Source organism: Photobacterium sp. DNB23_23_1 (genome assembly GCF_052873815.1).
The window spans coordinates 1-57,671 of sequence record NZ_JBNNXT010000012.1 but is presented as its reverse complement, the minus strand read 5'-3'; the positions used below and the strand labels follow the sequence as shown (position 1 = coordinate 57,671).

The window sequence follows — 57,671 nt, the reverse complement described above, 5'->3', positions numbered from 1 at the left end:
AAGCCCGTGAATACCGTGATGTCCAGTTTGACTCTCGTTTTTACCACCCACAAAAATGCTTGGTGGAGACATTCAGATGAGAAAATTATATCGGTTTGTGATAGCTGTGAGTTTGTTTGTCCTATTGCCAATACAGGTTAACGCTGCTGCGGTCGATGTAGAGTTAAATTACTATTCCAAAGCGAGTCACTTGGTCAATTCTGGACGTTATCAGCAAGCTTCAAAGCAGTGGCACCGGTTAACGATTTTGTTTTTGAGTTCAGAAGCCAAACTTGGGCGAAAGAAAATGTGGCAATATGCAGGCCTTTCTGAGGCGCTGGCTGCCATTTCTGCCGATATGGCCAACGATGCTATGGCTTATCAATATTGGGCTGATAGTACCCGATACTTGATGACAGGAGGCACTAACTGGAAACAGATGAAGAAGAAACTTCATCGGCGCTACGAGCATGCCAACACCTTGCTTTCCACCCAGCTTCAAGTTGCTGATTTGGCCGCAAGTATTGATAGCGAGTGGGAAAATGAGCTAGCAGTGTTACAAACTTGGGATGAGAAGCTGTCAATATTCCGCTTTGAAAGCCCGAAGCTGGGGTTAGCCGATAGGCAAGAGAAGGTTGCAAGTAACCAGCCATTGAACACCCGACCTACAGTGATCCCGGCTTATCAACCCCCGCAGGGAGGAAAGAAGTTAAGTGGGTTGAACACCTCTTACAGTAAAGAGCAGCATGTTCTGCCAACAGGAGAGCAAAACGTGGTGCCCACTAAGAATGCGTCTTCCTTAGAGGGTGACTCTGAAGAAACCGTTTCCCAAGCGATAGGGGCTGACTCAAGCAGTAGGACGATTCAACCGTCTGCGGAGTCATCGGTAAGCCGTCATTTAGTTGTCTCGGGTGCTGAAGTTAAGCTGGATACTGCGCCGGTGATGAGTAAAGGGATAGATATATCAGGGGCAAGCTCAGTAAAAGTGACGCAATCCTCTGATCCCCAAAAAACTCAAATGTTATCTGAGACAGTCCCTGTTACTGTGCCGCTCACTGAGCCTGTTATAGAAATAAAAGAACCTGAAGTCCCCCCACCTGTTGATGCCTCAGGTAGGGTGATCGTTACTCCTCTTGAAGCAATTGAGTACGAGGAGCAAGATTTAAAGCAAATGGCAACGCCGAACAAGCAGAGTCATAATCATCAGTTAGACATTAAGTCGGAACAAATGACTTTTCCCTCTGGACACTTTGAACAACCTGAAAAACACACGGTTGCCCCTTTGCAGCGTAGAAGTTTTGCTCCTATTTCTCAGTAAATATTTCCAGCATGACGCACACTAAAACAGGTTTGCGTGGTTATACCAACCTGTCGTTTGAAGCTATAGGAGCATAGGTACGAGTAAATGTTCACTTTGTGATATATAGCACCTCAAACCCATGCCTTTAATGCAATTGATTGCGTAAAAAATTTGTCATTGTTATTTCCGTTACTAAGCTTTATTTAAGCCCTGTTGTCGTTGTGGGTGAGTACTTAAGGAGTAACTAAGAGGGTTTAGCAATGACAGCATCAGATAAAATTGTTCAACAAGCTTTTAATGGCGCCAGTGATTTTTTTGATTTAACGGAAAAGCAGCATCAAAAGCGATTATTACAACTGGCCAACACCTTATATTGTTTAACGGATATTTCCACGACGTATTATCAGCAGCTGGCATCTTCAGACAATTGCCCTCTTGAGTTTCGCCTAGCCGTTAAATTAGTTGAGTCCAAACGTTATGTTCTCAAATTAAAACGGCCATTAATGGTTGCTGTCGTTTTTGCCATGTGGGGAGAGCATAACCGGTTAAATGAAAAAACATCGCTGAATCCGAATGGTGAAGATTCGCTACGGATGAAAATTGACCAGTTAAATTGGATCGTTCAAGGATCTGTTGTGGACTGGCATTTGTATCCGGTTGACGATGGTTGCCCACATAATAGTGCGAGTATTGCAGAGCATATTCTAGAAAATCATCCGGATAAAGAGAAAGTTTCAGTGTTGCGCCTTGCTGATGCATTACCTGTGTCTTCTGGACCATTGAAGAACTTGGCATCGGCGGATGACTCTCGTAAAGGTGGGGCAATTATTTTGGGTTGTCAGCAAGCGATGGCCGACAGAGCAGACTGTGTTATGTATACCGATGCGGATAATTCGGTGCATTTAGGCCAGTTGGGCTTATTGCTTAAACCTTACGTCTCAGAAAACGCTAAAGTCGTCTTGGGTAACCGCAAGCATCCAGATTCAATTTTAGTGAAGCAAGAAGAGCGATGGGGGGTTGGCATTAAAACATTACGTCACATGCAGAGAATGATTGGCCGGGCAATTTTCAGTAATAACATTAAAGATACCCAGGCGGCATTTAAGTTATATGATCGTGATGTCATTAGATATATTCTCGCTAAGCCGTCGGTCTATGATTTTTCATTTGATACTGATTGGATCTTTGCTGCAATGAAGGGTGAATATCCGTTGCTAACAGTACCATTTGCCTTTATTGATTCTGATGCGGAATCAGCATCAATAACACAGGGGCCAATGACGACTTGGTATACTTTATTGAGTGGTTTGGCGATCGCTGCAAAGGCGAGAGATATCGATCATAACCATGAGATGGTTAGGATTTTTGAGGACCATATCCATAGCCATGAAGATCTTGAGCTAATTATTGATATCTTACCAGAGCAACTTAAGGATATTGAAGAGGTGGATATCGGTGATCCACTGATTTTTGCCCCGCGTGAAATCGAACATTGGTTGGTCGAACAGAAGCAGGCCGCTCTGGAAAGTATTTCTTAACTCAATATCACAGGGTAATTATCAATCCGGTGTACTAGAAAAGCCCAAACTGTGCGTTAGCTGGTTTGGGCTTTATCATTGGTCAATGATACCAACCTACATAAATATTTGATCAACTACTTATCCAGATTGGTATTAGACTGCTGCCTCATCGACAAGATAGAGAATTGATTGGTACGGAATACCGCTATGGTGTGACAAGCCGATCTCACATGTCCGGCTGTTGCTGAACCCCCGGGTGCAGCCTGGCGGTACTTGCTGTTTGAGCGGCGCAACGGCGGCTTGATTAAGTTCAGGGGTCGTAAATCCTTTGTCACCCGTCCAGCCACAGCACTGGATATGTTCTGGCAGGATGACATCTTCAGCGCAAGCTTTTGCCAGAGAGAGCATATCGGATTCTAGCCCCATTCGGCGTGAACTACAGGTTACGTGCAGCATGACGGTTTCTTGAACAGGCGATAGAGTGAGGTGTGGCAGCAAGTGGTGTGACACAAAGCCAACCGGTTCGAGTATGTTCAATGGTTTGCTGACATTTTCAATGCTGCGTTTGGCACAAGGGCTAGTATCCATTAACACCGGATATGTGCCTTGCTCGCTGGCCTGCCACAGCAAGCCTTCTAACTCTTGTGCTTTTTGTGTGGCAATATCATTCATGCCTTTGCTGTTATAGGGCATACCGCAACATTGGCTATTGAGTTTTTCTGGGATGATCACCTCGAAGCCTGCTTTTTTCAGTAAGGACAGCGTCACTTCTGTTAACGGACGTTGATCTTTGGCTGAATCCTGCTGTCCCATGGTGCGACTGGCACAAGAGGGGACGTAGACAACCTTTTTCGTCGAAGCTATCGGTGGCTGGTTGTTATCTGAATTTCCAGTAGCCAGTACTGTAGTACCTATTTTATGTGGGTTTGATGTGGGGATCTCTGGCATCCAAATTGGTGTTGCGCCACCGGTGATTTTACGTAGGCTATCGGTAATCGTTGCTACTACTTTGTCTCCGACGATCTTGCGGGCAATTTGATTGCTCTTAAGGCCAGCCTTGACCATGTTAGTCGTGGCGCCAAAGTGATCGGCAGTCCAGCGGGCGATAGGGGTAAAGCGTTGGTATTTTTCGATACGGAGTTTCTTAATAAGCTCGCCAGTATTGATCCCTACAGGACAACGGTCGGCACAAAGCCCAGTTGCCGCACAGGTATCTATGCCTTGATACTCAAACACAGTCTTCAATTCGTCAACCGGTGGTCGTTGGCTGTTACCAGCCAGATATTGACGTTCGCGATATTGCAACTCGCGGTATAATACGATTCGCTGACGCGGAGAGAGGGTGAGTGTCCGAGACGGGCAGACCGGTTCACAAAACCCACATTCTATACAGCGATCAACGATTTCATCAGCCGCTGGCATTGGTTTGAGGTTAGAAACATGCGCCCGCTCATCATCATTGATGATCACCCCTGGGTTCAATAGCCTTTCAGGGTCGAACAGGGTTTTGATTTGCTTCATCAAGGTATAGCCGTCGTTGCCCCATTCCAGTTCAACATATGGAGCCATGTTACGGCCCGTGCCGTGCTCCGCTTTGAGCGATCCTTGATATTTGACCGCCACTAGCTCGGCGACGTCATCCATAAAGCTGCCGTAACGATTGATTTCTGATTGCTCATCAAACCCTTGGGTGAAAACGAAATGCAGATTTCCTTCCAGAGCATGGCCGAAAATAATTGCTTCGTTGTAATGGTACTTATCGAACAGTTGTTGCAGCTCTCTAACGCCCATTGCAAGGTGCTCAACAGGAAACGCGACATCTTCAATGATCACCGTGGTACCGGTTTCCCGGACAGCACCGACAGCAGGAAACATACCTTTGCGGATAGCCCATAGACTCGCAACGGTATTGGCGTCAGTGGTAAATGGCGTGGAGTGGGTAACGGTAAAGTCAGCCAACGATGCCATAACCTCAAGGCACTGTTGTTCAAGTTGGTGGCTGCAACTGGAGCGGGTTTCAACGAGCAGTGCAGCCGATTCAAGATCAAGAGCTTGAATATAATCAGGCATTCCCGGCTTATCGGCGACAGAACGCAACGCTCGGCCATCCATCATTTCGACAGCTGACACATTTGTTTTGGCAATTATCGAGACCACCTGACTGGCCGTTTCGATATCTTGGAAAACCAAAAGGGCAGAGGCTTTATGCGGATGTTCGATAACAGTGTTATAAGTAATATCGGCAATAAAGCCCAAGGTACCTTCAGACCCAATCATCAGACGTTCAATGACATCTACTGGGTCGTGATAGTCAACCAGAGCGTTGAGAGCGTAACCTGTGGTATTTTTTAGCCGATACTTGTGACGGATTTTTTCGGACAATTTGGTGTTGCGCTGGGTTGCCTGTATAAGCTCAGTTAAGCCACTAATCAGATCTGGCCGGTTGACTTTGAATGCGCTAATACTCTCTTCGCTGCCCGTATCGAGCACAGTACCGTCAGTAAAGACAATGGTCATGCTATCGACGGTTTGATAGGAATTTTGCGCGGTACCGCAGCACATGCCGCTGGCATTATTGGCTGCGATACCGCCGATCTTACAGGTGTTGATTGACGCTGGATCTGGGCCTATTTTCCGTTGGTACGGGCCAAGGTAGCGATTGGCATCAGCACCAATAACGCCGGGCTGCAAGCGGATTTTTTTTCCTTGATCAAGAACAGTGTGTCCGCGCCAGTCATCTGTCAGGGTGATGAGCACAGAATCAGATATGGCTTGGCCTGATAAGCTGGTTCCTGCTGCGCGAAGCGTGAAAGGCACATCCAATTGACGGCAAGTTTGAATGGTGAAAATGACTTCATCTAAATGATTCAGGCGCAGAATGAGCTCAGGGATCAGGCGGTAGAAACTCGCATCGGTGCCATAAGCAAGGCGCTTGGCTTCTTCTGTGATGATCCGCTCTTTATCGATCTTGGTCGCGAGTAGGGCTTCTAGCTGTTGATATCTGTTTTCCATTGCCAATCCTACATCAGTCAGTGGTACTGAATGGTTTAATGCTTTGTTTATATTACTGTTACCAATCACTATTGTTGGAATGTTAGGTTGGGATTGAGAGTTAGCGCTATAAATTATTTTATTCGTTGTACTTGCTGTGTGTGCATTTGATAACCGTTTTGTTAACCTCATTGAAGACGTTTAAGGTTTGGTGAGCCGTACTGGGTATCTATGTTGTCTATCCCTATACTCGCTAACTTTCGCAAAAAATTAAGCTGCTGATTGAGCACGTCAGAGCCCGCTACCTTGCTATTAAGCATGTCTTCTAGCAGGCTACTTGCTTTGTAAGGAGGTGAGTTTAGTCAAATAAGATGCTGGTATAATCTGCCAATTGCTCTTCAGAGAATCGGTCGACAAAACAAGCTTTTTGTTCAGAGTCGCAATACACCTTATTGCTGAACGAATAGCGGGTGGTGTCGAAGTTATTGCTACCCACTCTGTTGATCAATTCCATCATGTTGTCTTGAGCTTGCTGGCCCAAGAATTCTTTGGTAAAGCCCATCGAAATCCCGTAACTATCGACACAGAACCCTGCTTGTCGATCGCAAAGCACGCCTTTATCTGGGGAGAAGAGCGGCTCGTGCATGGTGTGTTGTGCCCCAAACGATGACGGGCTAGCGAACAATAAACTGAGTGAAAGCAGAAGTGGTTTCATGACGGGCACCTTGCCGTAATGGGTTTCAACTAGTATTGCTCAGAAGCGACCAATACCCAAGTTGCAGTTTGTATTCCCAAATAGTTTATTTTTATTACAAAGCCATACAGATTTCTTGGTCATATTTTTGCGATGGTTGGCAGAAAGTTGCTTTTTAACACAATATTATATTCTAAAACTGTTTCTACTAAGGTCAGCTATGAATTGGTATATCCACGTATTGAAAAAATATGCCGTATTTAAAGGTCGGGCGAGACGCCAAGAGTATTGGTATTTCTTCTTGTTTAACATCATTATCAGTATCGCTTTGTCGATGATTGATTCGGCCTTGGGTAACCCCGGTGCAGGAGAAGGTGCTGGAATTATCGGTACGATTTACTCCCTTGCTATACTTATCCCGAGTATCGCGGTTGGTGTGCGACGTCTGCATGATACTGGCCGTACCGGCTGGTGGATGTTGATTGGTTTGATCCCGTTAATCGGTGTCTTAGTACTGCTGTATTTCTTTGTGCTGGATAGCCAACCAGCGGTTAACGAATATGGCCCTAACCCGAAAGATCCTTCCTCGATAAACCTTTCGATGTAAATTTGAAGTGGCAGCCAGGTAAGTGTTTCAGGCTGCCACAATCTTATGGGACTGTATTATTTTTAAGAACTGATACAGGTTTCTTGCATCTGAAATACAGGGTATTTAAGACTAAAGCCAATTCATTTAATAGTTTAGGCCGTTATGGCTTTTAAACGACATTCCGAAGTAATCCTCTAACTATTCTACAATTAAACCCGACATTTAGTGATTTTGTCTGGATTACATGTGTTTTCCAGGTGGTAGTAAATCTCTTACAACATATTGGTTGGCTATAAATTTAAGTGATACCACAGCGTTACGTGGAGTAGCATGATGAGAATGAATAAGATAGCACTCTCGGTGTTGGCGGTTTGTGTTGGGTTCTCTGCGGGGAGCTTAGCGTCAGGAAAATATGATGATGACGATGATGATAAGTACTACTCGTCGTATTCAGATTCAAAATATGATGACCATGATGATTCCTCGTCCTATTCAAGTAAAGGGGATGATGATTCATACTCGAAAAGTGATAGCCATAGTTATACATCAAGCTATCAGTCAAACAGTGGAGGAGGTCACTCTGGTGGTGGCTATTCCAATGGTGGTGGCTATTCCAATGATGGTGGCTATTCCAATGATGGTGGCCATTCCAGTGGTGGTGGTTATTCCAGTGGTGGTGGTTATTCCAGTGGTGGTGGTTATTCCAGTGGCGATGGCTATTCTAATAATGATGACTCGGGTGACTACAAAGACGATGATGCTAAAAAGCGACTGGCTTTAAATCTAGTAGGTACAGGAGAGAAGTACACAACAACGGTTCCGCCTCTAGAAAAATATGGGCCACCATTGGATGCGGAATGTTTTGATGTTGAGTTGAAGAATATCCACGATGGAGAACACATTGGTTGGGCGACAGATTGTTTATCGCCAATTGATGGATCTCCTGAAACAGGGCTTCAATTAATCGGAACCACGTTTTTTTATCTACCTGATGGACTGCTAGTGATCAGGGGGGATACCACGGTCCAGCCAGTGCTGACACCGATAGTGACATCCAAAGGTCAATCTATTTCCCATATTACCGGTGCTTCTAGCGATGAAAATGCGGTAATCAAGGGTTCCGGTGAATATCAGTGGCACAAAGGTACTGCCCGCCTTTCAGGTATGGTTGACCTATCAAACTTTGACGGCTCGGAAGGCTCGCCAATCTTTTTTGACTGCTTGTTTATCATTGAACTAGAAGAGTATCAGCCGAAGTTTAACTCTTGGTATGATAGATATCGCTATCGCTATGAACATAATAGTTATTATGAAGAACATCAGAGTGATAACTATTATGGTAAAGATGATGATAGCGGTCATGATGACTCTTATAACAGCTATGGCTCAGGTGATGGCTATGATTCTGATGATAGCGATGAGAAGAGCGATAAAGGTAACAATGGTAATCAATATGGCAAAGATCGTTATGACAACAACAGCGGTCGAGGAAATAAATCCTATTAAGTCATAGCATTGATTATCGAAAGCAGTGAAGCCTGAAATTACCTTCAGGCTTCACTGTTATAATACCTCTATTTCGTAGAAGTATTCGTCACTATTTTTGAGCAAACGTGTAGGTGCGGTATCCACCCATTACGTTGCGAGCTTTGAATCCATTATTGACCAACTGGCGGTATGCGACATTGCCCCGTAGGCCAACAGCACAATAGATAATGATTTCTTTGTCTTTCGGTAGTTCCGTCATACGCTGACGAAGTTGATCGACAGGGATATTCACTGCCCCTTTCAAATAACCTGCATTCTTGAGCTCACCTGGATTGCGAACATCGAGCAACAGTTGGTTCTCAGTAAGGGCATCAATTTCATCGTAGTGGATCGGTGTTGCATCACCTTTAATGATGTTGTTAGCGACAAATGCTGCTTGGTTAATCACATCTTTGGCACTGCCATAAGGTGGCGCATAGGTAAGTTCAATGTGCTGTAACTGTTCTACGGTCATGCCTGCACGCTGGGCAACCGCCAGCACATCGATACGTTTATCTACGCCGTCTTTACCTACAGCCTGTGCGCCAAAAATCTTGCCAGTACTTGGCGCAAACAATAATTTCAGTGAAACAGTTTCAGCGCCCGGGTAGTAGCTGGCGTGGCTTGCCGTATGTACATAGACCTTCTCGTACTCGATAGCCTCGTGCTTTAGCTGTTTCTCGTTCTTACCTGTCGACGCAACGGCAAGATCGAAGACTTTGCAAATCGCAGTCCCCTGAGTACCTTGATAGGTTTCGTTGCGGCCAAGCATATTGTCTGCCGCCATGCGCCCCTGACGGTTGGCTGGGCCAGCTAGTGGCACCAAGGCTTGATTACCGGTGACAAAATCAGTTTCTTCTACGGCATCTCCGACCGCGTAAATTGACGGGTCACTGGTCTGCATGCTTGCGTTGGTGTAGATGCCGCCAAGTTCACCAATCTGTAGGCCGGCCTCTGCAGCCAGGGTTGTTTCAGGGCGGACGCCGATGGCCATAATCAGGATATCAGTGTTCAACGTATCGCCATTATTAAGGCTGAGGCTAAGTTCACCGCATAGGTGTTGGTGCTCAGTACTCTCGCCTGCATCTTCGTTTGCAATCGAGGTACTAGGGCGGTATTCAACAGATTCGAGTGCAACCCCCAATCGAAGATCAACGCCCTTGTCTCGGATTTCCTGGTGGACAAAACCGGCCATCTCACGATCAACAGGTGTCATGACTTGTTCCGCCATTTCAACCAGTGTGGTTTTGATCCCTAGCTGGTGGAAGGCTTCCATCATTTCAAGGCCAATAAAGCCACCGCCGACAACCGTCGCATGTTCAGGCTTGTTCATTTCGATCGTTTTAAGGATCTTATCCATGTCAGGAATGTTGCGCAAAGAGTGCGTCAGCGGATTATCTATGCCCTGAATGGGGGGAATGATAGGTGCAGCTCCTGGGCTTAATAGGAGGAAATCATACGTTTCGTTATATTCTGAGCCATCGAGCAGATTCTTTACCGTAACGCTTTTTGCTTTACGATCAATGGCGACCACTTCATTCATTACCCTGACATCGACATTGAAGCGGGCAAGGAAGCTTTCTGGTGTTTGTAGTAACAGCTTACTACGGTCTGTAATGTCACCACCAATATGATAGGGCAGGCCACAGTTGGCAAAAGAGACAAATTCGCCTCGTTCAAACATGATGATTTCAGCATCTTCACTTAATCGGCGAGCTCGCGCGGCAGCGGATGCTCCGCCAGCGACACCACCTACAATCAAAATTTTGGTCATTGCATTCTCCGTCTGCCCCAAGATTAGGGAGCTACAGTATCTCTATTCATGATGGCTTCCAATATAAACAATTAAATTAGTAATTGCTAATTTAATTTATCCTAAATTAGTGTTGACTGAATTCTATACTTTAGTATTCTCTAATTAAATTACGAAAGTGAATTGCTAGGAGAAGATATGGCACTTGAAATCCCATGGGATGCACTGGCGGGAGGAGTGTTGCTTGGGGTATCTGCCTCAGTGCTGCTACTACTGAATGGCCGGATCGCAGGCATCAGCGGTATTGTCTCGGGGCTATTGGCTCCTAAAAAAGGGGAGGTGTCGTGGCGGTTATTGTTCATTATTGGCATGCTGGTCAGCGGCTTGTTGGCACCAGCATTAGGGTTTTCTTTGCCTGAAACCTTACCAGTATCTTCATTCCTGTGGGTCGGGATAGCGGGGTTATTGGTTGGCGTCGGTACTAAAATCGGAAACGGTTGTACCAGTGGCCATGGTATCTGCGGGATGGGACGGTTATCCAAACGTTCAATTGTCGCTACCTGTATCTTCATGGGCGTGGCGGTAGCTACTGTCTTTGTTCGTTTACATGTACTGTAACAGGAGCCCAAAGATGAAAGGGTTATCGCAACTTGTAGCATTACTTACAGGGCTACTGTTTGGCTTGGGGATGATGATATCTGGTATGGTCGATCCCCATCGTGTGCTGGGCTTTTTAGACATTGCTGGCGCTTGGGATCCGAGTTTGATGTTTGTGATGGGGGGCGCACTCGCTGTATTTCTTCCGGTATATCTATTGGTGATAAAAAAACGTTCAGCTCCGGTATGTGCTGAGACGTTTGAGGTCTCAAACAACAAAGTGATTGATAAAAAGCTTGTCGGTGGCGCGGTACTGTTTGGCTTAGGCTGGGGGATTGCGGGTATTTGCCCTGGTCCAGCAGTGACTTCGACCTTTGGGCTTAACCCATCGATGTTAGTTTTTATTGTGATGATGCTGATTGGGATGGGGGCTGGTGCTGCTCTGGTCAAACGCCAATGAGGACAAGGTCGGACACGGAATAAAGGAAGGGCGCCTATAAGTGCCCTTTTTTGACTGGTTGAATTACTCTTGATTGAACCATTGCAAGGTTTCACTCAGTGACGCCACACTGCCAATAACAATTAATGCGGGACTAACAGCGCCTTCTGCCAGTTCAGGTAAGGTTGCAAGTGTACCGGTAAGCACGCGTTGGTCATGGCGTGTGCCGTTTTCAATAATGGCACAAGGTGTTTCAGCGGCAAGGCCATGGGTGATCAGCTTGTCGCAAATATGGCCACTCTGTTTCAAACCCATATAGAAGACGAGGGTGTTGTTGGACTGTGCCAGTGACCCCCACTCGATTTCGCGACCGTCTTTCTGGACATGGCCTGTGATGAACTGGACACTTTGAGCGTGGTCTCGATGGGTCAGCGGGATGCCCGCATAGGCGGTAGCGCCTGCTGCAGCAGTGATCCCCGGTACCACCTCATATTTGATACCAAATTTGGCTAACTCTTCGAGTTCTTCACCACCACGGCCAAAGATGAATGAGTCACCACCTTTCAGGCGAACAACACGCTTACCTTCTTGCGCTTTTTGAACCAAAATCTGGTTGATTTGATCTTGTGGGACGCAATGGAAATCGAGTTTTTTACCGACGTAAATCATCTCTGCTGATGCATCTGCCAGTGCAAGGATATCTTTTGAAACCAGACGGTCGTACACCACGACGTCTGCAGCTTGGATAACCTTTAGGCCCTTTACTGTCAGTAGATCTGGATCACCCGGTCCGGCACCGACAAGGGAGACAAAGCCGCTGTTTGGTAGTGCGTGGTTGGTGGTCATAAGCAACGCCTTTTAAAAATTTGGATATAAAAAGTAGCACTCGTCCGGCTAATTTCACCCTAAGGAGTTATTACTTTTTATAGCCAAAACAATAGAATAGATTTATTGATACATTAGCTTTGTGGTTAAGTGTTGGCCCCGAGTATTCACCCGGGACCAAATGAAATGCTTACTTCGCGCTTAATGCCGGCTTTGCATTAACCGCTGAATCATTTTCTATGTTAATCGCTGGTGCTGTTTTAGCGTGAGTCAGGTATAGCGGAACACACGTAAACAGCAGGCCACCGACTAGGTTGCCCAGGATGGTTGGGATAAGGTTGAAGTTCAACCAAGTCGCAATACCAAAATCAGCGCCTAGCATCATGCCCAGTGGGAACAGGAACATGTTTACCACTGCGTGCTCAAATACTAATGCGAAGAAAATAAAGATAGGTAGCCACATTGCTGCAATTTTACCTGCTACGGTACGGGCTGTCATGTTGCCAATTACACCCAAGCAAACCATTAGGTTACAAAGAATGCCGCGAACAAAACAGGTGATCCAGCCGTTTGCGCCGAGTTCTTCGAAGCCAACGGTACGTGCGGTTGCTGCTTTAATAAACGTTTGACCTACTGCACCAGGTTCAACACTGAAGTTCATGGTGAATGAGAGAGCGATAAGGAAAGCAACGATAAGTGAGCCTAGCAGGTTACCAAAGCCTACCAGCCCCCAACAACGCAGAACATGACGCCAAGTAATACCTTTACGGTTGTCGAATTTTGCCAGAGGGGCAAGACCGAACACGCCGGTAACTAGGTCATAGCCCATCAGGCTCAAAATACAGAAGCCAACAGGGAAGACTAGCGCGCCGACAATGCCAATGCCGGTTTGTGTAATCGCGGTGATCGCCACAACAACGGCTAGCGAGAGAATAATACCCGCCATTGTGCCACGTAATATCAAATCACGTGTAGAGGTGCGTATTTTTGCTTCGCCAGTAGCAACCATTGTCTGAACGAATTCCATCGGTTTTGAATAGGACATCATGTCACTCCAAAAAGTTAAAATAAAAATTGAATAGTCAAAGGCTCACATTCCCATTCTGGGCTGGGAGCCTTTTAGCTATTAAATCTTTGGTGGCTTAACTATTTCTTGGGTTACGCCGCGATTTCAACCTTGCCGTTGGATACGCGCGCATTGAAGGTTTTAACGTTGAAACGTTCATCTTCCATGCACACACCGGTAGACAGGTTGAAGCGTTGTTTTTTTAGCGGACTAGCAACCCAAAGCGCATCTTGGTGCTGACAAATCAGACCGCGAGAGAGTACGTTCGAACGAGCAAACGGGTCCATATTGCTGATTGCGAACACTTCTTCGGCAACGCTCGGGCGGAAAACAGCAACTTGCTGGCCGTTGAATAGCGCACAAACGCCTGTCCCCGGGGTAATATCTTGGATATCGCAGATTAGCTCAAAAGCCATGATTAGTTCTCCAATTCAACGTGCAGGATATCGCCAACGGCATCAGGGTGTTTTTCGGTGAACGTCGCAGGCCGGTGCTGGTCACGCTCGGCAACAAATACCACGTTGTCATCACGAAGATCAGCGTTGATGAAATGGGCAAATCGCGTTAGCTGCGATTCGTCATTGATAGTGGCTGTCCACTCACATTCATACTCATCAACTAACTTGGCAACGTCCATTTCGAGCTGGGTGTTGATGCCAAGTTTGTCATCAACAATCACTTCTCGTAAGTAGTCCACACCACCTTCCATGTTGTCCATCCATACAGAGGTGCGCTGTAGTGGCGCAGCTGTGCGGATGTAAAACATCATGAAGCGGTCGATGTACTTGATGAGCGTTTCTTGGTCTAAGTCGCTGGCCAGTAGATCGGCGTGGCGAGGCTTCATACCACCGTTACCGCATACGTACATGTTCCAGCCAGCGTCGGTTGCGATAATGCCAAGATCTTTACCCTGAGCTTCAGCACATTCACGGGTACAGCCAGAGACACCAAACTTCATCTTGTGAGGAGTTCGGATCCCTTTGTAGCGGTTCTCAATGTAAGAGCCCAGACCGACAGAGTCTTGAACACCGTATCGACACCATGTCGAACCCACACAGGTTTTCGCCATACGCAGCGCTTTTGCGTAGGCTTGGCCTGTTTCGAAACCAGCGTCAATTAGCTTGCGCCAGATCACTGGAAGATCATCTTTCTGAGCACCAAATAGGCCGATACGCTGAGCTCCGGTTACCTTGGTGTACAGGTTATATTCTTCGGCAACCGCAGCAAGTGCACCAAGGGCTTGTGGAGTAACTTCACCACCGGCCATACGCGGAATAACCGAATAGGTACCGTCTTTTTGGATGTTACCAAGGAAGTTATCATTGGTATCGTGCAGCTTAACCAATTGAGGTTTGAGGATATGTTCACCCCAGCACGAAGCCAGAAGAGAGCCTGCTAGTGGTTTACAAACTTCACAGCCGTAGCCTTTACCGTATTTCTCTAGTAGCTCATCAAAGGTTTTGATTTCTTCGATGCGGATCAGATGGAAAAGCTCCTGGCGTGAATAGGCGAAGTGCTCACACACATCGTTTTTCACTTCGATACCTGATTTAGCCAATTCAGCATTGAGCACTGACGTGACCAACGGAATACAACCACCACAGCCAGTACCGGCACCGGTGACGGCTTTGATATCAGCTAAAGTATGGTTGCCGTCAGTGACAGCTTGGGCAATTTTTGCCTTGGTCACATCGAAGCAAGAACAGATCACGGCAGTATCAGGTAGCGAATCTGCACCTAACGCGGGTTTTTCAGCACCGGCGTGGGCAGGCAGGATCAATGTGTCCGGGTGTTCTGGCAGGTCGATTTCGTTGAGCATTAACTGAAGCAGGTCGCCATAGTCAGAGGTATCACCCACCATTACAGCACCGAGTAGCTTCTTGTTGTCCTCGGAGACAATGATGCGCTTGTAAACTTCTTGCTCTTCGTTCTGGTATACAAAGCTCTTACAGCCAGGCGTGCGACCATTGGCATCACCAATTGAGCCAACTTTTACCCCAAGCAGTTTCAGCTTGGCGCTCATATCAGCGCCTTCAAATTGGTTATCTTCACCAATAATATGCGAAACAGCGACCTGTGCCATTTTGTAACCTGGTGCAACTAGGCCATAGAACATTTCATTCCAAGAGGCACATTCACCAATAGCATAGATGTTGTTGTCTGACGTCTGGCAGGTGTTATTGATAGCGATACCGCCACGAGGAGCAACATCAAGCTCCATTTGACGAGCCAGCTTGTCTTGTGGACGGATACCTGCAGAAAAAACAATAAAATCAGTCTCTAGTTCAGTACCATCAGCAAAGCGCATCACATTACGAGCATTGGTACCTTCCGGAGCAATTTCCAGTGTGTTCTTGCTGGTATGGACATTTACACCCATACGCTCAATCTTCTGGCGAAGCTGATTACCACCAGCCATGTCTAGCTGTTCAGCCATTAGCTTTGGCGCGAACTCAACAACGTGGGTTTGTACACCTAATGCCTTTAGAGCACCAGCGGCTTCAAGGCCGAGTAGGCCACCACCGACTACAACACCGACGTTGCTATTTTTCGCAGATGCTTCAATTGCTTTGAGATCTTCAATAGTGCGGTAGACAAAGCAGTCTTTGCTTTCATTGCCTTTGATCGGTGGAACAAACGGGAAGGAGCCGGTAGCGAGGATTAACTTGTCGTATTGAACTTCACGCCCCGTGCTGGAGTGTACGATGCGTTTTTCTCGGTTGATATTAATGGCGCGTTCACCGAGGAGGATATTGATGGCGTGTTTTTGGTAGAAACCTTCTTTAACGAGCGAAAGTTCTTCAGCGGTATGGTGGGAAAAATACGATGACAAGTGAACCCGATCATAGGCGACACGAGGTTCTTCGCAAAATACCGTTACCTCGTAATTGTCCATATTGGCTTTATCGACTAATTCCTCGATAAAGCGATGGCCCACCATTCCGTTGCCGATGATGGCCAATCTCACTTTGCTCATACGATCCTCTATTACAAAGTCATAAATTCTGAATGGAATCTTAATGAGACAGGATGTGAATAAATATGACGTAAATCAATTACAGTTTTGAATAGCCCTAAAGGGGTAGTCATATATAAATCAATGATTTATATAATATAATATTGTATTACAAGAATAAATATGAAGAATTAAAACAATAAATATGAAGGAGATACTACTTATTTTGTGTTTATTTCGGTTAGCAATCGCATAACAAATGAGTACCACTATGTGTTTTGATAGTTAGGGAAAATAACAGTCAATTGCTTAATTTATCAGCGTACATCGAGATGTTGTGATATTTGTACTTGAATCTAAGTTTGGTTTTGGTACAAACAAGTAACGAAGAGGTTCCGGAGACAGGGATGACAACAGATAAATCGGTGGCCGAGAAATTACTGAGCCAAGACATTATGGATCAGGTGCAAAAACTAGGTGCCATTAATGTCCTCGAGGAGGTTTACAGTAAAGCTCGCTATGCACGTTTCACCCGTGTGAAATGGAGTGGTAACTTTTATGATGGCCTTCTTTTTGACGATGGCAGTACCATCAGCGTTTATCCCGCATCCTTTAACAAGCTCACGCTAATTGCGGCTAAATCAGGTGTCGCTGTGTCAGCATAAGTTGATAATTACCCCTTTGAAGTAATCTCAAAGGGGTTTTATTTACCCAAAACTCATCATTTCGTTTTTGGAATATAAGATTTCAGGTGTGAGTGTTGAAGTGCTTCTAATGACCATATAAGTTGCTAGCTGACCAAACAAAATTAGGGTAATCAATGGACGGTTGCCTTTTTGATAGGGATTTATCGTTGTTGGAGTACGATTAATGAACCATAAAACCACGGGGAAGATCCATCTGTCCTCTGCTGATACCTTGACGCACGCTTGTGCCTGCCATTCTTATCCCGCTATACCTTCCGAAAGCCTTCAGTTTTACGGCTATTTTGCCGCATTCCGATTTACTCACTAATTCTCTATTGCTGCATTTTCATCTGCAGTGCATTGATAAATAGATTATTTAAACCTTTTCGTTGTCTGCCTTATCTATAGGCGGAGACACATTATTACGAGACAAAATTGTGAATGTAAAACTGCTTGGTAGCTCTCTCATTATTGCGGGTACGGCACTGGGGGCCGGTATGTTGGCTATTCCTATGGTATTGGCCCAGTTTGGCCTGCTATGGGGTACGTTGTTGATGCTAGTGATCTGGCTGGGTACGACGTATGCCGCACTGTTGTTGTTAGAAGCCAGTATTAAGGCCGGTGGTGGCCTTGGCATGAACACGATAGCCCGTAAAACCCTTGGAAAGGGGGGCCAGTTGGTGACTAACGGTCTGCTTTACGCGCTATTGGTTTGCCTACTGATGGCGTACATCATTGGGGCGGGTGACTTGGTTATGAAACTCTTATCCAGTATCGGCCTCAACCTGAGCCTAATGCAAAGCCAAATTGCCTTTACTCTTCTGGCGGGCGTAGTAGTTGCTGCGGGGACGGCAGTTATTGATAAACTAAACCGTGCATTATTTGCAGTGATGGTCGTCATGTTAGTGCTGACATTGCTTTCTTTGGTTCCTACCATTTCAATCGAAAATTTAATGGTTGCCACCAGTGATAGTAAAATAGATCTGATTAAAACCAGTTCGGTGTTGTTCACCAGCTTCGGGTTCATGGTAGTGATCCCATCGTTGGTGACATACAACAAAGAAGCCACACACCAGCAACTGCGGAATATGGTTGTGATTGGCTCTCTGGTCCCGCTGTTCAGTTACCTGCTGTGGCTATATGCAGCGATGGGTAACCTGAGTGCTGAGCAGATGGTCGATTTCAATAGTGTATCTGAGTTAATCGCTGTTTTGGGGTCAAACCACAGCATGATTAACTTTATCTTGTCAGTATTCACAGGGCTGGCATTGCTGACATCTTTCTTGGGTGTTGCGATGGCATTGTTTGACCAGAACGTTGATACATTCCGCCAAAACCGTGCTGTTACTTATGTAATGACTTTTATCTTACCACTTGGTGGTGCTTTGTTCGCTGCCGATCAATTCCTGTCAGTATTAGGATACGCAGGTATTATTTTGGTATTCCTTGCGGTGTTCATTCCAATGGCGATGACTATAAAGCTTCGCAAAGAAGACGACAGCGCGTTTGACGTTGATGCTTCCGGTGTGTTGTATCAAGCATCTGGTGGGCAATTGGCGATGGGTTTGAGCTTCCTGTTCGGGTGCTTCTTGCTCGCGGCGGAGTTGGTTTAATACCAATCTGGATAAGTAGTTGATCAAATATTGATGTAGGTTGGTATAAGCGCAGCGGATAACAATAGATAGACAGTACTAGAAGAGGGGCGTTTACTAAGTAAACGCCCTTTTTGTTTCTACCTGATTAATGCACAAGGCAAATAGGCTGGATCGGTAGGATGCGACCAAACAAAACTACCTGTTGAAGTTTTAGCGACCAAACAAAAACTTCTAACTGCTTTATGGAGTACTATTGGAAATAGATTAAAGCAGTGTTTTCCAATGGCATTGATAATACAAACTTTCGTGGTTGGCAGCTATATCTAGCCTTCATCCTGTTTATGCTGAAAAGACGGTTTATTGTAAACTTTAGTGTACACTTCAACAATGGTGTCTACAGGGGGTAACATGGCAAAAGAGCGTTATTGAAATAAGCAACTTGATGTTAAATGGGTGTATAAACGGGGTGGAGAGGAGGGAGATATGTCTGATAAAACTGAAACGCTTTGGGATAAGGCGAGCCGAGTTTCTGAACGCGCATTGGCTGCAGGTAGCTTGATGCCTATAGTCACGGATGCCCAGCTGATAGAAGAAGAAGGGGTTTCGTACTTTGCCCATGTTGTTACAGCCAATGCTACGGAAAAGTTTCGGGCAACCTCGACCCAAGGTAATCCGTTCTTACCCTATGAACAATCACTTTATGTTGATGAAGCCGGCCAACAGCATGTCTGCTTGTTGAACAAGTTTCCCGTCCTGTCTCCGCATTTGCTCATTTGTTCTAAAGCCTTTATCCCACAACAATCTTGTTTAACCCTGCATGATTTCCAAGCTTGGGTGACAGGTTTTGACCATCCCGATGTTTTTGGTTTTTATAACAGTGGCCCACAGGCAGGAGCGAGCCAAGCTCACCGACATATGCAGTTAGTTCGATCGCCGATACCGCTGGAGAAGGTTATCTCACAAGGGGAGCTGCCTTTTGTACATTGCCTCGCACTATTGCACACCCTGGATGCTGCGGAACTGTATAAACACTATCTATCAATGATGACGCAGTTAGGGCTGTTAGCTGATAACGTGGGTGGGGACTGTACCCCCTATAACCTCTTACTCACCGAGCGTTGGATGTTATTGTTTCCCCGAAGCACAAATAATATCGAAGGTATATTTGCCAATGGGCTCAACTATTCAGGACGTTTTCTGGTTAAGCAGGCTGAGCAATTAGAGTGGCTTCAGCAATATGGGCTAATGAACTACCTAGCCAACTGCAGCCTTTAGGCAAGTCACGCGGGGGCGGGGAGTGATGATTCTGTCTGATATTAAAGGTATAAAAAAACCCGATAGCCAAGCTATCGGGTTTTTATCAGCCATTAAAGCTTAAGAAAGAATTACTTCTTCTCGTTAGCCGCTTTAACGTCAGCAATAACCTGCTCTGCAACGTTTGCAGGACATGGTGAGTAGTGCGCGAACTCCATAGAGAACTGACCACGACCAGAAGTCATTGTACGTAGGTGACCGATGTAGCCGAACATTTCTGAAAGAGGAACGTCTGCTTTAATACGAACACCAGTAGTACCAGCCATCTGATCTTTGATCATGCCGCGACGACGGTTAAGGTCACCGATAACATCACCAACGTGATCTTCAGGAGTGAACACGTCTACAGCCATGATTGGCTCAAGAAGCTGTGCACCTGCTTTAGGCATAGACTGACGGAATGCACCTTTCGCTGCGATTTCGAATGCTACTGCAGATGAATCGACTGCGTGGAAACCACCGTCGAATAGTTCAACTTCTACGTCAAGAACAGGGAAACCAGCAAGGACACCAGTGTCCATCATGCCAGCAAAACCTTTCTCAACAGCAGGCCAGAATTCTTTAGGTACGTTACCACCAACAACAGATGATGTGAACTTGAAGCCAGAACCAACTTCACCTGGCTTGATACGGTAGTCGATCTTACCGAACTGACCAGAACCACCAGACTGCTTCTTGTGCGTGTAGCTATCTTCAATTGCTTGAGTGATAGTTTCACGGTAAGCAACCTGAGGTTGACCAACGATTAGGTCTACACCGTAAGTACGCTTAAGGATATCAACCTTGATGTCTAGGTGAAGTTCACCCATACCTTTAAGGATGGTTTCGCCAGTTTCTTCGTCAGTTTCAACCTGGAATGATGGATCTTCTGCAACCATCTTACCGATAGCGATACCCATCTTCTCAGAACCGCCTTTGTCTTTCGGCGTAACTGCGATAGAGATTACTGGAGTTGGGAAGATCATTGGCTCAAGCGTACACTCGTGCTTAACATCACATAGAGTGTGACCAGTTTGAACGTTCTTCATACCAACAACAGCGATGATGTCACCAGCTTGTGCTTCAGTTAGCTCGTTACGGTCATCTGCTTGCATCTCAACCATACGGCCGATACGCTCAGTTTTACCAGTCGCAGAGTTAAGGATGGTGTCACCCTTCTTCATGCGGCCAGAGTAGATACGGATGAACGTTAGGGCACCGAAACGGTCGTCCATAATTTTGAACGCAAGCGCTTTTAGTGGCTCATCAGCAGATACTGTAGCTACTTCACCAGTTGCTTCACCAGTTTCTGGATCTGTTAGCGGCTGAGGATCAACTTCTGTTGGTGCTGGTAGGTAATCTACAACAGCATCAAGGATAAGTTGCATACCTTTGTTTTTGAACGCAGAACCACAGTATGTTGGGAAGAACGCGATGTCACGAGTACCCTTACGGATACAACGCTTGATGTCTTCAATAGAAGGCTCTTCACCTTCCATGTAAGCTTCCATCAGGTCATCGTCCTGCTCAACAGCAGTTTCGATTAGCTCTTCACGGTACTGTTCTACGTCATCAACCATGTCCGCTGGAACATCTTTGATTTCGTAGTTTTCTGGAAGACCAGTTTCGTCCCAAACGTAAGCTTTACGGCTTAGTAGGTCAACAACACCAACGAAGTCGTCTTCACGACCGATTGGTAGAACCATGATTAGAGGAGTAGCACCAAGAACGCTCTTAACTTGATCAACAACGTTGAAGAAGTCTGCACCCATACGGTCTAGTTTGTTAACGAAGATCAGACGAGATACTTCTGATTCGTTCGCGTAACGCCAGTTAGTTTCTGACTGAGGCTCAACACCACCAGAACCACAGAATACACCGATACCACCGTCAAGTACTTTAAGAGAACGGTATACTTCAACTGTGAAGTCAACGTGTCCAGGAGTATCGATAACGTTTAGGCGGTGGTCGTTCCAGAAACAGCTAACTGCTGCAGACTGGATAGTAATACCACGCTCAGCTTCCTGCTCCATGAAGTCAGTAGTTGATTCGCCGTCGTGAACTTCACCAGTCTTGTGGATCTGACCAGTAAGCTTAAGGATACGCTCAGTAGTAGTGGTTTTACCCGCATCAACGTGCGCGAAAATACCAATGTTTCTGTATTTAGATAAATCTGCCATTGTTTTTCTCTATAAACAATTACTGTCACTATTCGGTGGGGGAGTATATCACTGATTCCAACAAACATTACATAGGTCATTTAAGATAAAATGAACATTTGCTTGTTTTTGCTCCGTCTTTTGGGGTTTTCTGGCGCAAACGCTCAATAAACCCACAAGGCTAGCCGGTCACAACATACTCTGTTCCTTCATGCACTGTCAAAATGTGCTTTGATGTGACATGTAAAAACAGAGAACACGGTATTTTACCGGCTCATTGTTCACTGAATGTGAACGATGATGATGTGAAAATGGCAGCTTGCCAGCGACCAAATCCGCTTAATTCTAGTATCAATCGATAAAAGCTACCAGTGGCTTACTGCAAATTGCTTTGAACTTGATGTTGAGCGTAGGCTTAGGGTTGTGCGGAAAAGTAGACTGCAATGATAACTAGATCTTGTTCATTGAGTACGGATAACAGCTGCTTCAGCATTTCTCCATACGCCTCGCAATGTCCACCATTTTGTTAGTATTTCATCGAGTTATAAAGATGCAGGGCACTTTGGTTATTGATGTGTGCGGTAGGGCTGACTGAGGCATGGTATTGGCCATTAGAGGAGGCGCGGATAAATAGATTGAGTATGTAAAAGAGTGAGAGTATAAAAGTGCGACTCACTGTCAGCACTATTATAATGTTGCCTGGCCGCAAAATAATCCTAATCATTAATTTTTCACAATCCGTAGAACACGTCTGTGTACTTAATAACTGACTGTATTTTCCTTAAATGAAATGAGTTGAATAATTTTGACCATTAGAGATTCGTTTCCCATACTCAAATCAAGGGTTAAGGGAGAGTAAACCTATGAAAGGAATTATTTTTACTGAGTTTCTAGATGTTGTTGAAAGCCGTTTTGGATTAGAGGTTTGCCAGCAGATGCTCGATGATGCCGATGTTGACGGTATCTACACGGCGGTAGGGAGTTATGATCACCGTGTTCTGGTAAAGATGATAGTCTGTTTGAGTAAGATTACTGGTGTATCTCCTGAATCATTACAAGAGGTATACGGTGAAGCATTGTTTATGCGTTTGCTAGCGACGATGCCAATGGCTAATGGTGACAAGCCGAATGGTACTTTTAGCTTTATTGAGTGTGTTGAACGTCATATCCATATCGAAGTGAAAAAGCTGTATCCCAATGCGAATCCGCCACAATTTGACTTCATTTCACAAACGACCGCCCAAATGGTGCTCGACTACATTTCAGCTCGTTGCTTTTCCCATGTTTGTCTCGGTTTGATCCGTGGTTGTGTCCAGCACTTCAACGAAGATATGGATATTGAAATGGAGCCTGTAAACCAGGATCAGAGTCATGTCCGATTTACGCTGACGCTAAACGCGGAGTAACTATGGGCCTTGAACGCATGGATCCGGAACGTCACGTTGCATTAATGCAGAAGAAAATTGACCGTGAGCGAGAAGCCAGAAAGATGGCTGAAATGCTACTTGAGTCAAAAAGCTTAGAGCTCTATCAGACGAAACAATTGGTTGAGCAAAACCTTGAGCAAATGAGAGATAAGGTAGCCAGTGGCTCTGAATTTTTGTCATATCAGCAAAAGATGGACAATTTACTGCTCCGCTTTGGTCATACGTTCCTTAAATACCAACCTTCTTTCGGTATCATCAAAGAGCTGCTAGATGCATTGATAGCGAGTAATGCTGCTAGCTATTGTGGAATAAACATAGGTTGTGATTCCACACCAGCGCTTAATATTAGCTATTTTTCTGGTATCGATGAGAAGTTAGTTCCCCCAGCCAAATTGGCGTCAGTCGGTGAGTGTTGGGATGAACATCATCAATTGCATTGGTTTTCGCTTAGTAATTCGGTCGTGAAAGGGTATTTTGTAACGCGAATCGATGAAAGGAGAGAATGGCACACCACAATTCGTAAGCATATGAACTTGATTGGTGAAATGCTTCGTACATCTATTGATCGTCAATTGAAATTGGAAGAGGCTATTCGAGCGAGGAAGTCTGCGGAAGAGTCGGAGAAGTCGACCCGTGATTTTTTGGCGATGATAAATCACGAGCTGAGAACACCGCTAAATGGTTTACTGGGTACTGCAGAGTTGCTGTCGGATACAGAGCTCGATTGTCACCAGAGGGGATTGCTTTCTACATTGCATCATTCAGGGGAGCTACTTCGGGCTATTATTAATGACTTGCTGGATTACAGTAAAATCAATGCGGGGATGATGGAATTGACGGTTAAAGCTTTCGACAGCCGTTTGATGACCAATATGCTAAAAGACATCTTCCAGCATCCCGCCAATGAAAAGCAACTCGATTTTTCTATTCATTTTTTACCTGATACACCGCAACACCTGCTGGGCGATGAAGATAGGATCAAGCAGATCTTTGTAAATCTTATTGGCAATGCGATTAAGTTTACTCAGAAAGGCTTTGTTTCTGTCACGATTGGTTGGCAAGACGAAGCACTTAAATTTATAGTGCGGGATTCAGGTTGCGGTATTCCTAAAGACAAAGTGGGCACGTTGTTCCAGCCATTTACTCAAGTCGATAATTCTAGTAACCGGCAGCATGAAGGCACTGGTTTGGGGCTGGCCATTTGTAAAAAGCTCGCTGAGCAGATGAAAGGTTGGATAGAGGTGGACAGTGACTATGGTCGCGGAACCACCTTTACCGTTACTCTTCCATTAGCAGTGAACGTCTCAACGGTAGATGAGGCGACAGCTCAGCAAGGTGGTGCCCACTCTATAGATGATTTGACTATTCTGGTGGTGGAAGATTTAAAAACCAACCAGATGATTATTAAACTTATGTTAGGTAAGTTCGGTATTACTCCTGCTATCGCAGATAACGGGCAGAAGGCATTAGATATTTTAGAACAGCAGAATTTTGATATTGTGCTGATGGATTGTCGTATGCCGGTACTTGACGGTTATGCAACTACCGAGCGGTTACGCAATGACGGTTACAGTAAGCCGATTATTGCTCTGACAGCTGGAACGACCAAAGCTGAGCGTGAGGAGTGCTTTAATGCTGGTATGGACGATATTCTGTGCAAGCCTTATCAAAGTACCGAGCTTAGAGAAATGATCGAAAAATGGGGCACATAAATTGTCCCCCAAAGAGCAGATTTTGCTCATTTTTTGTTTAGATCTGTTGTGCTAGTGGTTAGAAAAACTTTCACCTTTAGCCATGCGATCATAAAGAATGACATTGACTGCTGCGGCCAGGTTCATACAACCCTTGGTTGGTACGTAGATCGTTTCCCGGCAGAATTCGGTGATCTCTTTTTTTAACGTGCCGTCTTCAGGGCCAAAGATATAAAAAGCCCGCTGTGGGTGCTTGTAATCAGGCAGCGGTTTGGCTCCCTCAACCAGATCGACGGCAACCGGTACGCAATCGTGTGGAATGATGTTTTTGAGATCTTCAACGCCAATTAACGGAATATCGAGAATGCTATTTTTGGTGTCAGTACAAAACTTCTTAGCAAGGTCATAGCGTGTGCCTGTGTAAAACACACTATTGACGCCATAGCAGCCAGCGGCACGCATGACAGAACCAACATTTTCAGGGGTTTTGGGATTGAATAGCCCAACACAGGCGTAACCTTTGCTCATAACACGTATCTTTCCGAAATTTTCAACAGCGCGAGATTATACGGATTCTGACGGAAAATGGCAGGGGAAGAGGTTAATGAAGTATCGGTGCGTATAAAAGTGGGACAACCCGGCACGAAGAGGGTACCGGGGTCATTAACCCTGCTTACTGGGTTACCACGTTAGCCGCAGCACTTTTTGTATTTTTTGCCACTACCGCATGAACATGGATCATTACGGTTTGGTGTCTTCTCAAAAACAGTGGTTTTTGGTTTGTTGATCAGCGTCTCAAGCTCCACAAGGTTTTCTTCTGCCTCACTGTTTACTGTTATCGTGGCAAATAGTTCATGTTGCTTGAGTAAAGCTTCGGTCTCTGTTTTTTTCTCATCGCTATTCACGACTAGTTGTAGCGGGTTGATTTCAGTTCCCAGTTTTTTGGCCTGATTAGTATTGAAGCCGTAGCTTTCGTGTTTAGGCTTTTTCTCAATGCGACCTTTAAAGAAGAACTTAGACATATGATGATCCTGGCTTAAATAAGATAGTTTCAAGCTCTTAAAGCATGAAAGCGGGCGATATTAACGACTTCAACAGCTTGCCGCAAGTGATCACACCTTTTCATATTGCTCATTGAGTGGTTGTTCATTTTTCATTAGTGTCCTATCGTAAACATATATCATAAAATAATTATATCTAATTCAACGAGTAAGATAGCGGACAGTAAACGCTGTCTGAAAAATAGATTTATGCATGGAGGCCTAGATGTACAAATGCGTCTCATCGTTGTTGGTGGCGATGGTTATAGCTGGTTCTGTCTCTGCTAACGAGGTGATTGAGAGTCGCTCGTTAGTCGGGTTTGGTAGTGCTAAGTACCCAGCCGACTTTTCCCACTTTGACTACGTAAACCCTGATGCACCTAAAGGAGGGCAGGTGACCTATGCTCAAGTAGGCACCTACGACAGCTTTAACCGTTTTGCTTCACGTGGTGTTTCTGTTGCTGGCAGTGAGGCTATCTACGATACCTTATTTGTCTCATCTGAAGATGAGATCGACAGCTATTACCCCTTGATTGCCGAAAAGGTTCGTTATCCTGATGATTACGCCTGGATGGAAATTGATATCAATCCTGATGCCAGGTTTCATGATGGTAAACCGATCACCGCTGCTGATGTTGCCTTTACCTTTGATAAGTTTATGAAGGAAGGGGTCGCCCAGTACAAGGTGTACTTCAAGGATGTTAAATCAGTAACGGCCCAGTCTGAGCGCACCGCAAGGATAGAGATGGTAAAACCAAATCGTGAGGTGCTGTTAGCTTTAGTGCAGGGGATGAATGTGCTGCCTGAGCATTTTTGGAAAGACAAGAACCTAAGTGAGCCTCTTAATGCCCCTCCTGTTGGCAGCAGTGCGTACAAAATCACTGATTACAAGCCTGGTCAAAGCGCGACCTATTCCTTGGTCAAGGATTATTGGGCCAAAGATTTGCCAGTAAATGTTGGCAGACATAACTTCCAAACCATCAAATACGATTATTATCGGGATGAAACGGTCACGCTGGAAGCGTTCAAGGCTGGCGAGTATGACATCCGGGAAGAGAACGTGGCCAAGTTTTGGGCGACCTTGTATCAAGGGACGAACTTTGACAAAGGCTACATAGTAAAAGAAGAAATTCCACATCAAATTCCTCAATCAATGCAGGCGTTTGTCTTTAATACCGAGCGAAGCTACTTTAGTGATCCCAAAGTTCGTGAAGCCTTGTCTTACGCGATGGACTTTGAATGGATGAACAAAAGCCTGTTCTATAACCAGTACACCCGTACCCGCAGTTACTTCCAAAACACCGACTATGAAGCTAAGGGCTTGCCATCTGAAGAAGAAGCAGCGGTCTTGGCACCGATAAAAGATAAAGTGCCAGCCAGAGTGTTTACCGAAGAATACCAGCCTCCTAAGTCTGACGGTTCCGGCCGTATACGTGTTCAGCTACGTAAAGCCCTTGCGTTGATGAAAGAAGCCGGCTGGGAGGTGCAGAACAAGGTAATGACCAATGTCGAGACTGGCGAAACCTTTACCTTTGAATTGCTGATGTACAGTCCGACCACCGAGCGTCTAGCTATTCCGCTACAGAAGAACCTGAAGTTGCTGGGTATTGATATGCGCTTACGCACAGTGGATACCACGCAATATATCAAGCGCTTGAGAGACCGTGATTTCGATATGGTGTCGGCTGGCTACGGTGCCAACCCATACCCAAGCCCGAATTTAATGATCGCTTGGAACAGTAATTTTATAGACAGCACTTACAATACGGCTGGGGTAAAAGATCCGGCGGTTGATTACCTAACCGAGCAAATTGCCGAAAATCAGGAAGATCCTGACAAGTTATTAAGCCTAGGCAGGGCGCTTGATAGAGTATTGCAGTGGAACTTTTATGTGATCCCGCAGTGGCATATCAGCATGTTCCGGGTGTCGAGCTGGGACAAGTTTTCCCGTCCCGAGCTACGACCAAAATATACCCTAGGTAAAGATACGTGGTGGCTTGATACTGAAAAAGCGGCCAAGTTACCTGAGAAACGGCGGTAATTATGTCGGCTTATATAATTCGACGATTGTTGCTGGTGATCCCCACTCTGTGGGCGATCATCACCATCAACTTCTTTGTGATTCAAATTGCACCCGGTGGGCCAGTTGAGCAGGCGGTAGCCCAGCTTGAAGGTCATAGCTCCGGGATCATGGAGCGCTTTACTGGTGGAGGGCAGGAAGTCGGCTCGCTCGAACCTTCGGATAATGGTTCCGGCTATCGTGGTTCCCGTGGCCTAGATCCTGAAGTGGTCGACGCTATTAAGAAGCAATTTGGCTTTGATAAGCCATTGCTCGAACGTTATCTCGATATGCTCAAAGATTACGCGACCTTCAATTTTGGCGAAAGCCTGTTCAAGGGCGGTAATGTCATCGATCTGATCATAGATCGTTTGCCGGTATCTATTTCGCTTGGCCTGTGGAGTACCTTGATCATTTATTTGGTCTCTATTCCACTGGGTATCAGCAAAGCCATAAAACATGGCTCACGGTTTGATGTGTGGAGTAGTGCGGTGGTGATTGTGGGCTATGCGATCCCCGGTTTTTTATTCGCAATTTTGTTGATCATTTTCTTTGCGAGCGGCAACTATTTCAGTTGGTTCCCGCTACGCGGATTAGTGTCATCGAATTTTGATCAACTGAACTGGTACCAGCAAATTATCGACTACTTTTGGCATTTAGCCCTGCCTATTCTGGCCATGGTCATTGGCGGTTTTGCGACCCTGACCATGCTGACAAAAAACTCGTTTCTTGATGAAATCAATAAACAATATGTTGTAACGGCTCGGGCCAAAGGGCTGGATGAAAGCAGCATTTTGTACCGTCACGTTTTCCGTAATGCCATGCTGATCATTATTGCGGGCTTCCCTGCTGCATTTATTAGTATCTTTTTTACCGGGGCAATGTTGATTGAGGTGATGTTTTCTTTAGAAGGGATAGGGTTGCTGGGTTTTGAATCGACCATACAGCGCGATTATCCTGTGGTATTTAGCTCCCTGTATATCATGACCCTGTTGGGGCTAGTGATGAATATAATTTCGGATATCACCTACACATTGGTCGATCCCCGGATAGATTTTGAGGCACGTTAGTGAAACTTAACCCATTAACCATGGAACGTTGGGCAAGATTTCGAGCACATAAGCGGGGCTACTGGTCGCTATGGATCTTCTCATTACTGTTTGTCTGCAGCTTGTTTGCAGAAATTGTAGCCAATGATAAACCGCTGGTGATCCAATTTGATTCACAGTGGTATTTCCCGATTGTGACTCCCTACGCCGAGACTGAATTTGGCGGCGAGTTCGATGCCGAAGCCGACTATACCGACCCTTATGTCGCAGACTTGATCGAGGCTAACGGCTTTATGATCTGGCCGATCATCCGCTTTAGTTACGATACCATTAACTACGATTTATCCGGACCTGCACCGTCGCCGCCAGACCGTGTTAACTGGTTGGGTACCGATGACAAAGGGCGGGATGTCTTGGCACGGATCATCTACGGATTTCGGATATCGGTGTTATTTGGCTTTGCCCTTACTGTTATTTCTACCGTCATTGGTGTCATCGTCGGGGCCTGCCAAGGGTATTACGGTGGGTGGATAGACTTGTTTGGACAGCGCTTTATTGAAGTGTGGTCTGGTATGCCAACGCTATTTTTGCTGATTATTTTGTCGAGTTTTGTCGAGCCAAATTTCTGGTGGCTACTGGGGATTATGGTGTTGTTTAGCTGGATGGGATTGGTGGGGGTTGTTCGTGCTGAATTCCTCCGTTGTCGAAACCTTGATTATGTCAGGGCTGCGCAAGCAATGGGAGTAGGTGATGGGCGTATCATGCTACGCCACATGCTGCCCAATGCCATGGTGGCGTCACTTACCATGATGCCGTTTATTCTTAGTGGTTCGGTGACAACATTAACGTCATTGGACTTTCTCGGGTTCGGTTTGCCTGCCGGCTCGCCGTCATTGGGGGAATTACTGGCGCAAGGTAAAACCAATTTGCAGGCACCATGGTTAGGCTTGTCTGCCTTTGTCGTTCTTTCAATCATGCTGAGCTTGCTGGTGTTTGTTGGTGAAGCTGTGCGTGATGCATTTGATCCCCACCATCAGAGGTAACCATGTCGCAACCTATTATTACCATTGAAAACCTGTCGGTGGGCTTTCAAAGCGGAAAAGCTGTCAATCAGGTGACTTACAACGTGAGTTTGGATATCCGACGCGGTGAAACACTGGCGCTGGTGGGGGAAAGTGGTTCAGGGAAGTCTGTGACGGCCAATGCCATTTTGCGATTGTTGCCTAAATCTTCGACGCACTATATGAGTGGTCATATCCATTATGATGGCATTGATATGATGCGGTGTAGCGAGCGTGAGATGCGTGGCCTTCGGGGCAATCGTATCGGTATGATTTTCCAAGAGCCGATGATGTCTCTCAATCCGTTGCATAAGGTTGGTCGTCAGCTGTGCGAAACACTGGCTATACACCGAGGTACCCGACAACGTGAAGCGCAGAATAAAGCGCTAGAATGGTTGAAAAAAGTAGGGATAAGGAACCCCGAGCAACGCTTAGAGTCTTATCCTCATGAGCTCTCAGGTGGTGAACGGCAACGGGTGATGATAGCTATGGCCCTCATTAACGAGCCGGAGTTGTTGATTGCTGATGAACCGACCACCGCATTGGATGTCTCGGTTCAGGCCCAGATCTTGGATCTGCTCAACGATCTGCAGCGGGAAATGGGGATGGCGATACTGTTTATTACCCATGATCTCAGTATTGTTCGCAAGATTGCCGACCGTGTTGCCGTCATGCAAATGGGCCGGTTGGTTGAGACCAATACGATGACCGAAGTATTTGAACGCCCTCAAGATCCCTATACCATTAAACTGATCAACTCAGATCCAAGTGGCGAGCCGGTACCTGTTGATATGGCGGCAAGCCCGATGTTTGAAATCAAGGATTTAAGGGTATGGTTTCCGATTAAGGGCGGTATCCTCAAGCGAGTAAAAGATCATATCAAGGCCGTGACTGATGTGAGCTTTCTACTGCGTACAGGTCACAGTGTAGGCTTGGTCGGGGAGAGTGGTTCGGGAAAGTCGACAACAGGTATGGCTATTCTTAAGCTACTAGAAAGTACAGGGGAAATAGTGTTTTGCGGTGAGGATATTTCGGCATTTAATCGTAAGCAGATGCTACCCCTACGCAGTAAGTTTCAAGTGGTTTTTCAAGACCCATTTTCTGCTTTGAATCCAAGAATGTCAGTGGCACAAATCATTGGTGAGGGGTTAAGAGTTCATCAAGATTTAACACCAGAACAAGAAGAAAAAATGATTTGTGATGTGATGCGTGATGTGGAGCTGGATCCTGAAACACGTCACCGCTATCCCAATGAATTTTCCGGTGGCCAGCGCCAGCGCGTTGCGATTGCACGGGCGCTGGTACTAAAACCGTCATTCATTCTATTAGATGAACCGACATCATCACTGGACAGAACGGTTCAATTTCAAGTGCTTACACTGCTTAAGCATTTACAGCAGAAGTATAATTTAACTTACCTTTTTATTAGCCATGATCTTAATGTGGTGAAATCACTCTGTCACTATACCTTGGTGCTTCGCCAAGGGCAGGTAGTGGAGCAAGGCGAAACCCAAACCTTGTTCAGTGAGCCGCAGCAAGACTATACCAAGCAATTAGTATCTCTTTCAGTTGTTTAGAAGTGTCTGGTAATACCAGCTAATTGTAGCTGGGATGTAATGTGCTTCTCCTACATAATGAGTCTCCCAAAAGGCGTGGTTCTCATAATCGACTAGAATGTGACCAGTTGACGGTTTTGCCTATTGCTGTGATAGGTAAAACCTTCTGGTGCTTTTGAGTCGTGTTGATTACATTCACAACACAATAAAATGAATAACTTGTCCTGATTGATTCAGGCGAGTGGGAAAGCATTATGGTTAAGCCTGAAAATAATTGTATCGTCATCTTCGGCGCGTCGGGTGACTTGACCCATCGCAAGTTGATCCCAGCCTTTTACCACCTTTTCGCGAATGGATTGCTCTCAGAAGAATTCGCAATTTTAGGGGTAAGCCGAACTCACTATTCTGATGCTGAGTTCCAACAGAAGCTCAAAGAGTCACTGACTGCCAACGAAAAAGTTGACCCTCAGGTACTAGATGCTTTCTGCCAACGTCTCCATTACCAAGCCATTGATACCAAAAGTGTTGAAGATTACGCCAAGCTGAAAATGCGTTTGGATGATATCGAGCAGAAGTGTCAGACTAAAGGCAATACCACCTTCTATTTGGCGACACCGCCGAGCCTGTACAGTGTGATCCCAGAGTGTCTTGCTGCGCATGGTTTGAACAACGAACACAATGGCTGGAAACGCCTGATTGTTGAGAAGCCGTTCGGGTATGATTTGGCAACCGCCGAGCAGCTTGATAAAGACCTGCACGCACATTTCCAAGAACACCAGATCTACCGTATCGATCACTACCTCGGTAAAGAAACGGTTCAAAACCTGCTGGTGTTCCGTTTTGCCAATACCATGTTCGAACCGCTTTGGAATCGTAACTTCATCGATTATGTTGAGATCACTGCTGCTGAATTTCTTGGCGTTGAAGAGCGTGGTGGTTACTACGATGGTGCAGGTGCGGTTCGTGATATGTTCCAAAACCATTTGCTACAAGTACTGGCAATGGTGGGTATGGAGCCGCCGGCAGCTATAAATGCCGACTCTATGCGTGATGAGGTGATGAAGGTCTTCAAGAGCCTTCAGCCATTGTCCGACAATGATCTTCAAAATAACTTAGTACTGGGCCAGTACACTGAATCAGATGTCCGTGGTAACCACCTTGACGGTTATCGTGAAGAGCCCGGTGTGGCGGAAGATTCGCGTACTGAAACGTACGTCGGTTTGAAGATGTTTATCGATAACTGGCGCTGGAACGGCGTACCTTTCTATGTCCGTACCGGTAAGCGTTTGCCAACCCGCGTTACTGAAGTTGTTATTCATTTCAAGAAGACACCGCACCCAGTATTTGGTGCCGATGCGCCTGAAAATAAACTGATCATCCGTATCCAGCCTGATGAAGGCATTCTAATGAGCTTCGGCCTTAAGCAGCCTGGTGCTGGATTTGAGGCTAAGGAAGTGAGTATGGACTTCCACTACGAAAGCCTTGAAGAAACACATATGCTGACGGCTTATGAGCGCCTATTGCTTGATTCGATGAAAGGTGATGCCACCTTGTTTGCGCGTACCGATGCGGTGAAAGCGTGTTGGCAGTTTGTTCAGCCAATTCTGGATTACAAAGAAAACCCAGAACACCTTTATGGTTATGCCGCGGGGACTTGGGGGCCTAAAGAAGCCGACGAGCTATTATCTCGTGACGGTCGTGAATGGCGCTTCCCATGTAAGAACCTGACTAATACTGATTACTGCGAGCTATAAGTGACATGAATTACCATATATTTGAAAGCGCTGAACAGGTTGTTCAAGCTCTAGCAAAAAGCTTGAAAGAATACAGTGAGCTTGGTCGTCCAGTCCATATTTCACTGTCCGGTGGTAGTACGCCATCTCAGCTTTTTGCCTATTTGGCTGACTCGGAATTTGCCCAATCCATTCAATGGCAGAACCTCCACTTTTGGTGGGGTGATGAACGTTGCGTGGCGCCGGACAATGATCAGAGCAATTACGGCCAGGCCAAAACCTTGTTGTTTGACCACATTTCGATCCCGGCTGAGAATATCCACCGCATTCGTGGTGAAGATTTTGCAGCAATGGAAGTGCTCCGTTTTGCCGAAGAGATGATCTCGGAAATTCCTGAGCACAATGGGACCCCAGAGTTTGATTGGATCTTGCTCGGTATGGGAACAGATGGCCACACTGCATCATTGTTTCCAGGGCAAACCGATTACGAGACAACGGAAGTTGCAGCCATCGCTGCACATCCAGAGACTCGCCAGCTCCGCGTGACGAAAACAGCACATCTGCTGGCAAATGCTAAACGTATTACTTACTTGGTTTTAGGTGCAAGTAAAGCGTCGGTAATCAAAGAGATTGCCGATAATGCACCAGCTGCACAAACGTATCCCGCAGCCAAAGTCAGCTCAACGGCTGGCAAGACCGAGTGGTATTTAGATTCAGAGGCAGCCAAAGAGCTGGCATAAGGAGAGAAGTAAATGAAAGCAGATATTGGTGTTATCGGGTTGGCTGTCATGGGTCAAAACCTGATCCTAAACATGAATGACAACGGGTTTAAAGTCGTTGCTTACAACCGTACTGTTGCGAAAGTTGATGAGTTTTTGCAAGGACCGGCGAAAGGTACCAACATTGTCGGTGCGACATCTCTTGAAGATCTGGTTAGCCAGCTGGAATCACCACGTAAGGTGATGCTGATGGTTCGTGCCGGTGACGTTGTTGATCAGTTTATCGACAACCTAGTTCCACTGCTAGACAAAGGCGATATTATCATTGATGGTGGTAACACGAACTACCCAGATACTAACCGCCGTGTGGCAGCACTACGCGAAAAAGGTATTCGCTATGTTGGTGCCGGTGTATCAGGTGGTGAAGAAGGTGCACGTTTCGGACCGTCTATTATGCCCGGCGGTGATCCAGAAGCATGGCCGCATGTGAAGCCAATTTTCCAAGCTATTGCCGCTAAGACCGAACAGGGCGAAGCGTGTTGTGACTGGGTCGGTAACGAAGGTGCTGGCCACTTTGTTAAGATGGTCCACAACGGTATCGAATATGGCGATATGCAGCTGATCAGTGAAGCCTACCACTTCATGAAAGAAGGTCTAGGCATGTCGCATGACGAGATGCAGGCGACGTTCGCTGATTGGAACAAAACCGAACTGGACAGCTACCTGATTGAAATAACTGCTGATATTCTTGGCTACCGTGATGAAGACGGTGAGCCGCTAGTGGAAAAGATCCTTGATACTGCTGGCCAAAAAGGCACCGGCAAATGGACAGGTATCAACGCCCTGGACCACGGTATTCCGCTCACACTGATCACTGACTCAGTGTTTGCCCGTTGCCTATCTTCACTGAAAGAGCAGCGTGAGCACGCAGCGTCACTATTCAACAACCCAATTACAGCTGTTGAAGGTGATAAGTCTGCGTGGTTGGATGCCCTTCGTCAGGCACTGCTTGCGTCTAAGATCATTTCTTACGCACAGGGCTTTATGCTGATCCGCGAAGCATCTGAGTCTAACAACTGGGATTTGAACTACGGCAATGTTGCTCTAATGTGGCGTGGTGGCTGTATCATCCGCAGTGCATTCCTTGGCAATATCCGTGACGCGTTTGAAGCAAACCCAGAGCTGGCTTTCCTTGGTTTGGATAACTACTTCAAGGACATCCTAGAAAGCTGCCTGCCAGCATGGCGTAAAGTTGTGGCTAAGTCATTCGAGACCGGCCTGCCAATGCCTTGTATGTCTTCTGCGCTGACGTTCCTTAATGGTTACACGACTGCTCGTCTACCAGCTAATATGCTGCAGGCACAGCGTGATTACTTTGGTGCTCATACTTATGAGCGTACCGACAAGCCACGTGGTGAGTTCTACCACACCAACTGGACCGGTACCGGTGGTGATATTTCTTCAACAACTTACGATGTGTAATTTGTAACCTAAAGAAGAATGACGTAAATATTAGGCGCTGATGATTCAGCGCCTTTTTTTATGGGCAGCCGGTGCCAGATATCAGCGAAAAGCTAATACCAACCTGGATAAGTAGTTGATCAAGTATTTATGTAGGTCGGTATAAGCCAGGCCGTAATTTTTAAATGCAACCTATTGCTCTTGGTTGTAATTGTTGAGCTGCGTAATAAATGCTCGGGGATAAGTGATGCAGCTGGTTAAACAGAGCAAAATTGTGAGCAAAGGAGGGTTTTTGGGTTTGTTTGCTTGGTTTTTAAACACTTGGATAACAACCTCGTAGCAACAAATTTGGGTTAATCGACCTAGATCACGCTATCAGGTAGGGGCTTTAACTGCCAACTGTCAGCAACGCTCGATTTATGAGCTATAGATCACGCCAAATTGAATGATGAAATAAAATATTTAACAATCGGGTTACAATGTGATTATTATACTGACGAGCATTAACCAATCATACAGGGAGTTTTTTAATGCAGTCGTTAGTAGATTTTCTCAATGGAATAATTTGGAGCCCAGTGCTGATTTATCTGTGTCTGGGTGCCGGTCTGTTTTATTCCATTACCACACGTTTTGTACAGCTTCGTCACTTCAGAGAGATGTGGCGCCTATTGTTATCGGGTAAAAGTTCCGCTCAGGGTATCTCCTCTTTTCAGGCACTAGCCGTTTCTCTTTCTGGGCGTGTAGGTACAGGTAACATCGCTGGTGTTGCTGCGGCTATCGGTTTTGGTGGTCCGGGTGCGGTGTTCTGGATGTGGGTTGTTGCTTTCCTTGGGGCTGCAACAGCTTACAGTGAATCTGCCTTGGCTCAAATTTATAAAGAAGAAGATGAAGATGGCCAGTTCCGTGGTGGTCCTGCTTACTACATTGAGAAGGCCATGGGGCAGAAGTGGTATGCTTGGATTTTCGCTATTGCGACTATCTTTGCCTGTGGTGTACTTCTTCCAGGTGTTCAGTCCAACAGTATTGGTAATGCGGTTGAAGCAGCCTTTGGCTCAGGCCAGATGATTGAAACAGCCATAGGTACAATCAGCCTCGCGAAGATTGTTACTGGTACGTTTGTTTCTATTATCCTAGCGTTCATTATCTTTGGTGGCGTAAAGCGTATTGCTAACTTCACTCAGATAGTTGTACCTTTCATGGCGCTTGCCTACATTGTGATCGCCTTTGTTATCATCCTACTGAATATCAACATGGTACCTAGTATCTTTATGATGATTATCGGTGATGCCTTCACACCGATGGCGGGAGTGGGTGCGGCAATTGGTTGGGGTGTTAAGCGGGGCGTCTACTCGAACGAAGCGGGTCAGGGAACAGGCCCTCATGCCGCCGCTGCTGCAGATGTACAGCACCCAGCTCAGCAAGGCTTGGTACAGTCGTTCTCTATCTATATCGATACCTTGCTAGTGTGTTCGGCAACAGCGTTCATGATTTTGATTACAGGTGCATACAACGTACACGGTGGTGCAGAGGGCATGTTCCTTATTCAGAACTTGGCGGCTGATATTGGCGCTAACGGTCCGGTATTCACCCAAATGGCTATTGAGAGCGCAATGCCAGGTATAGGCAAACCATTCATTGCCTTTGCACTGTTCTTCTTCGCCTTTACGACTATTCTTGCTTACTACTACATTGCAGAAACCAACATTGCTTACATTCGCCGCTCAGTAAAAGTACCAGGCATGATGTTTATCCTAAAAGCGGTATTGATTGTTGCGGTATTCTACGGAACGGTAAAAACCGCTAACCTTGCTTGGGCAATGGGTGATGTGGGTGTGGGTTTGATGGCCTGGTTGAATATTGTCGGTATCTTGATTATTTTCTTCCTATCTAAACCCGCTCTAAAAGCGCTGAAAGATTATGAAGAACAGCAAAAAGCGGGCGTGACAGACTTTACGTTTGACCCGGTTAAGCTTGGTATCAAGAACGCTGGTTTCTGGGAGAAGAAACTTCACGGAAAGGTGACATCGGAAGAGGTTGAAGACGCAGAACCTGCGAAGACAACCATCTAATCGATTGATCATTAAACAGTAAAAGGCCATTGGGTAATACCCAATGGCCTTTTTTGCTGATAAGAAATGTTGTGAAGCGAAATGGGAAACAGAACGTACGTTTACGAGTGGTGGCATCATATTGCCTGTCGATTGACGTGTATGACGTATCGGTCAACAAAGACAACTGATTAACCCGATTGGTTGATATGATGAATTGTAAAGATGAAGTTGTCTTTATATAAAGCTGTTAGCTGTACCCACAAAAGGATAGTACGATGATCAAAATTAGAGATTATGTTGAAGCCGATGCGCAGGCGCTATGGGATATACATTTCCATACTATTCGTAACATAAATATCCGTGACTATACTCAAGAACAAGTCGAAGCATGGGCTCCTGAGTGTTTGGATTTGTCTATCTGGAAAAAACGCCTGAAAGGCTTGACCCCATTTGTAGCGGAAATTGATGGTGTCGTTGTTGGCTACACAGATCTTCAAGCTGATGGTTTAATTGATCACTTCTTTTGCCATCACAAGTATCAAGGGCAGGGTGTTGGTAAGACATTAATGAATCACGTGTTTAATGTTGGTAAAGAACGAGGAATTTCTCTTTTTTATTCAGAAGTTAGCATTACAGCTAAACCATTTTATGAGTACTTTGGCTTTAAAGTAGTGCAGGCTCAAGAAATGGATGTTCGTGGACAAAGGCTAAACAACTTCGTAATGGAAAAATACAGCTTACAAAGAATTTAAGACGGATTCCCAACGCTTGGCACTTTTGGTTCAATTTGGGTTAAATGATTTACTAATCAATGCTTTGAGTGCATTTTCACCACTTGATACGGCGTTGGAAGCAAGAATGTATGAGCACTATAGAATATCTAAAGTTAGACGATGTAGATTTAACGGAGTTAATGTTTACATTAAACGAAGATTCACTGAGATCACATTTGATTGATCATCCATATTTCGATGAGAAGTCCATCCGTTCGTGGGTGGAGGGCAAAATCGATACGGATTCGATGACAGGCTGTAAAGTTCGTGCCGTTATAATCGATGGTGTTCTCTCGGGCTGGTGTGGAATTCAACCGGACGAGTGTGGCTTTGAAGTAGCCATTGTTATCTCAAAAAAATTTTGGGGTTCTGGCGTCTCAATCTTCAGAACTCTTTTACTCTGGGCCGGTCAACTTGGGCATAAAGAGGTTGTTTTTCACCTTTTAGATTCGCGGCGCGAATACAAGTCGCTTGCAAAAAAAGCAAATAGAGTTCGTAGTAGTCAGTTGTTGGGTCGTAGGTTTAATACTTACTATTTTCCAGTAGATTCGGTGGGGTAAATTGCTTCTAACAAGACGGTCAAACTGACGTCTATTCCATCGCTTGTTTATGTGTGGCGTTCGCTACGCTGCCACAACACAATCAACTACATAGCCGCAGCTTACCGCGGCGTTAGCTATTTCTCGTATATAAAGGAGTTTCAGTGGTAAAAGTTCTCGTTAGTTCGTGCTTGGTTGGAAATAAAGTTAGATACAATGCAAGTTGTTTATCAATCCCAGAGCCTGAGTTGCACTGGCTTAAATCAAACGTAGATCTAGTGGTCTTTTGCCCTGAGGTGTCGGCAGGTCTACCTACTCCGAGAGCTCCTGCTGAAATAATCACAGGGAAAGGCGTTGATGTGCTTGATGGTTTGGCGAACGTTGTTGGAAATGATGGCATTGATGTTACTACACCATTTGTAAGTGGGGCGGAGAACGCTTTGGAACTCTGCCAAAAACAGCAAATAAAGTATGCGGTACTCGCAGAGGGTAGCCCTTCTTGTGGTAGTTCAAAGATTTACGATGGTACATTCAACGGGATTAAAATCGATGGCTCAGGGGTAGCTACGGCATTGTTAGAGCGGAATGGTATTAAAGTCTACAGTCAGCATACGATAGCTAAACTCCAAAGTACGTTGGAAAAACAGAGCTAACAAGAAATTTAAGAGTGATTCACAACGCTTGGCGCCGTCACTTTTAAGTAAGTTTAGTGTTATATAGTGACCTGCCCCCAATAACTAATCCAGATTGGTATAACAAACGCTTCAAGTCGTGTTTTTACACGTATGCCGAACTTGCTGCGCTCAGAAGGTCAAAAAATACGTTAAAGTGCACTCTTAACACTACTTATGCCTAATCGGGGGACATGTTGCGCAGTTGACAGCTTTTCCGGTTCGAATGATCGCAAAAAGGCAGCCTTGTGGCTGCCTTTTGTCATTGCGGAGGTAGCAAATGGTTAGTCAATCAAACCGTACTGCTCGCGAAGTACTGAGACGATTTCAGCCTTCGGGTTTTCAGACAACTGGATTTTCTGGCCCGTGATTTTCTCGGCAATCTCGGTGTAGACCTTAGATAAATTCATCAGCGCATCTACCGGGAGTTCGTTGTCGCGGGCGAGGGCGAAACGCTCGTCCATACGATCTTTGTTTAGCATGATGTCTGGATCTGGGAAGTGGTTGAGCAACATCTGGCGGAAGCCTTCTTTCGAGTTCTCAACGATTTCACCGTTGCGGTATGCTTCACCATCCCAAATACGGGAAGAATCCGGTGTACCAACTTCATCCATGTAAATCAGCTTTTCTTTACCTTCGGCATCTGTCACGTAACCAAATTCAAATTTGGTATCGACGAAGATTTGATCCAGCGAGGCCAGCTCTTTGCTGATCACATCAAAACCTTCCTTGAGTAGTTGCTCATAGCGACTGATGTCATCGGTGCTGCGGAAGTTGAATGCTTCGAAATTGTTCATAAGATCAGAACGGGTGACGTTGACATCGTCGACTTCAGGCACGCCCGGAATACCGGTAAGAATGCCCTTAGTTGATGGTGTCATCAGTAGCTCAGGTAGTTTCTGATCCTTCTCTAGTCCTTTTGGCAGTTCGATACCACAGAAGTTGCGTTCGCCTTGGCTGTATGCACGCCACATAGAACCGGTAATGTACTGGCGGCAAATTGCCTCGACCATAACAGGTTTGGCTTTTTGTACAATCCACACAAACGGGTGGGGGATATCAAGGATGTGGCTGTCGGCCAGACCATTTTCGCGGAACAATTTGAACCAATGGTTAGAAATAGCATTAAGAGCCGCACCTTTCCCCGGTACACCTTTCAGGCCGCCTTCTGCGTGCCAGATGCAGTCAAATGCAGAAATGCGATCACTGATCACCATGATTGCCAGTGGCGCATCAGGTTGAACGTTGTAGCCTTTCTCTTTTATCAAGCGACGGCTATCTTCTTCGGTTAACCAGTAGACGGAACGAACTTTACCGCTATGAACGGGTTTATCAGTTCGGATTGGCAGGTCATCATTTACAGCGAGAACTTGATCAGCAAGGCTCATGGCGAATTCCTATTTCAAAAGTTAAACGAAGGTAAACCGTAGTGACATGACAAGAATAGTTGTTCATGCCAAGGTCTTAAGACCTATAATGGGGGCGATAATAACAGAACTCGGGTGGCCTTTCAGCTAGAAAAGCAAACGTTTGCGCAAATTTATTTTTCATTCTAAGAGTGAATTTTTGTGAAGCGATTTCAAGTGGTCATATTTTATTCAGGAGACAGGGCATAAGTATGGCAAAATCAGTCTCCATTTTTCGATGCAAGGCCCATCATGACCCGTTATACCAGTGAACAATCGGCATTTATTCATCATCAAAGCGGGAATGCCCTTTGTATTGCCGGTGCCGGGACGGGCAAGACCACCACCTTGGTGGGGTTAATCGAGCAGAAAATGGCGACAATACCGGCCCAAGAAATGCTGGTGTTGATGTTCAACCGCGATATTCGCACTGATTTTCAGACCAAATTGCGCGATAACGGCATCCAAGCGCAGGCACCGGTACATACCTTTCACAGTTTTTGCCTGAAGTTTCTTAACCAAACCGGTTTTATCCGCAATACCGGGTATCGGGTCAACTTTCAAAGCGGAGAAAGTGATAAGGCGCTGGTGAAGGCTATCTTAAGGGAGCTTTCTGGACTGGAAAAGACCTACCAGCGTCAGCAGATGATCAAAGATCCGAAAACCATTGAGTTACTGCTGAGTTTTATTGGTTTGGTCAAAGCCTACATGCTATCGCCGCATGAAGTTTTCAGGCTGGCTGAAATCAACCGTGACTACCTGTTTATTATTGACGCTTATGAGCAGTTTGAAACACTGAGAAAAAAACAGCGCTTGTTGTTTTTTGATGATTGGCTGGTGGAAACGGTCAAGCTGCTCGAAAGTGATGATGCGATTCGTGAACACTTTCATCAGCATTGCAAGCTGGTGGTGGTCGATGAGTTCCAGGATATTAATACTGCCCAGTACCGTTTGCTGAAACAGTTGTTGGGGCCGCAAACCCAGTTGCTGGCGGTTGGCGATGTTGACCAGTGCATCTATAAATGGCGGGGCAGTGCGCCGCAGTTTATGCTCAACTTTGAACAGGATTTTGCCCCTGCGAAGACTTACACCCTGTCACAAACATTTCGCTTTGGTCATAGTCTCGCGTTGGCAGCAAGCCATTTGATTGCCAATAACAAAGAGCGCTTCAGTGAGTTTTTGACGGTTTCGGGAGAAGGCGTTTCTGATACTCAAGTCATAGAGTGCGGCTCTTCCCGACAGGTCGGTGAAATTGCCAATACAATAGGAAAGTTCCTAGCGGATGGTGGTCAGCCTTCCGACGTGGCAATTTTGGTACGACGCTGGTCGCAAACCTTGTTGTTTGAGCTGGCTTTTCTGAGTAAGCAACTGCCTTATCACATGCCTGTGCCTTCTGTGCTGGCCCATAGCCGAGAAGTAAAGTTACTGATGGAGTTGGCCACCTTAGTCACTCCACGCTTCACTGATCTCTCTGTGGCGCAAAAGTCTGGCTTGCTGTTTAGTCTGATGTGTTTTCCGCATTGTTACGTACCTAACAAATCATTGAAGCCTCTGTGCGAGCAATTGGCAGGCATGGAGCCTTCACAGTGGCTAACGTTCATAGGGCGTTATGAAAAGGCCAATGCGACACTCAAGCTGGATAATTTGATCGAGCGTGTAGAGTTGTTGCAAAGGTTCATGCGTAAGGGGAGCTTCAAAGCGTCACAAGTCTACAAGCAGTATCGTAGTGAAAGTGGATTGGATAGTTGGATCTGGAAGACAGAAGCAACCGCATCAGAAATTGAGGAAGCGGTTGAGCGGTTGGACAGTGTGGCAACCGTACTGGAAGCGATGGATCAGACCTGTGAAAAAGCGTTGCAGTACTTTGAGTATTACACTCAACAATCAGGTCAGAAAAGCGATAATACAAAGACACGTGCTTCAGAAAATGAAGAGCAAGATAGTATTCAGCTAACAACTATTTTTCGTGCCAAGGGGTGTGAATACCATCATGTTCACCTGCCTTTTTGGGACAAAGAGGCTTTTCCCTATGTTAATCGTGCGTCCGGTACTGTGGGCGCGGATCTGGAAGAAGAGCGTCGATTGGCCTATGTGGCATTGACCCGAGCAAAAGAAAAGGCCTTTGTCTATTACACCACACCAGATAAACCCACAGTGAAAACGACCAATGCCAGCCGTTTTGTATTGGAAGGAAAAATAAACATAGCACAGGATTTGGGATCAAAACTGTATCAGCAAGGTGAGTTGCCGTATTACTCAAGCCCTGTTGCTGAAGAATACTGCCGCCGTATGGGGCGTGAACAGGATGTTGTTGAGCCTCCGATAAAAAAAGTTAAAAATAAGCTTGTAGCGAAAGCGGTGAGTATTGATGGCAGTAAGAAAACCGCTACGGGGTCGGATGGTAGTGGTGATTACAGCTACAAATGGGCAATGCAGCAACCTTTACCGGATAACGCAGAGAAAGTGATCAGGGCGATGGTGAAAACCAAAAATGCCAAATATCTAGATGGTGAGATAAGCCGTATTGTCAGGGAGTTGCAATCGGTGTCCGAGACTAAGAAAAAAGTGTTGGTAAACCGCCTCATCGTTGCCGCCAATGCGAGAAGCATGGTTCGTCGATAAGGTAGTGGCTCGCAGGTGAAATTATTAATGCCTAATATAAACTAAGCCTCATCAGAGGCTTAGTTTATAAGACTTATACGCGGTTCAGTTTAGTAGTACTCGATGCCTTCGCCTGCTTTGACCAAGGTACCAGCTTCGTTGGTTAAGATCTTATCAAGCTCGAACAGAGATCCGATAGCGGCATTACCACGGCCGCTGTTGACGAACTGACACACAGCATCCACTTTGGGACTCATAGAGCCTGCTGGAAAGTTGAAGTGAGACAGGCCTTCAGGTGTAGCAACTTTCATCTCAGCTTGATCTTCTTTACCGTAATTACGGTAAATTGACCCGTCGGTTAAAATGACAAACAAGTCAGCATTGATGGTTTCAGCCAGCAGTTCAGCGGTTAGATCTTTGTCGATAACACACTCTACGCCTTCCATTCGTCCTTCTTCACGGCACACTGGCACGCCGCCGCCACCGCAAGCGATAACCACATTACCGCTTGTTAGCAAGGTTTCAATTTGCTGTTGCTCGATAATGGCTTTCGGCATTGGCGATGGCACAACACGGCGGAAGTATTGGCCGTCGGCTTTGAATTGCTTGTTACTAACAGCCATGATCTCTTTGGCGCTTTCTTCGGTGTAAACCGGGCCGACAAACTTCGTTGGGTTTGCAAAAGCTGGATCATCTTTGCTGACTTCGGTCTGTGTAACTAGCGTCGCGACAGATAAGTTGGCATCGATATTACGTAGCTCTTGCTGAAGCATGTAACCTACCATGCCGCAGGTTTGAGAGCCTAGAACATCCATAGGGTAAGGGGTCGTTTCTGGGGAATACTCTTGATAAGCGCTGTTTTGTTCCATTAGTAGGCCAACCTGAGGGCCGTTACCATGTACGATGACGACTTCATTATCGGTGGCAATAGCAGCAATGCTGGCTGCTGCTTTTTGAATATTGATTCTCTGATTTTCTGCTGTTAGGGCTTGGCCACGAGCCAATAGAGCATTACCGCCGAGTGCTAGAACTATGCGCATGATCGTATCTCCATTAAATATTCTTTGTTTTATTTTTTGTGGTTTACTTTGGTTAAAGCATGAAAATAGGTTAAGAGAATTATGTATTTCTAACTGTGATAATTATCCGGTTTTATTGTTATCTTTATTAGATAAATTTTTATGGTTGTAAGCTTATTATGATTATTTATCCAATAATTAAAATGTACTTCATATTTATATTGCTATATGCGGTATAGGTTTTGATAAAAATAGAATAAATTTTCCGTGAAATAATTGTCAAAAATTGCTATCAACCTCACATGTCAAATGCTGGCTTAAAAGCGAAAGTGAGTTTCTGTCTATGGTGTACGTGTATATTTTGTTTCAAACTTGTAATCAGCTGGGGGTGGTTTTTATTACCCTTTCTTTAGATTTCATCAAAGCACTGTTGGATGTGACGTAATCATGGAAGACGTCGATTTTTTCTCTTTTAGTTCTTTCCCTATTTATTTCGAGTTAATGCTGAATCAAGCCTGAGACGATATTGTTGAAATATGTGCCACTCTACGCCTACATAGTGAAATGTGGATCACAGATATTTAATTGAAGAGACGTGGTTTGAAGGTGTTTTGGTACAATCCGGTTTTGAAAAATGTCAGGGAGTTTTCACATGGAATTTTTACGCGGCTCATCTTCACCTCCCCATCCTGACCCCTTGAACTTAGCGCTACTTACTACGGCTGAATTAGCGATGCTAGGTATTACGCCATCGTTACCAAAACAAGATTGGCAGTTAGCGATTAAACCTTTGTCTCAGTTAACAAAAGAGGTTAATTGCTTAGATGATGATTATCATCAGGTACAGGCTGTGATTGAAGAAAATCAGATGACAGCCTCATTAAATAATCAACAGCATAATCGCCAGTCTGATGACGTGAGCGATGTTGCCTTGGAAGTTTATGCCCAAGGTGAAATTGTTGCAGTGGCAACATTTAGCCGATGTTTGGAAGACTATAAAAATCCACGTAAATCGACCGAGTTGTTCTATGAACTGACCTTGCATAGTATTTATGTGAAAAAGGCGTTTCGGGAACTAGGGCTTGCGACTTGCTTGTGCGAGTTAATTATCAATATTGCCCGAACGGATTGTGATGACTTGTTCCGAAAGTTGGCACAGCGATCTATTCAATTGAAACTCTGGTTCTCTGCGTTGGCAATCACTCAAGGTGGTGAAGCGATTTGCGATTTACTCAGTGAGTCGTTTGTAGAAATGGCCGATGATGTCATTGACGACTTGATCGAAGAGGGGGTCCCTGTCCGCTATCAGGAACCCATGATCTTTGTTGATTGCCTGGCTTAAAGCCTTTCACCTATCAATGCATTGCTAGGGGAAGACAATATGACAGCAATTCAAGCTTAGCAGTGTGCTAATTATGGCGACTCAATCGTCGTTTGGCATTGGATCGAGAAACCAAATTATCAAACAACGGGGCAAACAGGTTGGCAAACAAAATGGCTAACATGATGCCTTCTGGGTAGGCGGGGTTTACAACTCGGATAAACACCGTCATGACACCGATGAGGATCCCGTATGCCCATTTACCATTGTTGGTAAATGCTGCCGAAACGGGGTCGGTGGCCATGAAAAACATCCCGAATGCGAAGCCACCCAATACCAGATGCCACCAGAACGGCATGTCAAACATGGGGTTGGTATCAGAGCCAACAAGATTGAGTAGTGTTGCGGTGACTATCATCCCCACCATAACCCCGGTGACTATGCGCCAAGAAGCAATCCCCATCAGCATGATCATCAAGCCACCAAGTAGTAGGAACAGAGTAGAAACCTCACCAATGGAGCCTGGAATATTGCCGACAAACGCATCCATCCAAGTGATCGCTTCCCCTGTTGCATTGTGCACCATTGCGGTTGAACCACTCTCGGCCCATTGGCTCAATGCGGTTGCTCCGGTGTAACCATCTGCTGCGGTCCAGACCATCCCCCCGGAGATCTCAGCCGGATACGCAAAATACAAGAATGCTCGACCAGCTAGTGCAGGGTTAAGAAAGTTTCGGCCTGTGCCGCCGAACACTTCCTTGGCGACAACTATCCCGAACGTGATCCCCAGTGCGGCCTGCCACAAGGGTAACGTTGGTGGCAAGATGAGAGCGAATAAGATGGAAGAGACAAAGAAGCCCTCGTTGATTTCATGCTTTCGCACGATGGCAAACAAGACTTCCCAGAAGCCACCAACAATGAACACAATGATATAGAGTGGTAAAAAGTAGAATGCCCCAAGAAGCATATTACTGGCCCAACCGGCAGAATCGGCAAGACTGCCACCGAGAGCAAGTGTCGCGGAGTACTGCCAATTCTCACTGATCAGTTGCTGGATCTCTTGCTGAGTATATAAGCTGTTGAGGGCAATAACAGTTTGTTGCCCCACATTGTACATCCCCCAGAACATGGCAGGAAAAACAGCCAGCCAGACCATAATCATGATCCGCTTGAGGTCGATACTGTCTTTGACATGGGTAGATCGTTGGGTCACTTGTCCCGGTGTGTAAAGCAAGGTTGCGAATGCTTCATAGAGCGGGAACCACTTTTGGTATTTGCCTCCTGGCTCAAAGACGTGTTCAAGTTTCTCTAGTGTCGATTTTAGACTCATTGTTTAGCCCTCACGAATAGCTGGCAAGGTGGATGCCAGCATAACTACTGCTACGGGCTGAGTGGCAAATTCGATTAGCAATGATCTAACTATAACGCACCTTACGTGCTGAGCAAGATGAACCATACTGTTAAGCAACGCGTAAAACAAAAGGCATTATTTTCATTATTTCCGTAGCCCTGCTTATTCGGTAACAAGCTTTCAGAATAGGTACTAAGGAGAATCCATGAATGAACTCGCGGTCGATCTCGCTAGATTTCAGTTTGCGTTCACAGTCTCGTTCCATATTATTTTTCCTGCTTTTACTATCGGACTCGCCAGTTACCTTGCTGTATTAGAAGGGTTGTACCTCAAGACCGGTAAACACAAATATATCGAGCTGTATCAATACTGGATAAAAATTTTTGCTATCAGTTTCGGGATGGGGGTTGTTAGCGGTATCGTCATGAGCTACCAATTTGGCACCAATTGGAGTGTCTTTTCCGATAAAACCGGCCCAATTCTTGGGCCACTCATGGGTTATGAGGTTTTCACTGCATTTTTCCTGGAAGCGGGTTTCTTGGGTGTCATGTTGTTCGGTATGAACCGGGTCGGCAAGAAACTGCATTTTATGGCGACAGTGATTGTGGCTATCGGAACCTTGATGTCGGCGTTTTGGATCCTTTCTGTCAACAGTTGGATGCAGACACCTGCCGGATATTCAATGAATGAACTTGGGCAGTTCATTCCCGAAGATTGGTGGGCGGTGGTGTTTAATCCGTCGTTCCCATACCGGCTTGTACACATGGTTCTTGCTGCTTTCTTGACGACGGCTTTTGTGGTCGGCGGTGTAGGCGCATACCATCTACTGCGTTCGCAGAATAATCATTTAGCGAGAACCATGTTTTCCATGGCGTTATGGATGGCGGCAATCGTCACACCGATCCAGATTGTGGTGGGTGATTTGCACGGTTTGAATACGTTAGAACATCAGCCGGCAAAAGTGGCGGCAATGGAAGGGCATTTTGAAACCCAGCAAGGCGCGCCATTGATTTTGTTTGGATTACCTAACGAAGAAACGAAAGAAGTTGATTACAAGGTTGCTATCCCACATTTGGGTAGCCTGATATTAACCCATGAATGGAATGGTGAAGTGAAAGGGTTGGATGCTTTTCCAGACGATGAGCACCCACCAGTTTCTATTGTGTTCTGGAGCTTTAGGATCATGGTTGGCTTAGGCTTTATGATGTTGGCGATAGGGCTTTACAGCTTGTGGCTACGCAAAAAAGGAGAGCTCTATTACCATACCTTGTTCCATCGTTGTTGTGTCGCGATGGCACCAACAGGGTTTATTGCCTTGCTGTGTGGTTGGATAACCACTGAGGTGGGGCGGCAGCCTTATACAGTTTATGGTCTGCTAAGAACAGCTGATTCTATTTCTCCTGTGAATGCGGCGGCGGTTAGTGTTTCTGTCGCTGCGTTTGTGGTGGTTTACTTCTCGGTATTTGGCGCCGGTATTTTTTACTTACTTCGCTTAATGCGCAAACCTCCGACCAAGTATGTTCTACCGCCTACAGCGAGCCTTCCTGATGTTGGGGATGAAGACAACGAGAAGCAATCATTGGCTGCTTCTAACAAATTGAATATGTGAGGGTTCGGTTATGGATTACGCATTAATTTGGTACATCCTCATTGCATTTGCTGTATTTGCTTATGTCATCCTTGATGGTTTCGATTTAGGTATCGGTATTCTGTTTATCTCTGCAGAGTCCACCAAAGAGCGGGATTTGATGATGAACAGCATCGCCCCGGTTTGGGATGGCAATGAGACTTGGCTTGTCCTTGGCGGTGGTGGTCTTTTTGCGGTATTTCCTTTGGCTTATGCGGTAGCAATGCCAGCTTTGTATGCGCCGCTCATCATGATGTTGCTCGGTTTGATTTTCAGAGGTGTCGCCTTTGAATACCGTTTTAGAACCAAGCGCGGTCAGTTCTTGTGGGACAGTTCGTTTTTCCTCGGCTCGCTGATTGCGACATTTACCCAGGGAATGATCCTCGGTACGTTGCTTCAAGGGGTTGAAGTTACAGGCCGTGCATATAGCGGTGGCTGGTTCGACTGGTTTACACCGTTCAGTGTGTATTGTGGTTTTGTCACCATTGCGGCATATACCTTGTTGGGCGCATGCTGGTTGCTGATAAAGATGCCAGAAGGCATGTATCAGCGATTTTATGTGATTGCCAAGCGGTGTGCGCTGATCATGGTCGTGATGGTTGGGATCCTCAGTTTATGGCTACCATTGGGCAACGAAGTTATAGCTGACCGGTGGTTTAGTTTCCCTCAAGCACTGCTATTTTTATTGATACCAGGCTGTTCAGCCTTTCTGGTTTATTTATTATTTAAAGACTTAATGGAGCATAAGCCCGTGCAGGCTTACTTGGTGGTGCTTGGTTTGTTCTTCTTGGCATTCCTAGGGTTTGGAGTCAGTACTTATCCATACATTGTTCCTCATGCCATAACATATGCTGATGCCGCAGCGCCAGATACCAGTTTGAAATTCTTGCTCAGTGGCGCAGTGTTCTTGTTGCCATTGATCATTGCTTACACGGCTTATTCATACTGGGTATTCAGAGGCAAGCTGAAAGAAGATGAGGGGTACCACTAATGATCAATCCGTGCTTCAAAAGATGGTTGTGGTTTGTGGTGCTTTACCTTGGTGGCATCTTGGCTGTTAGTTTGCTTGCTGCTGCAATTAAGTGGGCATTAGGTTAGAGAGCGTTCTCCGAAAGCCGCCAAGCTGGCGGCTTTCTTATTCTCTTAAGCGGTTCACTGCACTTAGCTATGCCTATCTAACTCGTTAGACGTTGCACTTGTTACTGGCATTGGTGGTGGAGAAAAAACGTTACCTAAATGTTTCTCAACCACATCTTCGGGATCAACCATTTGGGATTGGCCGTCTTTTTGCGGTGCTATTGCGTCGCGTTCATCTAACCGTTGTTTATGGTCTCTCCCTAGCATGAGCAGGCATGGGGTGAGTATCAATGTCAATAAAGTGGCAAAGGCAAGGCCCCCAGAGACAGCCGTTGCTAACTGTGACCACCACTGAGTGCTAGGAGCACCAAACTCGACTAATCGGTTAATTAAGTCAATGTTCATTTCAAGCACCATAGGCAACAGGCCTAAAATAGTGGTAATTGTGGTTAGCATTACAGGGCGTAAACGTTGTGCGCCAGTGTGCATGATGGCGGTGATTTTATCCAATCCGCTATGACGCAACTGGTTATAAGTATCAATCAGTACGATATTGTTGTTGACCACAATTCCCGCTAATGAAATGACTCCGATACCTGACATAATGATGCCAAAGGGGCGTTGGAAAATAAGTAGCCCAAGGAAGACACCAACAGTGGAAAACAAGACTGCGCTAAGTATCAGCAGTGCTTGATAGAAGCTATTGAACTGGGTAACCAATATCAGTCCCATCACTGCAAGGGCGACCAAAAAGGCATTTTGTAGGAAGGCAGAAGACTTCTCTTGATCTTCATTCTGACCTCTAACGATAACCTGTGTTCCCTTGGCGAGGGACATTTCTGCGATAGCCGAGTTAATGACGGGCAATTGTAAGCTTAAGTTGTAACCCGTTGCCATATCGGCCATAACTTCAATGACTCGCTTGCCATCAAGGCGGTTGATGGTGCCTTGTTTCGGAGAGGGAGTAATACTGGCAAAGTTGGTAATTGGAACCATACCATACCGTGTTTTGACCCTCAGTTCATCAAAGCGGCCAATATCACGCTTGTCTACTGGGTATCGAACAAGAATATCGACTTCTTCATCGGTGTCATCGGGCAGGAAGTCACCGATTTTGAGCCCGTTTGTGACAAACTGAACAGTATTACCCACCAAGGTTGCGTCCCCGCCAAAGCGGGCGGCGTCATCACGATTGATATTGATTTCCCAGTCTATACCCTCTTTATCCGCAGAATCAGAGATATTGGTGAAAGCTTGGTGCGACTCAAGCCAGTAACGGACTTGGCGAACAGCATCATTCATGTCGTCGGTATTGTTACCGGACACTTCAATGATGACATCATGCTCGCTAGGCGGACCGGCTTGCGGAAATTTGAACTCGAGCTCTATACCGGCAATATCGGCTGTTTTTTCCCGCATTTCAGCAATGATGTCTTTGATGGGGCGGCGGTCTTGCCAATCCATCGGGTTGAGCTGGATTTGGCCGATTTCATTGCTGCCTCCCGTTCGGGTATAGACACTTTTAATCCCCTCGGTACCCATAATTCGCTGCTCTATTTGGCTCATTAGCACATCTTTTTCATAGATAGACAAGTCACCATGGGAGCGAGCTTTGATGGTAAAGTGGGGTGGATCAACCTCAGGAAAGAAGACGACACCTAACCCGGCCTTGCTATAGGCAACACCAACAGCAATGGCAAAAAGAAAGGCGGCAATTAGTATTTTAATTGGGTGTTTAATGGCGATGGCCAAGCTCGAAAGGTAAAGCTTGGTGAGCCCTTTTGCTTGGCTAAAGTCGCCTTTTTCTAGGGCGATTTTCCGTTGTTGTTCAGCCTTTGTGGTGTACTGCGGTTTACCGACAACGCTCCCCAAAACCGGTACGAAGAGTAGTGCCATCAATAATGATGCCGATAAGGTCGCAATCAAAGTCAGTGGTAAGTAACGCATGAACTCCCCGGTAGTATCTGGCCAAAATAGCAATGGCGCAAAAGCGGCGAGGGTAGTGGCGGTCGAGGCGGTAATTGGCCAGGCCATGCGCTTGGCGGCTTCTCGGTAAGCTTGCCTGCGTCCGGTTCCCTCCTGCATTTTTCGGTCAGCATATTCGGTGACGACAATGGCACCGTCTACCAGCATGCCGACAGCCATAATAAGCGCAAAGAGGACTATCATGTTAACTGTGATGCCGCTAACGGCCAGCATTAATAAACCGGTAAGGAAAGCGCCGGGAATAGACACACCGACTAAGAAGGCGGTACGAGTCCCTAAAATGGCCAAAATCACAATGACAACCAAGATAATGGCCGACATAATGTTGTTCTGAAGATCGTTGAGCATGGTGTTGACATCTTCAGATTGGTCGAGGGTATACTCCACCAACAGGTTATCCGGCCACTCATCCCTTTTCTTTGCTTCCTCGACAACCGCCTTGACGACGCTGACGGTCTCGATGATATTTTCGCCAGCGCGTTTTTTGACATCAAGCACGACGGCAGTATCACCATTGAGGCGAGCAAAGCTGTCAGGATCACGATAAGCACGGCGTATTGTGGCGACATCGCTGAAGGTCACGACTTTGTTGCCATCCACCTTTATCGGCAGTTCAAGAATATCTTTCAACGAATCGAATACTGAAGGAACCTTGACCGAAAATCGACCATATCCGGTATCGACAAACCCTGCTGCTACCACGCGGTTATTACGGGCAACCAAGTTAAAGACATCTTCTTGGTCAAGGCCGTAGCTCTCCATCAATAGTGGTTCGACAATCACTTCAACAACATCTTCCCGATCCCCGGCGATATCTACCTCAAGGACTTGCTTGAAACTTTCCAACTTGTCTTGCAGTTCACGTGCAATCTGAATCGTGGTCCGCTCTGGTACGGTGCCGTAGAGTACCAGTGATAGCACGGGTTCATAGCTGGCTAGAGTCACTTCATTAACCGTCGGTTCGTCGGCATCGTCGGGCAGTCTGGTTTTAGCGAGATCAACCGCCTCGCGAACATCCGTCAGGGCAACATTGATATCTGAGCCCACAATAAACTCAAGGGTTACTGAGGCATGGCCTTCAGAGGCGATGGCGCTCATTTCCTTGACCCCTTCGATAGAGCGTAGCTCTTTTTCCAGTGGCCTCACTAACAGGCGTTCTGCATCAACAGGACTAATCCCCTGATGGCCGACAGAGACGTAAATAACTGGAATCGTGATATCCGGGTTGGACTCTTTAGGAATGATTCGGTATGTGATGACTCCTGCCAATAAGATCAGAACGAGCAAGGTGAGCATGGTGCGTGAGCGATTTATCGCTGCGTCAATAATGGCAAACATTATTCACTCCCGCCAAGGTCAACTGAATTGTGTCGAACAGGTATGACAGTATCGCCATCCCTGACAAATCCTTGGCCTGTAGTGATGACTTCTACGGTATTCTCAGTACCGCCAAGCCAGACACCATCAGGCTCAACTTTGACGATTGAAATAGGCACGAAATGTACTTTATCGTCAGCAGCCAAGGTTTTGATCCCAAGGTTACCAGCTTCATCCAGCGCCAGCATGGAAGGTGTAATTTTGATTGCAGGCTCGGTCGCTAAAATCAATTCGAGGTTGGCACTGGAACCAGCCGTCAGTGTCATATCTGGATTACTGATCTCTACCTCGATAGGGTAGGTATTGGTTGACTCGCTGGCAACTGCACCGCGAAAACTGAGGGTACCTGTTGCGGCAAAACCGGTAACCAGTTTGACTTCAGCCTGCTGGCTTTTGTAGATTTTATCGATGTGACGCTCGCTGACATCGGCGCTGATCACCAGCGGGTCTAAATCAACAATTGAAATGATGGGATCACCAACACCTAAGTAGTCGCCTTTTTCAATATAGAGCAGCTCAATGACGCCATCGAAAGGAGCATAGATTTCGGTATTGGCCAATGCAAGTTCCAAGCTTCTGACTTGTGCTTTGGCTTCAATCAGGTTGGCTTCGGCCTGACTAAAGGCCACTTCGCCCTGCAGGCCACGCTTTTTCAGTGATTTTGACGCATTGAATTCCTGATTTCTGACTTTAAGAATGGCATTAGCACGAGCAAGTTGAAGCTCTCGGTCTGCCTTATCGAGTTGGATCAGGGGTTGACCGGTTTTAACACGTTGTCCTTTACGTATTAATAAATTATCAACTTTTCCGGCAACTTCTGCACCTAGGGTGGCCTTGCGGTTAGGGGCAGTACGCCCGTATAGCGAAAGAGTACGAGTGACAGGCTGCACCGTAAACTGTTCGGTGACCACCTTGGCCAATGGCGGTGGAGTGGATGCATTGTCTTTTGCTGCTTGGGATTCAGGTGTTTCATCGGGATGGAGCTGGTGGCCACTGAACAACCAAAGGCTTAATCCGAACAAAATCAATGCGGAGATTATCCAAGGTTTACGCCGAAAAAGTGCCTTGATTGATGTCATCTGTTACCGTCCCTAGTAATCAAATTATTAGTATACATTGTTAAAAATGGGTAACCAAAAGCGCTTTAACAACAGTCAATTGCATACTAACAATAAACGGCTCGAATGTTAATTTGAAGAATTTGAACTGAGTCGCTTAATAAAAATAGTACGTCGGTCGCTTACAAAAAAAGTGATTTATCAAAAGCGGTCTCTCTATGAAGGAACAAATCACGATATCGGTTTCCTCGATCCACGGGTCAAAACATTTTCAACTGAGTAATATGGCTCAACGTAACCTGCGTTGGTTGGCCATTACTGTTGTGACGATTACTGTGACGACGGTTGGTTGGATGATGTATTTAAAATCTGAAGCCGATGATGCGAAATATAAACAAATGGAATTGGAAGCCCGGTCATCATCGTTGACTGAAGAGCTTGATCAACTGAACACGCTAAAATTTGACCTCGAAGCGGATTTGGATGCTCGTGAAAATCGTTTGAGTGGGGTTTCGGATAGGCTTCGCGAACTCGAAACCTTGTTAGGTGTTGATGTGACTGTTGAAGCCAAAGAAATTGAACAGCGTTTGGATGTTGCAGCCATCAATTCAGCCGTCCGGGTTACCATTCTCGAGGGGTTACCTAATGGGTCCCCGGTGGGAAATGTGAGGCAGTCCTCTCAATATGGTTATCGGACTCACCCTATCACGGGTCGAAGAACGCTGCACCGCGGGTTGGATTTTGCGGTTAATACCGGCACGCCGATTTATGCACCGGCTGACGGGGTAGTCGAAACAATACGTCCGAGTAATGAAGGTTCAGGTAACTTCCTTCGCCTTCAGCATACTTTTGGTTTTTCGTCGTCTTATTCCCATTTACACAAATTTGCTGTGAAGTCCGGTGAATTCGTTAATAAAGGTGATCTTATTGCGTACTCCGGTAATTCAGGTTTGTCATCCGGGCCGCATTTGCATTACGAAATACGCTTCGTTGGACGGGCATTGAACCCTCGGCCGTTCGTCGATTGGAGCTTGGATAACTTTGAACATATTTTTGAAAAAGAGAGAAATATTCAATGGGCATCTTTAATAAAGAAAGTGGAGCAGCAGGTCAGCAAACAATTACAACTGTCATCGCAGCGGGATGTGACATCCAAGGCGAACTCAAACTAAGTTGTGATATGCAGGTTGACGGGATAATTGATGGCACAATGAAGCTGGAAAAAAGCCTGGTTGTCAGCCGCACTGGCCGAATCAAAGGAGAGGTGTGGGCTGATAAGATTATCGTTAATGGTCAGGTAGAAGGTATCTGCCATGCTAATTCCATCGAGATTTTGGATAAAGGTGTCGTATCAGGCAGCATTTACTGTGATAACTTGAGTATTGATCGCGGTGGTAAGTTCTTTGGTACGACATTCCCGGCAGAAACCCAGCATGTCGTCGAGTTTACCCCGAAAGCGAAGACCGATGACAAAAAGGAAAAACCGGTAACTGAGCAAAAATTGAAAAAGGCACAGTAGCAAGCAAACCACTGTCCATGAGAAGCTTTAATCCAGTTATTTCAATGAGGCCGTGAAGGGAACTTCACGGCTTCTTTATTATCGCTCATATGTCTGTTCAAGATACCCTACAATGTCTTTCGACTCGAACATGGCCTTATTGGTGTTGGGATCCATCAAGAAGGGGACCTGTACGTTGCCGTATAGCTTAAAGAATTCATCCCGTTTGGTATTAGCAAGGGGATGATAAGGTTTTAGGCTCCATCGCATGTTGGCCGGCCCCATGTCGGAGATCTGCTGCTTGCCAATATTAATCAAAATATAAGTTAGTTCCAGTACGCAGAGTTTTTCACGAACTAGTCTTGCGAATGGACTTGATTCAAAACTATATAAAATTAGTGGAAGCTCAGGTTGATAAGAGGGGCGAGCGTTAACCCCTGACCTCAATCGTACTGTTGTCGCCATGGTTGAACTCAGTTGGTTGGTCACTTTTCCCAGTAAAGACGTCGACACGCTTACTTTGCCGTAGTAGCGGTTTAAATAGGTGAGTATTGACTCCGCCCCATACATCGCTTTTGATTGGTTGTTATCGACAAAAAGAGGAAGGCGAATATCACCGTATTCGGATTGTAGTGACGCTAAATTTTTACCGCCCTTTGGGCAGGGTACAATGAGAATATCTAAGTTTAGCTGGGTTAGTGCTTCGCGTACCTGTCGGCATTCGGCATCATTCTCTTGGTCAAACAGCATCAGTGTTTGCTCTGGCTGCTCGGTTTTCTTATCTGCAACTGTCCCGTGCCAACATCGGTAAGTAGAAGCAAGGAGTGAACTTGTAACATTTAAAAGATGATTCATTTACCTACAATCCCTGTAGAAGAAGGGCATAATTCCCATCTGCCATTTTAAGCATTAAAATCGATTATAGTCAGTGACTAATATTGCATATTTAATGCAATTAAGGCATTGAAATACTGGAAGGGTAGAGAATCCTAACGCAAAAAAGCCTGCTCAATGAGCAGGCTTTTGCTTCTTACGAAAAGAAAGTGGTGGGCGATACCGGGCTCGAACCAGTGACCCCCTCCTTGTAAGGGAGGTGCTCTCCCAACTGAGCTAATCGCCCGAATAAACGCTTGGGATCCTCAAATGAGGTAGTGCGTTTACTGGAATTTGGTGGGTCCGGGCGAATTCGAATCGCCGACCCCTACCATGTCAAGGTAGTACTCTAACCAACTGAGCTACGGACCCAAATTTTGTTCTTCTTAGTGGTTAAGTAAGAAGTTGGTACGACCGAGTGGATTCGAACCACCGACCCCCACCATGTCAAGGTGGTGCTCTAACCAGCTGAGCTACGGTCGTACTGTATCTTCAAAAGAAGATGGTGCGTCTGAGTGGATTCGAACCACCGACCCCCACCATGTCAAGGTGGTGCTCTAACCAGCTGAGCTACAGGCGCATATTGCGTTCTAGTAAAACTAGAAGTTGGTACGACCGAGTGGATTCGAACCACCGACCCCCACCATGTCAAGGTGGTGCTCTAACCAGCTGAGCTAC

45 protein-coding genes, 4 tRNA genes and 1 pseudogene (1 of these 50 running past the window's edge) are annotated in these 57,671 nt (G+C 45.9%); 30 read left to right on the top strand and 20 right to left on the bottom strand.

Annotated features, from left to right (window positions below; genetic code table 11):
- The 3 genes from ACVA53_RS09980 to ACVA53_RS09970 form a co-directional block, all read left to right on the top strand.
- On the top strand, window positions 1–80 hold the 3' end of the coding sequence (locus ACVA53_RS09980) for a DUF3131 domain-containing protein (RefSeq protein ID WP_446504989.1). It extends 1,303 nt beyond the left edge of the window; the window shows 80 of its 1,383 coding nt (coding positions 1,304–1,383); its start codon lies beyond the left edge, outside the window; it ends in the stop codon at window positions 78–80.
- The gene (locus tag ACVA53_RS09975; RefSeq protein ID WP_446504988.1) at window positions 77–1,297 is read left to right on the top strand and encodes a hypothetical protein; all 1,221 of its coding nucleotides are present in this window, start codon (window positions 77–79) and stop codon (window positions 1,295–1,297) included. The genes ACVA53_RS09980 and ACVA53_RS09975 overlap by 4 nt, the downstream gene beginning before the upstream one ends.
- A gap of 242 nt (window positions 1,298–1,539) precedes the next feature.
- A complete protein-coding gene (locus tag ACVA53_RS09970; protein WP_446504987.1) occupies window positions 1,540–2,817 on the top strand; it encodes a glycosyltransferase in 1,278 nt (425 codons plus the stop codon).
- A gap of 135 nt (window positions 2,818–2,952) precedes the next feature.
- Here the strand turns inward: ACVA53_RS09970 and ACVA53_RS09965 are convergent, their stop codons facing one another.
- The gene (locus ACVA53_RS09965; RefSeq protein WP_446504986.1) at window positions 2,953–5,811 is read right to left on the bottom strand and encodes an FAD-binding and (Fe-S)-binding domain-containing protein; all 2,859 of its coding nucleotides are present in this window, start codon (window positions 5,809–5,811) and stop codon (window positions 2,953–2,955) included.
- A 200-nt stretch (window positions 5,812–6,011) separates the two neighbouring features.
- Here ACVA53_RS09965 and ACVA53_RS09960 point away from each other — a divergent pair.
- Window positions 6,012–6,119, top strand: a pseudogene (locus ACVA53_RS09960) (LysR family transcriptional regulator); the annotation flags it as partial.
- Between the two features lie 29 nt (window positions 6,120–6,148).
- Here ACVA53_RS09960 and ACVA53_RS09955 read toward each other — a convergent pair.
- Window positions 6,149–6,505 (bottom strand): YcgJ family protein, encoded by a 357-nt coding sequence (locus ACVA53_RS09955; protein ID WP_255041460.1) that lies wholly within the window; start codon window positions 6,503–6,505, stop codon window positions 6,149–6,151.
- Window positions 6,506–6,704: 199 nt separating this feature from the next.
- Here ACVA53_RS09955 and ACVA53_RS09950 point away from each other — a divergent pair, with 199 nt between their 5' ends.
- A complete protein-coding gene (locus ACVA53_RS09950; protein WP_255041461.1) occupies window positions 6,705–7,091 on the top strand; it encodes a DUF805 domain-containing protein in 387 nt (128 codons plus the stop codon).
- 312 nt (window positions 7,092–7,403) lie between these two features.
- Window positions 7,404–8,579 carry a hypothetical protein gene (locus ACVA53_RS09945; RefSeq protein WP_446504985.1) on the top strand — a complete coding sequence of 392 codons (1,176 nt, stop codon included), beginning with the start codon at window positions 7,404–7,406 and terminating at the stop codon, window positions 8,577–8,579.
- Window positions 8,580–8,670: 91 nt separating this feature from the next.
- Here the strand turns inward: ACVA53_RS09945 and ACVA53_RS09940 are convergent, their stop codons facing one another.
- On the bottom strand, window positions 8,671–10,374 hold the full coding sequence (locus ACVA53_RS09940; protein WP_255041464.1) for an FAD-dependent oxidoreductase: 1,704 nt from the start codon (window positions 10,372–10,374) through the stop codon (window positions 8,671–8,673).
- A 177-nt stretch (window positions 10,375–10,551) separates the two neighbouring features.
- Between ACVA53_RS09940 and ACVA53_RS09935 the strand changes: the two genes are divergently transcribed.
- Together ACVA53_RS09935 and ACVA53_RS09930 are read left to right on the top strand one after the other, a co-directional pair.
- Window positions 10,552–10,971 carry a YeeE/YedE family protein gene (locus tag ACVA53_RS09935; protein WP_255041465.1) on the top strand — a complete coding sequence of 140 codons (420 nt, stop codon included), beginning with the start codon at window positions 10,552–10,554 and terminating at the stop codon, window positions 10,969–10,971.
- A gap of 13 nt (window positions 10,972–10,984) precedes the next feature.
- Complete coding sequence (locus tag ACVA53_RS09930; protein ID WP_255041466.1) at window positions 10,985–11,410, top strand: DUF6691 family protein; 426 nt, start codon at window positions 10,985–10,987, stop codon at window positions 11,408–11,410.
- Window positions 11,411–11,473: 63 nt separating this feature from the next.
- Here ACVA53_RS09930 and cobA read toward each other — a convergent pair whose 3' ends face one another.
- The 4 genes from cobA to nirB all read right to left on the bottom strand — a co-directional run bounded on the left by cobA (window position 11,474) and on the right by nirB (window position 16,257).
- The gene (cobA, locus tag ACVA53_RS09925) at window positions 11,474–12,235 is read right to left on the bottom strand and encodes a uroporphyrinogen-III C-methyltransferase (protein ID WP_255041467.1); all 762 of its coding nucleotides are present in this window, start codon (window positions 12,233–12,235) and stop codon (window positions 11,474–11,476) included.
- A gap of 169 nt (window positions 12,236–12,404) precedes the next feature.
- Complete coding sequence (locus ACVA53_RS09920) at window positions 12,405–13,259, bottom strand: formate/nitrite transporter family protein (protein WP_446505036.1); 855 nt, start codon at window positions 13,257–13,259, stop codon at window positions 12,405–12,407.
- A gap of 113 nt (window positions 13,260–13,372) precedes the next feature.
- A complete protein-coding gene (gene nirD / locus ACVA53_RS09915; protein ID WP_255041469.1) occupies window positions 13,373–13,696 on the bottom strand; it encodes a nitrite reductase small subunit NirD in 324 nt (107 codons plus the stop codon).
- A 2-nt stretch (window positions 13,697–13,698) separates the two neighbouring features.
- A complete protein-coding gene (nirB, locus tag ACVA53_RS09910) occupies window positions 13,699–16,257 on the bottom strand; it encodes a nitrite reductase large subunit NirB (RefSeq protein WP_255041470.1) in 2,559 nt (852 codons plus the stop codon).
- Window positions 16,258–16,643: 386 nt separating this feature from the next.
- Between nirB and ACVA53_RS09905 the strand changes: the two genes are divergently transcribed.
- The 3 genes from ACVA53_RS09905 to ACVA53_RS09895 all read left to right on the top strand — a co-directional run bounded on the left by ACVA53_RS09905 (window position 16,644) and on the right by ACVA53_RS09895 (window position 19,792).
- A complete protein-coding gene (locus ACVA53_RS09905) occupies window positions 16,644–16,901 on the top strand; it encodes a hypothetical protein (RefSeq protein ID WP_255041472.1) in 258 nt (85 codons plus the stop codon).
- A 458-nt stretch (window positions 16,902–17,359) separates the two neighbouring features.
- Window positions 17,360–18,535 carry an amino acid permease gene (locus ACVA53_RS09900; RefSeq protein ID WP_255041474.1) on the top strand — a complete coding sequence of 392 codons (1,176 nt, stop codon included), beginning with the start codon at window positions 17,360–17,362 and terminating at the stop codon, window positions 18,533–18,535.
- Window positions 18,536–19,000: 465 nt separating this feature from the next.
- On the top strand, window positions 19,001–19,792 hold the full coding sequence (locus ACVA53_RS09895; RefSeq protein ID WP_255041475.1) for a DUF4922 domain-containing protein: 792 nt from the start codon (window positions 19,001–19,003) through the stop codon (window positions 19,790–19,792).
- A 110-nt stretch (window positions 19,793–19,902) separates the two neighbouring features.
- Here ACVA53_RS09895 and fusA read toward each other — a convergent pair whose 3' ends face one another.
- On the bottom strand, window positions 19,903–21,990 hold the full coding sequence (fusA, locus tag ACVA53_RS09890) for an elongation factor G (RefSeq protein WP_255041476.1): 2,088 nt from the start codon (window positions 21,988–21,990) through the stop codon (window positions 19,903–19,905).
- An 842-nt stretch (window positions 21,991–22,832) separates the two neighbouring features.
- On the opposite strand from fusA, the gene ACVA53_RS09885 reads away from it, so the two are divergent.
- Window positions 22,833–23,375, top strand: coding sequence for a heme NO-binding domain-containing protein (locus ACVA53_RS09885; protein ID WP_255041478.1), 543 nt, complete (start codon window positions 22,833–22,835; stop codon window positions 23,373–23,375).
- A 2-nt stretch (window positions 23,376–23,377) separates the two neighbouring features.
- Window positions 23,378–25,108 carry an ATP-binding protein gene (locus tag ACVA53_RS09880; protein ID WP_255041480.1) on the top strand — a complete coding sequence of 577 codons (1,731 nt, stop codon included), beginning with the start codon at window positions 23,378–23,380 and terminating at the stop codon, window positions 25,106–25,108.
- A gap of 51 nt (window positions 25,109–25,159) precedes the next feature.
- On the opposite strand, the gene ACVA53_RS09875 is transcribed toward ACVA53_RS09880, so the two are convergent.
- Both ACVA53_RS09875 and ACVA53_RS09870 read right to left on the bottom strand, forming a co-directional pair.
- Complete coding sequence (locus tag ACVA53_RS09875) at window positions 25,160–25,615, bottom strand: RNA methyltransferase (protein ID WP_255041482.1); 456 nt, start codon at window positions 25,613–25,615, stop codon at window positions 25,160–25,162.
- Between the two features lie 161 nt (window positions 25,616–25,776).
- On the bottom strand, window positions 25,777–26,109 hold the full coding sequence (locus tag ACVA53_RS09870; RefSeq protein WP_255041483.1) for a PBPRA1643 family SWIM/SEC-C metal-binding motif protein: 333 nt from the start codon (window positions 26,107–26,109) through the stop codon (window positions 25,777–25,779).
- Between the two features lie 277 nt (window positions 26,110–26,386).
- Between ACVA53_RS09870 and ACVA53_RS09865 the strand changes: the two genes are divergently transcribed.
- From ACVA53_RS09865 to ACVA53_RS09815, 11 genes are all read left to right on the top strand, one after another.
- On the top strand, window positions 26,387–28,168 hold the full coding sequence (locus ACVA53_RS09865; RefSeq protein WP_446505035.1) for an extracellular solute-binding protein: 1,782 nt from the start codon (window positions 26,387–26,389) through the stop codon (window positions 28,166–28,168).
- 2 nt (window positions 28,169–28,170) lie between these two features.
- Window positions 28,171–29,256: a microcin C ABC transporter permease YejB gene (locus tag ACVA53_RS09860; protein ID WP_255041485.1), complete on the top strand. Its 1,086-nt coding sequence runs from the start codon at window positions 28,171–28,173 to the stop codon at window positions 29,254–29,256.
- The gene (locus ACVA53_RS09855) at window positions 29,256–30,278 is read left to right on the top strand and encodes an ABC transporter permease (protein WP_255041487.1); all 1,023 of its coding nucleotides are present in this window, start codon (window positions 29,256–29,258) and stop codon (window positions 30,276–30,278) included. Before ACVA53_RS09860 ends, ACVA53_RS09855 begins: the two co-directional genes overlap by 1 nt.
- A gap of 2 nt (window positions 30,279–30,280) precedes the next feature.
- Window positions 30,281–31,873, top strand: a complete 1,593-nt coding sequence (locus tag ACVA53_RS09850) for an ABC transporter ATP-binding protein (protein ID WP_446504984.1) — start codon at window positions 30,281–30,283, stop codon at window positions 31,871–31,873.
- 233 nt (window positions 31,874–32,106) lie between these two features.
- Window positions 32,107–33,606 carry a glucose-6-phosphate dehydrogenase gene (gene zwf, locus ACVA53_RS09845; protein WP_446504983.1) on the top strand — a complete coding sequence of 500 codons (1,500 nt, stop codon included), beginning with the start codon at window positions 32,107–32,109 and terminating at the stop codon, window positions 33,604–33,606.
- Between the two features lie 5 nt (window positions 33,607–33,611).
- Complete coding sequence (gene pgl / locus ACVA53_RS09840; RefSeq protein WP_446504982.1) at window positions 33,612–34,325, top strand: 6-phosphogluconolactonase; 714 nt, start codon at window positions 33,612–33,614, stop codon at window positions 34,323–34,325.
- Window positions 34,326–34,337: 12 nt separating this feature from the next.
- Window positions 34,338–35,786 carry a decarboxylating NADP(+)-dependent phosphogluconate dehydrogenase gene (gnd, locus tag ACVA53_RS09835; protein WP_255041492.1) on the top strand — a complete coding sequence of 483 codons (1,449 nt, stop codon included), beginning with the start codon at window positions 34,338–34,340 and terminating at the stop codon, window positions 35,784–35,786.
- A 509-nt stretch (window positions 35,787–36,295) separates the two neighbouring features.
- Entirely contained in the window at window positions 36,296–37,834 is a 1,539-nt protein-coding gene (locus tag ACVA53_RS09830; protein ID WP_255041493.1) for an alanine/glycine:cation symporter family protein, read from the top strand.
- 257 nt (window positions 37,835–38,091) lie between these two features.
- A complete protein-coding gene (locus ACVA53_RS09825; RefSeq protein ID WP_255041494.1) occupies window positions 38,092–38,568 on the top strand; it encodes a GNAT family N-acetyltransferase in 477 nt (158 codons plus the stop codon).
- Window positions 38,569–38,678: 110 nt separating this feature from the next.
- A complete protein-coding gene (locus ACVA53_RS09820) occupies window positions 38,679–39,149 on the top strand; it encodes a hypothetical protein (protein ID WP_255041495.1) in 471 nt (156 codons plus the stop codon).
- A 143-nt stretch (window positions 39,150–39,292) separates the two neighbouring features.
- Complete coding sequence (locus tag ACVA53_RS09815; protein WP_255041496.1) at window positions 39,293–39,781, top strand: DUF523 domain-containing protein; 489 nt, start codon at window positions 39,293–39,295, stop codon at window positions 39,779–39,781.
- Window positions 39,782–40,083: 302 nt separating this feature from the next.
- Here ACVA53_RS09815 and ACVA53_RS09810 read toward each other — a convergent pair whose 3' ends face one another.
- Complete coding sequence (locus tag ACVA53_RS09810; protein ID WP_255041498.1) at window positions 40,084–41,187, bottom strand: phosphoribosylaminoimidazolesuccinocarboxamide synthase; 1,104 nt, start codon at window positions 41,185–41,187, stop codon at window positions 40,084–40,086.
- A gap of 270 nt (window positions 41,188–41,457) precedes the next feature.
- On the opposite strand from ACVA53_RS09810, the gene ACVA53_RS09805 reads away from it, so the two are divergent.
- Window positions 41,458–43,827 (top strand): ATP-dependent helicase, encoded by a 2,370-nt coding sequence (locus ACVA53_RS09805; protein WP_255041500.1) that lies wholly within the window; start codon window positions 41,458–41,460, stop codon window positions 43,825–43,827.
- 89 nt (window positions 43,828–43,916) lie between these two features.
- Here the strand turns inward: ACVA53_RS09805 and ACVA53_RS09800 are convergent, their stop codons facing one another.
- Window positions 43,917–44,846, bottom strand: coding sequence for a carbamate kinase (locus ACVA53_RS09800; protein WP_255041502.1), 930 nt, complete (start codon window positions 44,844–44,846; stop codon window positions 43,917–43,919).
- 631 nt (window positions 44,847–45,477) lie between these two features.
- Between ACVA53_RS09800 and ACVA53_RS09795 the strand changes: the two genes are divergently transcribed.
- Window positions 45,478–46,167: a GNAT family N-acetyltransferase gene (locus tag ACVA53_RS09795; protein ID WP_255041504.1), complete on the top strand. Its 690-nt coding sequence runs from the start codon at window positions 45,478–45,480 to the stop codon at window positions 46,165–46,167.
- A gap of 67 nt (window positions 46,168–46,234) precedes the next feature.
- Here the strand turns inward: ACVA53_RS09795 and ACVA53_RS09790 are convergent, their stop codons facing one another.
- The gene (locus ACVA53_RS09790; RefSeq protein ID WP_255041505.1) at window positions 46,235–47,476 is read right to left on the bottom strand and encodes an NADH:ubiquinone reductase (Na(+)-transporting) subunit B; all 1,242 of its coding nucleotides are present in this window, start codon (window positions 47,474–47,476) and stop codon (window positions 46,235–46,237) included.
- A gap of 226 nt (window positions 47,477–47,702) precedes the next feature.
- On the opposite strand from ACVA53_RS09790, the gene ACVA53_RS09785 reads away from it, so the two are divergent.
- Window positions 47,703–49,106 carry a cytochrome ubiquinol oxidase subunit I gene (locus tag ACVA53_RS09785; RefSeq protein ID WP_255041507.1) on the top strand — a complete coding sequence of 468 codons (1,404 nt, stop codon included), beginning with the start codon at window positions 47,703–47,705 and terminating at the stop codon, window positions 49,104–49,106.
- 10 nt (window positions 49,107–49,116) lie between these two features.
- Window positions 49,117–50,115 carry a cytochrome d ubiquinol oxidase subunit II gene (gene cydB / locus ACVA53_RS09780; RefSeq protein WP_255041508.1) on the top strand — a complete coding sequence of 333 codons (999 nt, stop codon included), beginning with the start codon at window positions 49,117–49,119 and terminating at the stop codon, window positions 50,113–50,115.
- Window positions 50,116–50,285: 170 nt separating this feature from the next.
- Here cydB and ACVA53_RS09775 read toward each other — a convergent pair whose 3' ends face one another.
- Both ACVA53_RS09775 and ACVA53_RS09770 read right to left on the bottom strand, forming a co-directional pair.
- A complete protein-coding gene (locus tag ACVA53_RS09775) occupies window positions 50,286–53,525 on the bottom strand; it encodes an efflux RND transporter permease subunit (RefSeq protein WP_446504981.1) in 3,240 nt (1,079 codons plus the stop codon).
- The gene (locus ACVA53_RS09770) at window positions 53,525–54,643 is read right to left on the bottom strand and encodes an efflux RND transporter periplasmic adaptor subunit (RefSeq protein ID WP_446504980.1); all 1,119 of its coding nucleotides are present in this window, start codon (window positions 54,641–54,643) and stop codon (window positions 53,525–53,527) included. The genes ACVA53_RS09775 and ACVA53_RS09770 overlap by 1 nt, the downstream gene beginning before the upstream one ends.
- A 197-nt stretch (window positions 54,644–54,840) precedes the next feature.
- On the opposite strand from ACVA53_RS09770, the gene ACVA53_RS09765 reads away from it, so the two are divergent.
- Window positions 54,841–55,794: a M23 family metallopeptidase gene (locus tag ACVA53_RS09765; RefSeq protein ID WP_255041513.1), complete on the top strand. Its 954-nt coding sequence runs from the start codon at window positions 54,841–54,843 to the stop codon at window positions 55,792–55,794.
- The gene (locus tag ACVA53_RS09760) at window positions 55,698–56,141 is read left to right on the top strand and encodes a polymer-forming cytoskeletal protein (RefSeq protein ID WP_274126189.1); all 444 of its coding nucleotides are present in this window, start codon (window positions 55,698–55,700) and stop codon (window positions 56,139–56,141) included. The genes ACVA53_RS09765 and ACVA53_RS09760 overlap by 97 nt, the downstream gene beginning before the upstream one ends.
- Window positions 56,142–56,219: 78 nt before the next feature.
- Here ACVA53_RS09760 and ACVA53_RS09755 read toward each other — a convergent pair whose 3' ends face one another.
- From ACVA53_RS09755 to ACVA53_RS09735, 5 genes are all read right to left on the bottom strand, one after another.
- On the bottom strand, window positions 56,220–56,975 hold the full coding sequence (locus ACVA53_RS09755; protein ID WP_446504979.1) for a glutathione S-transferase N-terminal domain-containing protein: 756 nt from the start codon (window positions 56,973–56,975) through the stop codon (window positions 56,220–56,222).
- Between the two features lie 189 nt (window positions 56,976–57,164).
- Window positions 57,165–57,240, bottom strand: a tRNA-Val gene (locus tag ACVA53_RS09750).
- 48 nt (window positions 57,241–57,288) lie between these two features.
- A tRNA-Val gene (locus tag ACVA53_RS09745) sits at window positions 57,289–57,365 on the bottom strand.
- A 34-nt stretch (window positions 57,366–57,399) separates the two neighbouring features.
- Window positions 57,400–57,476 (bottom strand) — tRNA-Val (locus tag ACVA53_RS09740).
- A 20-nt stretch (window positions 57,477–57,496) separates the two neighbouring features.
- Window positions 57,497–57,573: transfer RNA gene (locus tag ACVA53_RS09735), tRNA-Val, on the bottom strand.
- Window positions 57,574–57,671 lie beyond the last annotated feature (98 nt).

What these genes read in the sequence shown, in the direction of transcription:
- ACVA53_RS09975 (WP_446504988.1), top strand. Translation starts at nt 77, where the DNA reads ATGAGAAAATTATATCGGTTTGTGATAGCTGTGAGTTTGTTTGTCCTA.
- ACVA53_RS09970 (WP_446504987.1), top strand. Translation starts at nt 1,540, where the DNA reads ATGACAGCATCAGATAAAATTGTTCAACAAGCTTTTAATGGCGCCAGT.
- ACVA53_RS09965 (WP_446504986.1), bottom strand. Translation starts at nt 5,811, where the DNA reads ATGGAAAACAGATATCAACAGCTAGAAGCCCTACTCGCGACCAAGATC.
- ACVA53_RS09955 (WP_255041460.1), bottom strand. Translation starts at nt 6,505, where the DNA reads ATGAAACCACTTCTGCTTTCACTCAGTTTATTGTTCGCTAGCCCGTCA.
- ACVA53_RS09950 (WP_255041461.1), top strand. Translation starts at nt 6,705, where the DNA reads ATGAATTGGTATATCCACGTATTGAAAAAATATGCCGTATTTAAAGGT.
- ACVA53_RS09945 (WP_446504985.1), top strand. Translation starts at nt 7,404, where the DNA reads ATGATGAGAATGAATAAGATAGCACTCTCGGTGTTGGCGGTTTGTGTT.
- ACVA53_RS09940 (WP_255041464.1), bottom strand. Translation starts at nt 10,374, where the DNA reads ATGACCAAAATTTTGATTGTAGGTGGTGTCGCTGGCGGAGCATCCGCT.
- ACVA53_RS09935 (WP_255041465.1), top strand. Translation starts at nt 10,552, where the DNA reads ATGGCACTTGAAATCCCATGGGATGCACTGGCGGGAGGAGTGTTGCTT.
- ACVA53_RS09930 (WP_255041466.1), top strand. Translation starts at nt 10,985, where the DNA reads ATGAAAGGGTTATCGCAACTTGTAGCATTACTTACAGGGCTACTGTTT.
- cobA (WP_255041467.1), bottom strand. Translation starts at nt 12,235, where the DNA reads ATGACCACCAACCACGCACTACCAAACAGCGGCTTTGTCTCCCTTGTC.
- ACVA53_RS09920 (WP_446505036.1), bottom strand. Translation starts at nt 13,259, where the DNA reads ATGTCCTATTCAAAACCGATGGAATTCGTTCAGACAATGGTTGCTACT.
- nirD (WP_255041469.1), bottom strand. Translation starts at nt 13,696, where the DNA reads ATGGCTTTTGAGCTAATCTGCGATATCCAAGATATTACCCCGGGGACA.
- nirB (WP_255041470.1), bottom strand. Translation starts at nt 16,257, where the DNA reads ATGAGCAAAGTGAGATTGGCCATCATCGGCAACGGAATGGTGGGCCAT.
- ACVA53_RS09905 (WP_255041472.1), top strand. Translation starts at nt 16,644, where the DNA reads ATGACAACAGATAAATCGGTGGCCGAGAAATTACTGAGCCAAGACATT.
- ACVA53_RS09895 (WP_255041475.1), top strand. Translation starts at nt 19,001, where the DNA reads ATGTCTGATAAAACTGAAACGCTTTGGGATAAGGCGAGCCGAGTTTCT.
- fusA (WP_255041476.1), bottom strand. Translation starts at nt 21,990, where the DNA reads ATGGCAGATTTATCTAAATACAGAAACATTGGTATTTTCGCGCACGTT.
- ACVA53_RS09885 (WP_255041478.1), top strand. Translation starts at nt 22,833, where the DNA reads ATGAAAGGAATTATTTTTACTGAGTTTCTAGATGTTGTTGAAAGCCGT.
- ACVA53_RS09880 (WP_255041480.1), top strand. Translation starts at nt 23,378, where the DNA reads ATGGGCCTTGAACGCATGGATCCGGAACGTCACGTTGCATTAATGCAG.
- ACVA53_RS09875 (WP_255041482.1), bottom strand. Translation starts at nt 25,615, where the DNA reads ATGAGCAAAGGTTACGCCTGTGTTGGGCTATTCAATCCCAAAACCCCT.
- ACVA53_RS09870 (WP_255041483.1), bottom strand. Translation starts at nt 26,109, where the DNA reads ATGTCTAAGTTCTTCTTTAAAGGTCGCATTGAGAAAAAGCCTAAACAC.
- ACVA53_RS09865 (WP_446505035.1), top strand. Translation starts at nt 26,387, where the DNA reads ATGGTTATAGCTGGTTCTGTCTCTGCTAACGAGGTGATTGAGAGTCGC.
- ACVA53_RS09860 (WP_255041485.1), top strand. Translation starts at nt 28,171, where the DNA reads ATGTCGGCTTATATAATTCGACGATTGTTGCTGGTGATCCCCACTCTG.
- ACVA53_RS09850 (WP_446504984.1), top strand. Translation starts at nt 30,281, where the DNA reads ATGTCGCAACCTATTATTACCATTGAAAACCTGTCGGTGGGCTTTCAA.
- zwf (WP_446504983.1), top strand. Translation starts at nt 32,107, where the DNA reads ATGGTTAAGCCTGAAAATAATTGTATCGTCATCTTCGGCGCGTCGGGT.
- pgl (WP_446504982.1), top strand. Translation starts at nt 33,612, where the DNA reads ATGAATTACCATATATTTGAAAGCGCTGAACAGGTTGTTCAAGCTCTA.
- gnd (WP_255041492.1), top strand. Translation starts at nt 34,338, where the DNA reads ATGAAAGCAGATATTGGTGTTATCGGGTTGGCTGTCATGGGTCAAAAC.
- ACVA53_RS09830 (WP_255041493.1), top strand. Translation starts at nt 36,296, where the DNA reads ATGCAGTCGTTAGTAGATTTTCTCAATGGAATAATTTGGAGCCCAGTG.
- ACVA53_RS09825 (WP_255041494.1), top strand. Translation starts at nt 38,092, where the DNA reads ATGATCAAAATTAGAGATTATGTTGAAGCCGATGCGCAGGCGCTATGG.
- ACVA53_RS09820 (WP_255041495.1), top strand. Translation starts at nt 38,679, where the DNA reads ATGAGCACTATAGAATATCTAAAGTTAGACGATGTAGATTTAACGGAG.
- ACVA53_RS09810 (WP_255041498.1), bottom strand. Translation starts at nt 41,187, where the DNA reads ATGAGCCTTGCTGATCAAGTTCTCGCTGTAAATGATGACCTGCCAATC.
- ACVA53_RS09805 (WP_255041500.1), top strand. Translation starts at nt 41,458, where the DNA reads ATGACCCGTTATACCAGTGAACAATCGGCATTTATTCATCATCAAAGC.
- ACVA53_RS09800 (WP_255041502.1), bottom strand. Translation starts at nt 44,846, where the DNA reads ATGCGCATAGTTCTAGCACTCGGCGGTAATGCTCTATTGGCTCGTGGC.
- ACVA53_RS09795 (WP_255041504.1), top strand. Translation starts at nt 45,478, where the DNA reads ATGGAATTTTTACGCGGCTCATCTTCACCTCCCCATCCTGACCCCTTG.
- ACVA53_RS09790 (WP_255041505.1), bottom strand. Translation starts at nt 47,476, where the DNA reads ATGAGTCTAAAATCGACACTAGAGAAACTTGAACACGTCTTTGAGCCA.
- ACVA53_RS09785 (WP_255041507.1), top strand. Translation starts at nt 47,703, where the DNA reads ATGAATGAACTCGCGGTCGATCTCGCTAGATTTCAGTTTGCGTTCACA.
- cydB (WP_255041508.1), top strand. Translation starts at nt 49,117, where the DNA reads ATGGATTACGCATTAATTTGGTACATCCTCATTGCATTTGCTGTATTT.
- ACVA53_RS09775 (WP_446504981.1), bottom strand. Translation starts at nt 53,525, where the DNA reads ATGTTTGCCATTATTGACGCAGCGATAAATCGCTCACGCACCATGCTC.
- ACVA53_RS09770 (WP_446504980.1), bottom strand. Translation starts at nt 54,643, where the DNA reads ATGACATCAATCAAGGCACTTTTTCGGCGTAAACCTTGGATAATCTCC.
- ACVA53_RS09765 (WP_255041513.1), top strand. Translation starts at nt 54,841, where the DNA reads ATGAAGGAACAAATCACGATATCGGTTTCCTCGATCCACGGGTCAAAA.
- ACVA53_RS09760 (WP_274126189.1), top strand. Translation starts at nt 55,698, where the DNA reads ATGGGCATCTTTAATAAAGAAAGTGGAGCAGCAGGTCAGCAAACAATT.
- ACVA53_RS09755 (WP_446504979.1), bottom strand. Translation starts at nt 56,975, where the DNA reads ATGAATCATCTTTTAAATGTTACAAGTTCACTCCTTGCTTCTACTTAC.